The organism is Pseudomonas fluorescens (genome assembly GCF_902497995.1).
Lineage (GTDB): Bacteria > Pseudomonadota > Gammaproteobacteria > Pseudomonadales > Pseudomonadaceae > Aquipseudomonas > Aquipseudomonas fluorescens_BK.
This window is the reverse complement of record NZ_CABVII010000037.1, coordinates 1-50,094: the sequence shown is the minus strand read 5'-3', so window position 1 is coordinate 50,094 and position 50,094 is coordinate 1. Positions and strand designations below refer to the sequence as shown.

General features: G+C 59.5%; 49 protein-coding genes and 2 pseudogenes. 26 read left to right on the top strand and 25 right to left on the bottom strand.

Annotated elements, in window-relative coordinates:
* Positions 1 to 478: 478 nt before the first annotated feature.
* Both F8N80_RS28940 and F8N80_RS28935 read left to right on the top strand, forming a co-directional pair.
* On the top strand, positions 479 to 1,150 hold the full coding sequence (locus F8N80_RS28940) for a hypothetical protein (RefSeq protein WP_150747623.1): 672 nt from the start codon (positions 479 to 481) through the stop codon (positions 1,148 to 1,150).
* Between the two features lie 79 nt (positions 1,151 to 1,229).
* A complete protein-coding gene (locus F8N80_RS28935; RefSeq protein ID WP_150785236.1) occupies positions 1,230 to 1,811 on the top strand; it encodes an NMCC_0638 family (lipo)protein in 582 nt (193 codons plus the stop codon).
* 105 nt (positions 1,812 to 1,916) lie between these two features.
* Here the strand turns inward: F8N80_RS28935 and F8N80_RS28930 are convergent, their stop codons facing one another.
* From F8N80_RS28930 to F8N80_RS28920, 3 genes are read right to left on the bottom strand one after another with little or no spacing between them, the layout of a single operon-like run.
* The gene (locus tag F8N80_RS28930; protein ID WP_150785235.1) at positions 1,917 to 2,822 is read right to left on the bottom strand and encodes an acyltransferase; all 906 of its coding nucleotides are present in this window, start codon (positions 2,820 to 2,822) and stop codon (positions 1,917 to 1,919) included.
* Positions 2,823 to 4,922 (bottom strand): phosphate acetyltransferase, encoded by a 2,100-nt coding sequence (gene pta, locus F8N80_RS28925; RefSeq protein WP_150785234.1) that lies wholly within the window; start codon positions 4,920 to 4,922, stop codon positions 2,823 to 2,825. It abuts the gene before it with no gap.
* Positions 4,923 to 4,982: 60 nt separating this feature from the next.
* Entirely contained in the window at positions 4,983 to 5,321 is a 339-nt protein-coding gene (locus F8N80_RS28920; RefSeq protein WP_150747627.1) for a DUF3565 domain-containing protein, read from the bottom strand.
* Between F8N80_RS28920 and F8N80_RS28915 the strand changes: the two genes are divergently transcribed.
* The 3 genes from F8N80_RS28915 to F8N80_RS28905 all read left to right on the top strand — a co-directional run bounded on the left by F8N80_RS28915 (position 5,290) and on the right by F8N80_RS28905 (position 7,708).
* The gene (locus F8N80_RS28915; protein WP_150785233.1) at positions 5,290 to 5,775 is read left to right on the top strand and encodes an FKBP-type peptidyl-prolyl cis-trans isomerase; all 486 of its coding nucleotides are present in this window, start codon (positions 5,290 to 5,292) and stop codon (positions 5,773 to 5,775) included. The two genes, F8N80_RS28920 and F8N80_RS28915, sit on opposite strands and share 32 nt — an antisense overlap.
* A gap of 121 nt (positions 5,776 to 5,896) precedes the next feature.
* Positions 5,897 to 6,379 (top strand): glutathione peroxidase, encoded by a 483-nt coding sequence (locus tag F8N80_RS28910; RefSeq protein WP_150747629.1) that lies wholly within the window; start codon positions 5,897 to 5,899, stop codon positions 6,377 to 6,379.
* A 225-nt stretch (positions 6,380 to 6,604) separates the two neighbouring features.
* A complete protein-coding gene (locus F8N80_RS28905; protein ID WP_150785232.1) occupies positions 6,605 to 7,708 on the top strand; it encodes an NADH:flavin oxidoreductase in 1,104 nt (367 codons plus the stop codon).
* Positions 7,709 to 7,821: 113 nt separating this feature from the next.
* Here the strand turns inward: F8N80_RS28905 and F8N80_RS28900 are convergent, their stop codons facing one another.
* A complete protein-coding gene (locus F8N80_RS28900) occupies positions 7,822 to 9,021 on the bottom strand; it encodes a glycosyltransferase family 4 protein (protein WP_150785231.1) in 1,200 nt (399 codons plus the stop codon).
* A gap of 40 nt (positions 9,022 to 9,061) precedes the next feature.
* Complete coding sequence (cysZ, locus tag F8N80_RS28895; RefSeq protein ID WP_150747632.1) at positions 9,062 to 9,814, bottom strand: sulfate transporter CysZ; 753 nt, start codon at positions 9,812 to 9,814, stop codon at positions 9,062 to 9,064.
* A gap of 315 nt (positions 9,815 to 10,129) precedes the next feature.
* Between cysZ and trxB the strand changes: the two genes are divergently transcribed.
* The gene (gene trxB, locus F8N80_RS28885; protein WP_150747634.1) at positions 10,130 to 11,086 is read left to right on the top strand and encodes a thioredoxin-disulfide reductase; all 957 of its coding nucleotides are present in this window, start codon (positions 10,130 to 10,132) and stop codon (positions 11,084 to 11,086) included.
* Between the two features lie 188 nt (positions 11,087 to 11,274).
* Here trxB and F8N80_RS28875 read toward each other — a convergent pair whose 3' ends face one another.
* The 6 genes from F8N80_RS28875 to folM all read right to left on the bottom strand — a co-directional run bounded on the left by F8N80_RS28875 (position 11,275) and on the right by folM (position 15,038).
* Positions 11,275 to 12,525, bottom strand: a complete 1,251-nt coding sequence (locus F8N80_RS28875) for a 2-aminoadipate transaminase (protein ID WP_150747635.1) — start codon at positions 12,523 to 12,525, stop codon at positions 11,275 to 11,277.
* Between the two features lie 117 nt (positions 12,526 to 12,642).
* Complete coding sequence (locus F8N80_RS28870) at positions 12,643 to 12,981, bottom strand: HopJ type III effector protein (RefSeq protein ID WP_150747636.1); 339 nt, start codon at positions 12,979 to 12,981, stop codon at positions 12,643 to 12,645.
* A complete protein-coding gene (locus tag F8N80_RS28865; protein WP_150747637.1) occupies positions 12,974 to 13,270 on the bottom strand; it encodes a DUF1244 domain-containing protein in 297 nt (98 codons plus the stop codon). The genes F8N80_RS28870 and F8N80_RS28865 overlap by 8 nt, the downstream gene beginning before the upstream one ends.
* A 92-nt stretch (positions 13,271 to 13,362) precedes the next feature.
* Positions 13,363 to 13,743 carry a dihydroneopterin triphosphate 2'-epimerase gene (gene folX, locus F8N80_RS28860; RefSeq protein WP_150747638.1) on the bottom strand — a complete coding sequence of 127 codons (381 nt, stop codon included), beginning with the start codon at positions 13,741 to 13,743 and terminating at the stop codon, positions 13,363 to 13,365.
* Positions 13,744 to 13,745: 2 nt separating this feature from the next.
* Complete coding sequence (gene folE / locus F8N80_RS28855; protein ID WP_150747639.1) at positions 13,746 to 14,306, bottom strand: GTP cyclohydrolase I FolE; 561 nt, start codon at positions 14,304 to 14,306, stop codon at positions 13,746 to 13,748.
* A 21-nt stretch (positions 14,307 to 14,327) separates the two neighbouring features.
* On the bottom strand, positions 14,328 to 15,038 hold the full coding sequence (gene folM, locus F8N80_RS28850) for a dihydromonapterin reductase (protein WP_150747640.1): 711 nt from the start codon (positions 15,036 to 15,038) through the stop codon (positions 14,328 to 14,330).
* 195 nt (positions 15,039 to 15,233) lie between these two features.
* Between folM and F8N80_RS28845 the strand changes: the two genes are divergently transcribed.
* Complete coding sequence (locus tag F8N80_RS28845) at positions 15,234 to 16,211, top strand: MerR family transcriptional regulator (RefSeq protein WP_150747641.1); 978 nt, start codon at positions 15,234 to 15,236, stop codon at positions 16,209 to 16,211.
* 1 nt (position 16,212) lies between these two features.
* Here the strand turns inward: F8N80_RS28845 and F8N80_RS28840 are convergent, their stop codons facing one another.
* Together F8N80_RS28840 and F8N80_RS28835 are read right to left on the bottom strand one after the other, a co-directional pair.
* The gene (locus F8N80_RS28840; protein WP_150747673.1) at positions 16,213 to 16,818 is read right to left on the bottom strand and encodes a hypothetical protein; all 606 of its coding nucleotides are present in this window, start codon (positions 16,816 to 16,818) and stop codon (positions 16,213 to 16,215) included.
* Positions 16,819 to 16,872: 54 nt separating this feature from the next.
* Positions 16,873 to 17,349, bottom strand: coding sequence for a PAS domain-containing protein (locus F8N80_RS28835; RefSeq protein WP_150747642.1), 477 nt, complete (start codon positions 17,347 to 17,349; stop codon positions 16,873 to 16,875).
* A 143-nt stretch (positions 17,350 to 17,492) separates the two neighbouring features.
* Between F8N80_RS28835 and F8N80_RS28830 the strand changes: the two genes are divergently transcribed.
* From F8N80_RS28830 to F8N80_RS28815, 4 genes and pseudogenes are all read left to right on the top strand, one after another.
* The gene (locus F8N80_RS28830; RefSeq protein WP_150747643.1) at positions 17,493 to 17,948 is read left to right on the top strand and encodes a flavodoxin; all 456 of its coding nucleotides are present in this window, start codon (positions 17,493 to 17,495) and stop codon (positions 17,946 to 17,948) included.
* 312 nt (positions 17,949 to 18,260) lie between these two features.
* Positions 18,261 to 18,413, top strand: a pseudogene (locus F8N80_RS28825) (class II aldolase); the annotation flags it as partial.
* The gene (locus F8N80_RS28820) at positions 18,413 to 19,315 is read left to right on the top strand and encodes an alpha/beta fold hydrolase (protein WP_150785230.1); all 903 of its coding nucleotides are present in this window, start codon (positions 18,413 to 18,415) and stop codon (positions 19,313 to 19,315) included. The pseudogene F8N80_RS28825 and the gene F8N80_RS28820, both read left to right, overlap by 1 nt.
* A gap of 115 nt (positions 19,316 to 19,430) precedes the next feature.
* Complete coding sequence (locus F8N80_RS28815) at positions 19,431 to 20,342, top strand: SDR family oxidoreductase (protein WP_150747645.1); 912 nt, start codon at positions 19,431 to 19,433, stop codon at positions 20,340 to 20,342.
* Between the two features lie 46 nt (positions 20,343 to 20,388).
* Here F8N80_RS28815 and F8N80_RS28810 read toward each other — a convergent pair whose 3' ends face one another.
* The 3 genes from F8N80_RS28810 to F8N80_RS28800 all read right to left on the bottom strand — a co-directional run bounded on the left by F8N80_RS28810 (position 20,389) and on the right by F8N80_RS28800 (position 23,831).
* Positions 20,389 to 20,649 (bottom strand): hypothetical protein, encoded by a 261-nt coding sequence (locus F8N80_RS28810; protein WP_150747646.1) that lies wholly within the window; start codon positions 20,647 to 20,649, stop codon positions 20,389 to 20,391.
* Positions 20,646 to 22,532 (bottom strand): S-type pyocin domain-containing protein, encoded by a 1,887-nt coding sequence (locus F8N80_RS28805; protein WP_224790773.1) that lies wholly within the window; start codon positions 22,530 to 22,532, stop codon positions 20,646 to 20,648. Before F8N80_RS28805 ends, F8N80_RS28810 begins: the two co-directional genes overlap by 4 nt.
* 531 nt (positions 22,533 to 23,063) lie before the next feature.
* Complete coding sequence (locus tag F8N80_RS28800; protein ID WP_150747648.1) at positions 23,064 to 23,831, bottom strand: N-acetylmuramoyl-L-alanine amidase; 768 nt, start codon at positions 23,829 to 23,831, stop codon at positions 23,064 to 23,066.
* 550 nt (positions 23,832 to 24,381) lie between these two features.
* Between F8N80_RS28800 and F8N80_RS28795 the strand changes: the two genes are divergently transcribed.
* From F8N80_RS28795 to F8N80_RS28785, 3 genes are all read left to right on the top strand, one after another.
* Positions 24,382 to 26,175, top strand: a complete 1,794-nt coding sequence (locus F8N80_RS28795) for a DUF1302 domain-containing protein (protein WP_150785228.1) — start codon at positions 24,382 to 24,384, stop codon at positions 26,173 to 26,175.
* A gap of 23 nt (positions 26,176 to 26,198) precedes the next feature.
* The gene (locus F8N80_RS28790) at positions 26,199 to 27,566 is read left to right on the top strand and encodes a DUF1329 domain-containing protein (RefSeq protein ID WP_150747650.1); all 1,368 of its coding nucleotides are present in this window, start codon (positions 26,199 to 26,201) and stop codon (positions 27,564 to 27,566) included.
* Positions 27,567 to 27,706: 140 nt separating this feature from the next.
* Positions 27,707 to 30,262 carry a helix-turn-helix transcriptional regulator gene (locus F8N80_RS28785; RefSeq protein ID WP_150785227.1) on the top strand — a complete coding sequence of 852 codons (2,556 nt, stop codon included), beginning with the start codon at positions 27,707 to 27,709 and terminating at the stop codon, positions 30,260 to 30,262.
* On the opposite strand, the gene F8N80_RS28780 is transcribed toward F8N80_RS28785, so the two are convergent.
* A complete protein-coding gene (locus tag F8N80_RS28780; RefSeq protein ID WP_150747652.1) occupies positions 30,255 to 31,046 on the bottom strand; it encodes an IclR family transcriptional regulator in 792 nt (263 codons plus the stop codon). The genes F8N80_RS28785 and F8N80_RS28780 overlap by 8 nt on opposite strands.
* A gap of 163 nt (positions 31,047 to 31,209) precedes the next feature.
* Here F8N80_RS28780 and hmgA point away from each other — a divergent pair, with 163 nt between their 5' ends.
* From hmgA to maiA, 3 genes are read left to right on the top strand one after another with little or no spacing between them, the layout of a single operon-like run.
* On the top strand, positions 31,210 to 32,514 hold the full coding sequence (gene hmgA / locus F8N80_RS28775; protein ID WP_150747653.1) for a homogentisate 1,2-dioxygenase: 1,305 nt from the start codon (positions 31,210 to 31,212) through the stop codon (positions 32,512 to 32,514).
* A gap of 3 nt (positions 32,515 to 32,517) precedes the next feature.
* Entirely contained in the window at positions 32,518 to 33,822 is a 1,305-nt protein-coding gene (gene fahA, locus F8N80_RS28770) for a fumarylacetoacetase (RefSeq protein WP_150785226.1), read from the top strand.
* A gap of 12 nt (positions 33,823 to 33,834) precedes the next feature.
* Entirely contained in the window at positions 33,835 to 34,470 is a 636-nt protein-coding gene (gene maiA, locus F8N80_RS28765; RefSeq protein WP_150747655.1) for a maleylacetoacetate isomerase, read from the top strand.
* Between the two features lie 119 nt (positions 34,471 to 34,589).
* Here the strand turns inward: maiA and F8N80_RS28760 are convergent, their stop codons facing one another.
* Complete coding sequence (locus tag F8N80_RS28760) at positions 34,590 to 35,393, bottom strand: SirB1 family protein (RefSeq protein ID WP_150747656.1); 804 nt, start codon at positions 35,391 to 35,393, stop codon at positions 34,590 to 34,592.
* A 183-nt stretch (positions 35,394 to 35,576) separates the two neighbouring features.
* On the opposite strand from F8N80_RS28760, the gene F8N80_RS28755 reads away from it, so the two are divergent.
* Together F8N80_RS28755 and F8N80_RS28750 are read left to right on the top strand one after the other, a co-directional pair.
* Positions 35,577 to 36,596, top strand: a complete 1,020-nt coding sequence (locus F8N80_RS28755) for a Glu/Leu/Phe/Val dehydrogenase family protein (RefSeq protein WP_150747657.1) — start codon at positions 35,577 to 35,579, stop codon at positions 36,594 to 36,596.
* A gap of 76 nt (positions 36,597 to 36,672) precedes the next feature.
* On the top strand, positions 36,673 to 37,215 hold the full coding sequence (locus F8N80_RS28750) for a hypothetical protein (RefSeq protein ID WP_150785225.1): 543 nt from the start codon (positions 36,673 to 36,675) through the stop codon (positions 37,213 to 37,215).
* Between the two features lie 200 nt (positions 37,216 to 37,415).
* Here the strand turns inward: F8N80_RS28750 and F8N80_RS31790 are convergent.
* Positions 37,416 to 37,670: pseudogene (locus F8N80_RS31790) on the bottom strand (YebG family protein); the annotation flags it as partial.
* A gap of 356 nt (positions 37,671 to 38,026) precedes the next feature.
* Between F8N80_RS31790 and F8N80_RS28740 the strand changes: the two are divergent.
* Positions 38,027 to 38,527 (top strand): phosphate-starvation-inducible protein PsiE, encoded by a 501-nt coding sequence (locus F8N80_RS28740; protein ID WP_150747659.1) that lies wholly within the window; start codon positions 38,027 to 38,029, stop codon positions 38,525 to 38,527.
* Here the strand turns inward: F8N80_RS28740 and F8N80_RS28735 are convergent.
* The 3 genes from F8N80_RS28735 to F8N80_RS28725 form a co-directional block, all read right to left on the bottom strand.
* Positions 38,524 to 38,841 carry a DUF3509 domain-containing protein gene (locus tag F8N80_RS28735; RefSeq protein WP_150747660.1) on the bottom strand — a complete coding sequence of 106 codons (318 nt, stop codon included), beginning with the start codon at positions 38,839 to 38,841 and terminating at the stop codon, positions 38,524 to 38,526. The genes F8N80_RS28740 and F8N80_RS28735 overlap by 4 nt on opposite strands.
* Before the next feature lie 259 nt (positions 38,842 to 39,100).
* A complete protein-coding gene (locus F8N80_RS28730) occupies positions 39,101 to 40,402 on the bottom strand; it encodes a serine/threonine transporter (RefSeq protein WP_150747661.1) in 1,302 nt (433 codons plus the stop codon).
* A 62-nt stretch (positions 40,403 to 40,464) separates the two neighbouring features.
* Positions 40,465 to 41,841, bottom strand: a complete 1,377-nt coding sequence (locus tag F8N80_RS28725) for an L-serine ammonia-lyase (RefSeq protein WP_150747662.1) — start codon at positions 41,839 to 41,841, stop codon at positions 40,465 to 40,467.
* 135 nt (positions 41,842 to 41,976) lie between these two features.
* On the opposite strand from F8N80_RS28725, the gene F8N80_RS28720 reads away from it, so the two are divergent.
* The 5 genes from F8N80_RS28720 to F8N80_RS28700 all read left to right on the top strand — a co-directional run bounded on the left by F8N80_RS28720 (position 41,977) and on the right by F8N80_RS28700 (position 46,035).
* On the top strand, positions 41,977 to 42,924 hold the full coding sequence (locus F8N80_RS28720) for a LysR substrate-binding domain-containing protein (RefSeq protein WP_150785224.1): 948 nt from the start codon (positions 41,977 to 41,979) through the stop codon (positions 42,922 to 42,924).
* A gap of 213 nt (positions 42,925 to 43,137) precedes the next feature.
* Complete coding sequence (locus F8N80_RS28715) at positions 43,138 to 43,545, top strand: HPF/RaiA family ribosome-associated protein (protein ID WP_150747664.1); 408 nt, start codon at positions 43,138 to 43,140, stop codon at positions 43,543 to 43,545.
* A 281-nt stretch (positions 43,546 to 43,826) separates the two neighbouring features.
* Positions 43,827 to 44,132 carry a DUF3649 domain-containing protein gene (locus tag F8N80_RS28710; protein WP_150785223.1) on the top strand — a complete coding sequence of 102 codons (306 nt, stop codon included), beginning with the start codon at positions 43,827 to 43,829 and terminating at the stop codon, positions 44,130 to 44,132.
* Positions 44,129 to 45,709 (top strand): PepSY-associated TM helix domain-containing protein, encoded by a 1,581-nt coding sequence (locus tag F8N80_RS28705; protein ID WP_150785222.1) that lies wholly within the window; start codon positions 44,129 to 44,131, stop codon positions 45,707 to 45,709. The genes F8N80_RS28710 and F8N80_RS28705 overlap by 4 nt, the downstream gene beginning before the upstream one ends.
* The gene (locus tag F8N80_RS28700) at positions 45,709 to 46,035 is read left to right on the top strand and encodes a DUF3325 domain-containing protein (protein WP_150747667.1); all 327 of its coding nucleotides are present in this window, start codon (positions 45,709 to 45,711) and stop codon (positions 46,033 to 46,035) included. The genes F8N80_RS28705 and F8N80_RS28700 overlap by 1 nt, the downstream gene beginning before the upstream one ends.
* Before the next feature lie 117 nt (positions 46,036 to 46,152).
* Here F8N80_RS28700 and F8N80_RS28695 read toward each other — a convergent pair whose 3' ends face one another.
* Positions 46,153 to 47,028 (bottom strand): helix-turn-helix domain-containing protein, encoded by an 876-nt coding sequence (locus F8N80_RS28695; RefSeq protein ID WP_150785221.1) that lies wholly within the window; start codon positions 47,026 to 47,028, stop codon positions 46,153 to 46,155.
* 138 nt (positions 47,029 to 47,166) lie between these two features.
* Here F8N80_RS28695 and F8N80_RS28690 point away from each other — a divergent pair, with 138 nt between their 5' ends.
* Positions 47,167 to 48,069 (top strand): DMT family transporter, encoded by a 903-nt coding sequence (locus F8N80_RS28690; RefSeq protein WP_150747669.1) that lies wholly within the window; start codon positions 47,167 to 47,169, stop codon positions 48,067 to 48,069.
* A gap of 12 nt (positions 48,070 to 48,081) precedes the next feature.
* Here F8N80_RS28690 and F8N80_RS28685 read toward each other — a convergent pair whose 3' ends face one another.
* On the bottom strand, positions 48,082 to 48,591 hold the full coding sequence (locus F8N80_RS28685) for a DUF2165 family protein (RefSeq protein WP_150785220.1): 510 nt from the start codon (positions 48,589 to 48,591) through the stop codon (positions 48,082 to 48,084).
* 226 nt (positions 48,592 to 48,817) lie between these two features.
* Positions 48,818 to 49,792 carry a 2-hydroxyacid dehydrogenase gene (locus F8N80_RS28680; protein WP_150785219.1) on the bottom strand — a complete coding sequence of 325 codons (975 nt, stop codon included), beginning with the start codon at positions 49,790 to 49,792 and terminating at the stop codon, positions 48,818 to 48,820.
* Positions 49,793 to 50,094 lie beyond the last annotated feature (302 nt).

The following is a 50,094-nucleotide window of genomic DNA, read 5'->3' as shown; positions in this document are numbered from 1 at the left end:
CTCCTACTGGCCTTCGAGGCCTGACTGTAATCGGCATGCCACGAGCTCTTCCAATTTTGGCCAGAAGCCGATGACGGCTTCCTCGAATAGGCCTAATACATAGATGCAACGGGGCGGCAGTTTTTTTTGAAAGCGGGTAGACAGTGGGGGCGAGTCCATACATAGGAGCTGGCTTGCCAGCGAAGAGGCCGGTAAATCCAAACAAAAAATCCAACTCATACTTACAGCGCCTCTAATCCCAAAGCCAATATTTTCCATATCGAAGTAGTCCGAAAATTAATAAGTTGTAGGAAAATTCCTTTAGGAAGCCCTTGTGTCAGACGGTCTTACAAATAAAAAGAAACAACAGATAGGGCCTACGAAAATTTGGGAAGTGTGGGTGGTTACATGTGGTCGGTCGCTAGTGATCTAATTGTTTCAGCGCCATACGCAGAGAACCATCTGTCCGACATTTGCGGGGTTCATGCATGATCAAGGCTTGGATAAAGTGCACGATTTTTTTATTATTGGCTGTTTTCTCCTGGTCGTCTTTGCGGCTTGTTGGCTTGCTTTTGAAGCTGGAAGTGCACATCAGGTGATGAGGCGTTTTGGTGGTATTGAAGTTGTTGGAGATTGGAGTGTCACTCCTTCAGGAGCGGATAATCTTTATGTCAGGGCTGTGAGCCTGAGACCTCAGCAAGACATTGTATACGACATGAGAGCACTTCAGCCATGCACGGAATACACTCGGGAATGTATGGTGCAGGAGGCTGCTGCGATCAATCTGCAGATGATAAGTACAGGTATGGTACTCAAAGATGTCGACGAATTTTTCGAGAAATACAAACCAAGCGTAGAATCGTTTGACGATGGTTGTCCTGCTGTTTATGAAACGACAGCGATTATAAAAGAAAATGAGGTATTGAGCCGTCTTCCAGTAGAGCGACGTCGAATAGCCGCTCAGGAAGTAATGGAGAAAATAAAGAACGATGGAGGGCTAACATATTCACTGGTGACCCCAGAGTGTAGGAGTTTTTTTCGCGAAAAACCCTATATGGCTCGAGCGTACACTCTTTATCTAGCTCTTATCATGCACCGTGCCGAGGGGGCGTTTTCGGCTTCATGGGTGTTTTTAGCGGTACTTCCGGAAATGCGTTCAGGTGCTAGATAGGTAGCGGCAATGATTAACTGTTTCGTGTGTTACTAACAATCAAAACTGTAGTGTTCTGCCGATTCGCTGGGAGCTTCTCATGCAAAAATTAGTTATCGCCACGCTTCTGCTCGCTCTGGCTTCAAATATTTGCATGGCCAGCGAAGGTGAGGATCAAGCTGCCTCATTCTTCAAGATTTATTCGTCGCTTTGCCTCAAAAATCTTTTCAAGCTCGAGGAGCTGAGAGAAACGCTGAAGCCTATGCCAAAGCTTCCGCCTAAAAAGGCAGAACTGTTTCTGGCAGGTAAATCCGGGGATGCTTGGCCTGTTCCAGACAAATACGCAACAGTCGTACTTGCCTTGCTGAGTGGGAAGAGTTTCTGCGCAGTTTATGTCCGAAAGGCAGACGCTGTGGCGGCGATAAAAATGTTTACTTCAATGGCCGCGAGCGCGCCATTTCCGATTAAGGTGAAACTATTAAAGAATGAAACAACACAAACCATCGTGAATGGGCAGACTCAAACTATTTCATACGAATGGTCAGCTCCAAATGCGAAGCGTGGAATGATGTTTACTCTCACGACAGCCTCAGCCGATTACGCACAAATTCAAGTGCTCGGTTCCGCAGCGGTCGTCACACTACGACATTCACCCGAGCTTCTGCAGGACATAAACAAATAGCCGAGTAGGCGTGAAATGGAATGTTGTCGGAGGTAAGAGGTTGCAGTCAGCATGAGCTGAGCTGTATCACTCCTTCAAGTCTGAAGGAGCGAATTTCACCCTCTCTCACTTCCGAACCGGATACTCCCGATGCATCTGCTCCAACAACGCATCCTTATCCAGCCACAACTGATTGATCCACCCCTGAAACTGCAATCGATACTCCCCATCCTGCTCATAATTCTTGCCGATAAACTCCGGCGGAATCTTCAGCTCCTGAAAATGCACCACCACATCCTTCACGTTCCCGCACAGCAAGTCCCAATACCCCGGACGCCCGCCCGGGTAGTGAATCGTCACGTTGACGATCGACTCCAGCTGCTCACCCATAGCATCCAACACAAACGCAATGCCACCGGCCTTGGCCTTGAGCAGATACTTGAACGGTGATTTCTGCTGCGCATGCTTGCCTTCGGTAAAGCGCGTGCCTTCGACGAAATTGAAAATCCCCACCGAATCATGGCGGAACTTCGCACAGGTCTTGCGCGTGGTCTCCAGGTCTTTGCCTTTCTTCTCCGGGTGCTTTTCCAGGTAGGCCTTGGAGTAGCGCTTCATGAACGGAAAGCCCAGGGTCCACCAGGCCAGGCCAATCACCGGCACCCAGATCAACTCCTGCTTGAGAAAAAACTTCAGCGGCTGGATGCGACGGTTGAGCACGTATTGCAGCACCATGATGTCGACCCAGCTCTGGTGGTTGCTGGTGATCAGGTACGAGTGCCGATAGTCCAGGCTTTCGAGGCCGCTGAGGTGCCAGCGGGTGCGGCAGACCAGGTCCATCCAGGCTTTGTTGTTGCTGATCCAGGCTTCATGGGTATGGCTCATCAGCCAGCGCGTGAAGCGTTGGGTGAAGGCGAAGGGCAATACCTTGAAGATCGCCACGCAGAACAGGAACGAGCACAGCAAAATGGTATTCAGCGCCAGCAACAACGATGCAATCACGCCGCGAACGGCGGCAGGCAGGAAATCCAGCATTTAAAGATCCACAGGTCGGTTGGCCGCTTGAATCGCGGTCAACGCGATGGTGTAGACGATGTCATCGACCTGCGCGCCGCGGGGCAGGTCGTTCACCGGTTTGCGCAGGCCTTGCAGCATCGGCCCGAGGCTGACGCAGTCGGCACTGCGCTGCACGGCCTTGTGGGTGGTGTTGCCGGTATTGAGGTCGGGGAACACGAACACCGTGGCGCGACCGGCCACCTGGCTGTTCGGTGCCAGCTGCTTGGCCACGGTTTCGTTGGCGGCGGCGTCGTATTGCAACGGACCGTCGATCAGCAGCGAGTGTTGTTGTTCATGGGCGAGCAATGTGGCCTCGCGCACCTTCTCGACTTCTTCGCCGCTGGCCGACTCACCGCTGGAGTAGCTGATCATCGCCACGCGCGGAGTGATGCCGACCGCAGCGGCCGAATCCGCGCTTTGCAGCGCGATCTCGGCCAGTTCGCTGGCGCTCGGGTGCGGGTTCATCACGCAGTCGCCGTAGACCAGCACCTCTTCCGGAAACAGCATGAAAAACACCGACGACACCAGGGTGCAGCCCGGCGCGGTCTTGATCAGCTGCAGCGCCGGGCGGATGGTATTGGCGGTGGAGTGAATGACCCCGGACACCAGGCCGTCGACTTCATCCAGCGCCAGCATCATGGTGCCGATCACCACGGTGTCTTCCAGTTGTTGCTCGGCCATTGGCGCGTTGAGGCTTTTGGTCTTGCGCAGCGCAACCATCGGCTCGACGTAACGCTCGCGGATCAGGTCCGGGTCGAGAATCTCCAGCCCCGGCGGCAGCTCGATGCCTTGGGCACGGGCCACGGCTTCCACGTCCGCGGGTTTGGCCAGCAATACGCAGCGGGCAATGCCACGGGCCTGACAGATCGCCGCGGCCTGCACGGTCAATGGCTCGCTGCCTTCGGGCAGGACGATGCGCTTGTTGGCGGCCTGGGCGCGCTGGATCAGTTGATAGCGGAACACCGCCGGCGACAGGCGCATTTCCCGTGGCGTGCCGCAGCGCTGGTGCAGCCAGTTGGCGTCCAGATGGCTGGCGACGAAATCAGTGATGATCTCCGCACGTTCGCGGTCGTCGATCGGGATTTCCTTGTTCAGGCCGTTCAGCTGATTGGCGGTGTCGTAGGACCCGGTGCTCACTGACAACACCGGCAGGCCGGCCTGCAACGCGCCGCGACAGAGGTCCATGATGCGCGGGTCGGGCAGGGTGTCGCTGGTCAGCAGCAGGCCGGCCAGGGGCACACCATTCATGGCTGCGAGGCTGACGGCGAGGATGATGTCGTCGCGATCGCCGGGGGTCACCACCAGCACGCCGGGTTTGAGCAGCTCCACGGTGTTGCGCATGGTGCGGGCGCAGATGATGATTTTGGTCATGCGCCGGGTTTCGTAATCGCCGGCATTGAGAATCTGCGCGCCCATCAGGTCGGCGACGTCGCGGGTGCGCGGCGCGTTCAGTTCCGGCTGGAACGGAATGCAGCCGAGCAATTTGAAATCGCCGCTGCGCAGCAAGGGCGAGTGCTCCTTCATGCGCGAGGCGAAGGCCTCCATGCTTTCGTCGGTCTTGACCTTGTTGAGGATCACGCCGAGGACTTTCGGGTCTTTCGGCCCGCCGAACAATTGCGCCTGCAGTTCCACACGGCCGGACAGTTCCGCCAGCACTTCGTTTTCCGGGGCCGAGACCAGGATCACGTCGGCATCGAGGCTTTTGGCCAAGTGCAGATTGACCCGCGCGGCATAACTGGCGCTACGGGTCGGGACCATGCCTTCGACGATCAGCACGTCCTTGCCGATGGCGGCTTGCTGATAAAGGGTGATGATTTCTTCGAGCAGCTCGTCGAGCTGGCCGTCGCCGAGCATGCGCTCGACATGGGCCAGGCCCAATGGCTTCGGCGGCTTCAAGCCGTGGGTGCGGGCCACCAGTTCGGTGGAGCGTTCAGGCCCGGTATCACCCGGATGGGGCTGGGCAATCGGTTTGAAAAAGCCGACCTTGAGGCCGGCCCGCTCAAGGGTACGCACCAGCCCGAGGCTGATGGAGGTCAGACCCACACCAAAATCGGTGGGTGCGATAAAAAAAGTCTGCATGCGGATTCTCTGGGGGTGCATGGCAATGGTGACGACCTATGACTGGCCTTCTACCGAATTTCAGTCGCCAAGGTTATCGCTAACCGAGCCTTGTGCACACCAACCGCAAGCAAAGGGCTGGCCTATTTTTTCATTGCGCAGCAATGGGTTCAGCACCCAGGCCCGGGACTGCCACGGTGGCTGATGGCGCAGGTGCTGAGTGTGACCGCAGGAAAGCTCGGCTACCCAGTGGCCGTCTTCGTCCTGATGAAAGCCTGTCACCGTCGAGCCTTTCGTTGCGGCCCGTCTGTCCGGGTTGTGTTCGCTTTCGGACGATTGCTTCGCTAAACTGGGTCTTTCAATATTCTTATGCAAAAGGTCTCGCCCCATGCTGATCGCCGCCAATAAGGCTGTCTCCATCGACTATACCCTGACCAACGACGCCGGTGAGGTCATCGACAGCTCCACCGGCGGCGCGCCGCTGGTCTACCTGCAAGGCGCAGGCAACATCATTCCGGGCCTGGAAAAGGCACTGGACGGCAAGGCAGTCGGTGACGAACTGACAGTCGCCGTAGAACCTGAAGATGCCTACGGCGAGTACGCTGCCGAACTGGTCAGCACCCTGAGCCGCAGCATGTTCGAAGGCGTCGACGAACTGGAAGTGGGCATGCAGTTCCACGCTTCCGCTCCGGACGGCCAGATGCAGATCGTCACCATTCGCGATCTGGACGGCGACGATGTCACCGTCGACGGCAACCACCCGTTGGCCGGTCAGCGCCTGAATTTCCAGGTCAAGATCATCGACATCCGTGAAGCCAGCCAGGAAGAAATCGCCCATGGGCACGTCCATGGCGAAGGTGGCCATCATCACTGATTTTCTGCGCTAAGCTTTCGAGAGATGGAGAGGCGCCCGAGGGCGCCTTTTTAGTCCGCGGCTGTCCCTGACACCGCCAAGTGGCTGTTTCGAGAAGAACACGGGAAATTTGGAGTTCGTCATGAGTGCTTTTCACGACCTTAAACTGACAGGCCTGGATGGACAGGAGCTTCCTCTGACGCCCTTCAAGGGGCAAGTCGTGCTGGTGGTCAACGTCGCCTCCAAATGTGGCTTGACCCCACAATACGCGGCGCTGGAAAACCTCTACCAGCAATACAAAGGCAAAGGCTTCAGTGTACTGGGCTTGCCGTGCAACCAGTTTGCCGGCCAGGAACCGGGCACCGAGCAAGAAATCCAGGCATTTTGCGAACTCAACTATGGCGTGACCTTTCCGTTGTCCAGGAAGCTGGAAGTCAACGGGCATGAGCGCCATCAGTTGTACCGTCTGCTGGCGGGCGAGGGCGCCGAGTTCCCGGGTGACATCACCTGGAACTTCGAAAAATTCCTGCTGGGCAAGGATGGACGCGTGCTCGCGCGATTCTCGCCGCGTACGGCGCCGAATGATCCATCTGTCGTCCAGGCGATCGAAAAAGCCCTGGGCTGACATCCCCTCTGCAGGAGCGAGGCTTGCCCGCGAAGGCGTCAAGTCAGTCGACATCATAACTGACTGACTTGGCGCCTACGCGGGCAAGCCTCGCGCCTACAATGTCTTCTGCCTTTTGAACCTTAATCACTGCAATCAATAGTGCTGTGCATCACTTGTCGCTCCGCATATTATCGTCGTCATAAAACCTCATCTCGTCGATACCGTTTTCGTGGAGCGCCCCCCATGCCCGTCAAAGCCCTGTTCAAACCGTTCCACCTCGGCACCCTCGAACTGCCGACCCGCGTCGTCATGGCCCCGATGACCCGCTCGTTTTCGCCGGGCGGCGTGCCCAATGCCAAAGTGACCGAGTACTACCGTCGCCGCGCCGCCGCCGGCGTCGGGCTGATCATCACCGAAGGCACCACCGTCGGGCACAAGGCGTCCAACGGCTACCCCAACGTGCCGCACTTCTACGGTGAAGCAGCCTTGGCCGGCTGGAAGAAAGTGGTCGACGCGGTCCACGCCGAAGGCGGCAAGATCGTGCCTCAGCTGTGGCATGTCGGCAGCGTGCGCCGTATCGGCACCGAACCGGATGCCGGCGTGCCGGGTTACGGCCCGTCGGAAAAACTCAAGGAGGGGCAGGTCGTGGTACACGGCATGACCCGACAGGACATCCAGGACGTGATCGCTGCGTTCGCCCAGGCGGCCAAAGATGCCCGGAGCATCGGCATGGATGGCGTGGAAATCCACGGTGCCCACGGCTATCTGGTGGATCAGTTTTTCTGGGAAGGCAGCAACCAGCGCACCGACGAATACGGCGGTAGCCTGGCCAACCGTTCGCGTTTCGCCATCGAACTGATTCAGGCGGTGCGTGCTGCGGTCGGTGAAGGGTTCCCGATCATCTTCCGTTTCTCCCAGTGGAAGCAGCAGGATTACACCGCGCGTCTGGTGCAAACCCCAGAAGCCTTGGGCGAGTTCCTCAAGCCGTTGTCCGAGGCTGGCGTGGACATTTTCCATTGCTCGACGCGCCGTTTCTGGGAGCCGGAATTCGACGGTTCCGAACTGAACCTGGCAGGCTGGACGCGCAAGCTCACCGGCAAGCCGACCATCACGGTCGGTAGTGTCGGCCTGGACGGCGAGTTCCTGCAGTTCATGGTCAACACCGACAAGATCGCCCAGCCGGCCAGCCTGGAAAAACTGCTGGAGCGGTTGAACAACGATGAATTCGATCTGGTGGCGGTAGGGCGTGCGCTGCTGGTGGATCCGGACTGGGCGCAGAAGGTGCGTGATGGGCGTGAAGAGGACATTTTGCCGTTCAGTCGTGAGGCGTTGATGACCTTGGTTTAAGCGGCGCCTGGAAGGGCCTCTTCGCGGGCAAGCCTCGCTCCTACGGATTTGTGTCGTACTGAAACAGGGTAATCGACACCAATCCGTAGGAGCGAGGCTTGCCCGCGAAGCTTTTAAGGCAACAACGCCACATCAGGCAGGGCTTGCTCCTGCGAACAAGCCCCGCGCAATTGCCCCTCAAACTGCTCGATAATCGCCGCCCAGCCCTGGCGACTCGCATGCTGGCGCGCATTTAACCGAACGCAGCGCAGGGTTTCTCGCTCCTCCAACAACCAAGCCGCCGCATCGCAAAATGCGTCCTCATCCCCCGGCATCGCCAGCACGCCGTTGTAGCCATGGCGAATATGCTGGGCCGCCGCAGCCTGATCATAAGCCACCACTCCGAGCCCCGAGGCCAATGCCTCGAGCACCACGTTGCCAAACGTTTCGGTCATGCTCGGAAACAGAAAAACATCCCCTGACGCATAGTGACTGGCCAAGGCTTCGCCGCGTTGTGTACCGCAGAAGATCGCCTCCGGCAGTTCCTTTTCGAGTGCAGCTCGCTGCGGACCGTCACCGATCACAATCAATTTCAGATTCTTCTGTGGGTAACTTGCCTTCAATGTCTCGTAACAGCGTTTGAGCAGCCCCAGATTCTTCTCGGGTGCCAGGCGACCGACATGGATGACCGCGATATCGCGCTCGGCCAATCCCCATTGGTCACGTAAGGCTGGCAGCCGCTTGGTGGGATGGAACAACTGGCTGTCGACGCCTCGCGACAACAACGCCACCCGCTCGAAATGCCGGCGTTCCAGCTCCAGGCGCTGGCTGATGCTCGGCACCAGCGTCAGGGTCGAACGATTGTGAAACCAGCGCAGGTAGTGGGTCAGCAAACGCGTCAGCAAGCTCAGCCCGTACTGGCGGGTGTATTGCTGGAAATTGGTGTGAAAACCGCTGACCACGCAGATCCCCAGGCGCCGCGCCGCGCGCAATGCGGACAGTCCCAACGGCCCTTCAGTGGCGATGTACAGCACGTCCGGCCGCTGGCGTTTCCAGCGTCGCAGCAACTTGTGCATCGATGATTGACCCCATTGCAAACCGGGATAACCCGGCAGCGGCCAGCCGCGACACAACAGCAACTCATCGTCGCTGCCCATTTGCTGGTCGCAAACCTGTCGTGGCCGCACCAGTTCCACCTGATGCCCGCGCGCGCGCAGGCCGTCGCACAATCGACCGAGGGTGTTGGCCACGCCGTTGATTTCGGGAGGAAAAGTTTCGGTGATCAGGGTGATATGCAGAGCTGTCGTCATGACCCCAGTGTCGGCTGGGGTCATGTCGTCATTGTGGCGGTTTGATGATGGATTTATGACCCGTTCAGCGCTGGACCACCAGGTTTTCCGCACCGCGCTCACGGACCCAGAACAGCGTCGCCCCCGCCACGGCAGCAGGCATCATCAGAACGTTGACCACCGGAATCAGCAGCACCAGATAAACACTGCCGCCAAAGCCCATGCTCTGCCAACGTTTCTGCCGCAGCCAGGCGAGCATCTCGTTCCAGCCCAGCTTGTGGTTATCCGCCGGGTAGTCGATGTACTGGATCGCCATCATCCACACCCCGAACAACAGCCACAGCGGCGCGGCGATGATGTTGACCACCGGGATGAACGAGAGGATGAACAAGCCGATGGCGCGGGGCAGGAAGTAGCCCAGTTTGCGCATTTCCCGGGCGAGGGTGCGGGGAACCATGGCAACCAGTTCACCCCAACTGAAGGCCGGGAAGTCGTCAGTGCCGCGCACCACCACTTCGACTTTTTCCGCCAGGAAACCATTGAACGGCGCGGCGATGACATTGGCGAGCATGGTGAAGGTGAAGAACACCATCAACACCACCAGCACCACGAACAGCGGCCAGAGGACGTAACCGAGAAAACTCAGCCAGTCAGGCAGGGACGGCATCAAGGTATCGACCCACAGGCTGAATTGATGGCTGGCCAAATAGATCAATCCGACGAACAGCACCAGGTTGATCGCCAGCGGCAACAATACGAACAAACGCAGGCTGGGGCTGAGGACCAGCCTGAGGCCTTCGCGCAGGTATTGCGGGCCGGACAGAACGGGGGCGGGCATAGCGTGCTCCGAGCAAAGGGGAAACGCGCCGACCTTACCGGCTTTGCCTGACAGGGGAAAGCGTGGCAGCGACATCGACATTAACTGTAACAAAGGCGCCCAGATATCCATCGCGATGAGATAGAGACCGCCTATGAGCTGGATTGTTAAACCGTATTTCCTTAATCTTCGCCCCCTCGATACGCTGCACCCAATCTTTTTCCAGGACTGTCGAGCCCAAGCCTTCCCCAAGTGCTTTCAACGGTCCTTTTTTATTCCCGCCGGCAACCCGGCGTTCCGCGCCTGGTATTCCAGGGCGGTCAACAGGAGCAGGTCATGTCTGAAGTCCGTCATTCGCGAGTGATTATTCTCGGTTCCGGCCCTGCCGGTTACAGCGCCGCGGTCTATGCCGCCCGTGCCAACCTCAAGCCTTTGCTGATCACCGGCATGCAGGCCGGTGGTCAACTGACCACCACCACTGAAGTCGACAACTGGCCGGGCGATGTCCATGGCCTGACCGGCCCGGCGCTGATGGAACGCATGAAAGAGCACGCCGAGCGTTTTGAAACCGAGATCGTCTTCGATCACATCAATGCCGTGGACTTCGCTGCCAAGCCGTACACCCTGACCGGCGACAGCGCGACCTACACCTGCGACGCGCTGATCATAGCCACCGGCGCCAGCGCCCGTTACCTGGGTCTGCCGTCGGAAGAAGCGTTCATGGGCAAAGGCGTTTCGGCCTGCGCGACCTGCGACGGTTTCTTCTATCGCAACAAGCCAGTGGCCGTGGTGGGTGGCGGTAACACCGCTGTGGAAGAAGCCCTGTACCTGGCCAACATCGCCAGCACTGTGACCTTGATCCACCGTCGCGAAACCTTCCGCGCCGAGAAGATCCTGATCGACAAGCTCAATGCCCGGGTTGCCGAAGGCAAGATCGTCCTGAAGCTGAACGCGACCCTGGACGAAGTGCTGGGCGACAACATGGGCGTGACCGGTGCTCGCCTGAAGAACAACGACGGCAGCTTCGACGAGTTGACAGTCGACGGTGTGTTCATCGCCATCGGCCACACCCCGAACACGTCGTTGTTCGAAGGCCAGCTGACGTTGAAAGACGGTTACCTGGTGGTGCAGGGCGGCCGTGACGGCAACGCGACGGCCACCAGTCTCGAAGGTATCTTTGCCGCTGGTGATGTGGCTGACCACGTTTACCGTCAGGCCATCACCTCGGCCGGCGCAGGCTGCATGGCGGCACTGGATGCCGAGCGTTACCTCGACGATCTGCAGAACGCTTGATTCTGCTGTCGTAGAAAAAACCGGCTTCGGCCGGTTTTTTTGTGTTCACGATTCCACGGCCAATACAGCTCTAGGGTGGGAGCGGGCTTGCTCGCGAAGGCGTAGTGTCAGTCGACATCAATACTGAATGACACACCGCTTTCGCGAGCAAGCCCGCTCCCACAGGATTTGCGTTGGGCCGTTGCTTTTCAGGAAAGCTTCGCCAGGCACGCCTCAAGGATATCCAGCCCTTCTTCAAGCACTGCAGCCTCAGTGGTCAGTGGCGCCAGCAGGCGAATGATATGGCGCGATTTACCGCTGGGCATCAGCAGCAAACCGGCGTCTCGAGCCAGGGCCAGCAGCTGCGTCAGTTGTGCCGCTGCCGGTGTGCCATCAGCATTGATCAGCTCGATGCCGCGCATCGCCCCGACGCCGGTCAAGCGGCCCAGATACGGTGACAGCTTGCTGGCGCTCCAGGCTTGGTAGCGGCTGACAATTGCTTCTTCCTGTTGCGCACCCCAGGCGTGAAGATGCGCGTCAGTCATTTCGTCGAGCGTCGCCAACGCCGCGGCGCAGGCGATGGGATTACCCGAATAGGTGCCGCCCAGTCCGCCCTTGGGCAAGGTGTCGAGCAGCGACTTGCGCCCGACCACCGCACCCAGCGGCACGCCACCGGCGATGCTTTTACCGAGCAGGATCAGGTCCGGCTCGATGCCCAGTCGCGAGAACGCGAAACGCTGGCCGGTGCGGCCGAAGCCGGACTGGATTTCATCGGCGATCAACAGGATGCCTTTCTCGTCACAGAAGCGGCGCAGTGCCTGGGCGAATTCCACGTCCATCGCCAGGAAGCCCGCTTCGCCCTGCACCGGTTCGACGATGAAACAGGCCACGTCTTCGACGTCGATTTCGACGCTGAACAAGCGCTCCATGGCTTTCAAGGCCTCGGCGCAGGTCACGCCGTTGTCCTGACTGGGGAAGGGCAGGTGATACACCGGACCCGGCAACACGCCGACTTTTTGTTTGTAAGGCGCGACTTTGCCATTGAGGTTGAGCGTGGCCAGCGTGCGGCCGTGAAAGGCGCCATCGAAAGCAATGATTGCCGTGCGGCCGGTGGCACCACGGACGATCTTCAGGGCGTTCTCCGCCGCTTCCGCGCCGCTGTTGGTGAGCATGCCGCTGACCGGGTAGTCCACCGGAATGAACGCGGTGAGATGATCCATCAGTTCGATGTAGGGCACATGAGGGGCGGCGTTGAACGCGTAGTGGGTCAGCCGGGTAGCTTGTTCGCGAATGGCCTCGACTATGCGCGGATGGCAATGGCCGAGGTTCAGTACGCCGATGCCGCCGACGAAGTCGATGTAGCGTTTGCCATCGGTGTCCCAGACCTCGGCGTTTTTGCCGTGGCTGAGCATGACGGGGTGCACGATGTTGATCGACTGGCTGATGGTTTCGCTGCTCATGGATGCCTGACTCTGAAGAAGGGATGCTTCTTTTTATCTAAGCCGTGAGCAGCAGTGCCCGGCAAACGAAATAAAGTCGCCGGGTCAATCTTAAAAGTCGGGATGTGGTTTGCGCGGTTACCGGCGAGTCAGTGGCTGCTGTGTGAACTTGACGCCAGCCAGACCCTGCGCAATCAACGCGCGGATATTGCCATGGTCATTGCCCTCAGGCGTCGCTACCACCGAACGGTAATGCTCGCCAAACGCCAACAGCGCTTCTTCATCACTCAGACCTTCCAGCAGTGCCAGGCCCAGGGTCTTGCACGAACCTTCGTTCTGCCCGGCGGCGTTTTCCACGCCGCCATTGTTGAACGCCTGAGGCTGATAATCGTAACCCGCGGCGATAAAGGCCAGGGTGTCGGCAAAAACGTGATCGCCGCTCTTGAGGCTGGCGCGCAGGGTGTTCAAATCACTCATTGGGTTTTCCTTTGGCGAATGCCGCTTGTTGTTCGGTGCTGGCTTCCTGCTGGTATTGGGCTTTCCACTCAGCGTACGGCATGCCGTAGACCACTTCGCGGGCGTCATCGAGGCTCACCTCGATCTGGCGTTCGTCGGCAGCGGCCTTGTACCACTTGGACAAGCAGTTGCGGCAGAAACCGGAGAGGTTCATCAGGTCGATGTTCTGCACATCCTTGCGGCTGTCCAGGTGGGCAACCAGCCGGCGGAAGGCGGCGGCTTCGAGTTCCAGGCGTTGTTGATCAGTCATGGGGGTCTCTGCGAGACAGCTTCAAGCTGCAAGGTGGATTGCGGTGGCTGTCAGTTTACAGCTTGCGGCTTGAGGCTTGTAGCTTGCCGCTGCTACGCAGTAGCCCGGCCTGCCGCCAGCGTAATCGATACCGACTCGGCGAAACGCAGGGCGTGGGGCTTGTCGACTTCGACCTCGGCATACAGCACCGACTCGTTGGCCATGACCAGGTCGAGAATTTCCTGGGTCAGGCGTTCGAGCAGGGCGAAGCGATTGCCCTCCACATGGGCGATGATCGCCTTGGTGATGGTTCGGTAGTTCAGCGCGTGATCGATGTCGTTGTCACGCACCGCTGCCTGGGCGGCATAGAGGATGGTCAGGTTGATCAGCACATCCTGCTTGTTGAGGATTTCATCCTCGTTGATCCCGATGAAGGTGCGCAGGCACAGGTCCTTGACCCGGATGCGCGCCATTCCTGGTTGAAGTTGTGGCATTGCTACTTGCTCCGTCCGATCAATTGCAGAAACTCCTGGCGGGTGTTGCTCGATTCGCGAAAGGCCCCGAGCATCACCGAGGTGTTCATGGTCGAATTCTGTTTCTCGACGCCGCGCATCATCATGCACATGTGCCGGGCTTCGATGACCACCGCGACGCCCGCCGCGCCGGTCACTTGCTGCACGGCCTCGGCGATTTGCCGGGTGAGGTTTTCCTGGATTTGCAGGCGACGGGCGAACATGTCCACCAGCCGCGCAATCTTCGACAGGCCCAGCACCTTGCCCGTTGGAATATAAGCCACATGAGCCTTGCCGATGAAGGGCAGTATGTGATGTTCGCAGAGCGAATACAGCTCGATGTTGTCGACGATGATCATTTCATCATTGTCGGAAGCGAACAGCGCGCCGTTGACGATCTCTTCGACACACTGCTCGTAGCCATGGCAGAGGTACTGCATGGCCTTGGCTGCGCGCACCGGGGTGTCGCGCAGGCCTTCGCGGTCGGGGTTTTCACCGAGACCGATGAGGATCTCGCGATAGCTCTGGGACAGGGGTAACGTCATGGAACATCCTCGCGGGGGCACTTACTTGAGGTGCCGTCCGCCGTTGACGGTCAGGGTCGTGCCGGTGACATAAGGGTTGTCGAGCAGATAACGCAAGCTTTGGTAGATCACTTCGCTGCCGGGTTCGATGCCCAGCGCGGACTTGGCCAATGCCTTGGCGCGGTACGCCGCGTCGTCGTCGGGGTTGAACAGTAGCAGGGCTGGCGCGATACCGTTGACCTTGATGGTCGGCGCGTATTTGGCGGCGAAAGACAGGGTCAGGCTATCGAGCCCGGCTTTGCTGGCGCAGTAGCCGATGTGCTTGCTGCTGCCCTTGCGGGTCACGTCATCGCCGATGTGCACGATGTCGGCGGGGCGTGAGCGTTCGAGCAAATCGGCACAATGCAGGTTGATCAGGTAGGGCGCCAGCATGTGTACGTTGAACATGCGGGTAAAGGCGGCAGCGTCGGTGTCCGGGGTTTCGGCCAGCCATTCGGAGGCGTTATGGACGATCGCCCGCAGGCTGTCGGTGTGGGTTTTCAGTTCGCCGATGAAGGCGAAGATCCCGGCTTCGGTGGAGAAGTCTGCAAACACCGCAGTCGCCCCCAGGTCGCGCAGGGTTTGCACACCAGGACGCTCGCTGCGGTAGCTGAAGATCACCGGGTGGCCGTCTTCGAGCAGTCGCTGTGCACAGTGCAGGCCGACACGCTGGCCGGCACCGGTGATGAGGATCGGGGCGAATGAAGAGGTCATGAACGGCTCGCGTCGCAGTGAGAGCAAAACTATACCAGCGAACGGGACTGGGCTACCTATTGGGTGGGGCATCGTCTGTGAGCGAGCCTGCTCGCGAAATCCAGCCAGCAGTACCTGGTACGCCAGTTACATTTGTCGCTTATAAACGTCTTGAATAGCGATAGGGCATGCGAGGTACAATGGGATCCAATTCACATGGACATAGACCTGTACATGCCTGTACTGACCGACGCAGTCTCGACTGTGCAAGGCGCTGCCCCAATTGAACGGGAAGAACTGTTTCCAATTCGGGAAGTGGCGCGCCTGACCGGCGTCAACCCGGTCACGCTACGCGCCTGGGAACGACGCTATGGCCTGATTCAGCCCACGCGCACCGACAGTGGGCATCGGTTGTATTCGATGAACGATATCGAGCGGATTCACAGCATCCTCGGCTGGATCGAACGCGGCGTTGCGGTCAGCAAGGTTGGCAAGATACTGGCCAGGACCGCACCGCTCCAGTCTCTTGCGTCCATCATCCCGAATGAGCTCGTGCAAGCGGATTACACGCAATGGCAGGAGCAGGTTCAGGCGGCCGTCAGCGCCTTTGACGAAGTTCGATTGGAGCAGGTCTATGGGCAAATCTTTTCCAGTTATCCGTTGAATGTCGTGTTCCAGAACATCCTGCTTCCGCTCTGGAGACTGTTGCTGCAGCGCCAGGAAGCCTTTGGCCAGACCAGCGAATGGCTGTTCCTGGATGGTTTTCTGCGTTCTCGCGTGTTGCAGCGTCTGCTGCTGGTGCGGGTCATGCAACCTCGACGCGTGATCGTCTGTCCACTGAACGATCAGTGCCGTGAACTCGAACTGCTGGTGACGACGCTGTTTCTGAGCAGTGTCGATTCGGCCATTCAAGTGCTGGCGCTGGGTCAGCCATTCGACGAATTGACCCTGGTCTGCGAAAGGGTCAAGCCCCAGGCGCTGGTCCTGCTTTCCAATCATTTGCCAGCCCCCGAATTGCCACGACGTTTGAATCGCCTGGCCTTGAGCCTGGATTGCCAGGTGATGCTGGCGGGGGATGCGTCCGATCTGGCGCAGGAGAGCCTGGCCGGATCTTCGATCGGTTGCCTGGGTAACGAGGCCATGGTGATGCGCCAGCGGTTGAAGCAGTTCCTGGCAGGTAATCTCGATACTTGAGTCAGAGATGCAGGGCGGGATGAGTCAGCCGATGCTGCTGCAGGATGAATTGGCGCAGACGCTCGGTTTCGTCCTTGTCGTCCTGATTCAACTGATAGGCATGGAAGCCGTTATCGGTTTCTTTCTGGAAGGTGCCACGCAAAGCGATCCGCTCATACCCTGACGGGCTGAACCACAAGGCGAAATGTTTTGGCGGTTTGGTCTTGTTGCGAACTTCCAGCAGAACCCCTTTGAACGACACTTCGTGTACCCACATCGTGCCAGGGTGACCACGGGCATTTTCCAGCGCCACCGGCTCCTCGAGCACCAGGCGCCAGGGCCGAATCACCGGTCCGTCTTCATAGATGCTGGGCACCCCAAGGCGTAAATGCAGCGCGTGAAACTCGTCTTCCACCAGCTGCAGCGGAAAGGTCATCTGCTGATTTTCGAAGTTGGCCCGGAGGGTGACTTGCTCATGAGCGGCAAGGCGCGTGAGCAAGTCACGGATCTGCGAACCACCGTTGACCAGCAGGCTCGACGTCGCATCCCGCACATTGAGTTGCGGGTTATGCTGCATGGTCTGGATAAAATCCAGTTCGTCCTGAGTCAGGAGTGCGTCGCGCTGCATGATCTGCTCGAAGAAAATAGTTACAAAGTTATCGGTGATTGTAGTAAATGGCATTTAATTCGCGGTTTTGTTTTCGCCGTTCGTCGCTTTGAGTGCAGCAAGCTCGGCCCGGACTTCAGCCAATTGCGCCTCCAATTGCGTCACCCGCTGCTGCGCCTTGACCTGAACCGTGACGTCTTTCTGCACACCGACACAATATGTCTGCCCGTCACTCGGATTTTTCACCGTCGTAAGCGACAGTTCGTTCCAGAATGGCGTGCCATCCTTGCGGTAATTGCGGATAATTTCCCTGCAGGAACCGCCTCTGCGCAGAGCCTCTCGAATCAACGGCAGGGCTTCCTGGTCGCGGTCCCCGGACTGAAGAAAACGGCAATCCTGGTAGAGGATTTCTTCGCTGGTATAACCGGTCAGCCGCTCGAATGCCGGGTTGACGTAAATCAGAATGTTGTCTTGCTCGCCTTCCTTTTCGGCAATCACGATGCCGTCGTTGGAAGCGTTGATCACCATTTGCAGCAGTTGGGCGTTGATCATCGGAGAATCCTTTCCAGATTGATTGAGCGCAGCATTCTAAAAGAACTCTAGCGGCCATCAACGCTAAATGAGAGCTAATCGCAGCTTTTTTGCTGCGGCTGTTAATATCCCCCCTCTTTTTACTCAGCTTCAGGATCAGATTGATGAAAGTCGCCATCCTTTCCGGCTCGGTGTACGGCACGGCTGAAGAAGTCGCCCGCCACGCCGCGAACATGTTGAAGAACGCCGGCTTCGAAACTTTCCATAACCCGCGCGCGAGCCTCGCCGAGGTGCAGGCCTTTGGCCCCGAGGCCTTCCTGGCGGTGACCTCGACCACTGGCATGGGCGAGCTGCCGGACAACTTGCAGCCGTTGTATTTCGCCATTCGCGACCAGTTGCCGGCAGCGTGGCGTGGCTTGCCGGGCGCCGTGATCGGTCTGGGCGATGCGAGCTACGGCGACACCTTCTGTGGCGGCGGTGAACTGATGCGTGAACTGTTCGGCGAACTGGGCATTCGCGAAGTCCTGCCCATGCTTCGCCTGGACGCCAGCGAAAGCGTAACCCCGGAAACCGACGCCGAGCCCTGGCTGGCGGAGTTGGTCAGTGCTCTGCGGGGCTGACCGGTCACTCGCGCAGCAAGGCGAGCCAGGCTTGCACGCGCCCCGACGCCATACAAACGCGATATCGGTTCTGACGGGGGTTGCTGAAGCTGTGCGCTACGGCATTACCGGCGGCGAAACTTTGACTGGATCCAGTCTTGCGGCGCACTGACTCGCTAGGCCATCAAGCTGGCTGCCAATGCAACTACACGATCTCTGGAGGCTGACTAGACTCGGTAGTCATTGGCAACACTCCATAATAAGAAGTCGAGGTTCCTTGCCGTGAGCGTAACCGTGCAATCGCCCCCCAGTATTCAAGACCCGATGAGTGCCGCCGAGCGGATCGCCATCGAACCGCAGATTCTGGCGGGCGCCAAATCGATGATCGCCAGCGTTACCAAAAGTGCTCAAGGCATGGGGGGCACGCTGGCCTGGCCGGTGGCGCTGCACAAACTCGATAGACTCGACCCAGGTCATAAACGCTGATGCCACTCGCCGAGATCCCTTTGTGTGTCTGGCGCAAGCGCGGCCAGACCTTCGTATTTCGTGGCCAGACCCTCCGTTACTGGACGGCGGGGCAGGGTGAGCCACTGTTGCTCATTCATGGCTTCCCGACCGCCAGTTGGGACTGGCATTACCTGTGGCAACCCCTGATCCAGCGGTATCGGGTGATTGCCTGTGACATGCTCGGCTTTGGCGACTCCGCCAAACCGCAGAACCATGAATACAGCCTGCTTGAGCAGGCTGATCTGCAACAGGCGTTGCTGGCTCATTTGAACGTCGAGCAGCCGCTGCATGTGCTCGCCCACGATTATGGCGACAGCGTCGCCCAGGAGCTGTTGGCCCGGCATTACGAAGCGCGCATTCATATTGCCAGCTGCGTGTTCCTCAACGGAGGCCTGTTTCCCGAAACCCATCGCCCGGTCCTGATGCAAAAACTATTGCTCAGCCCCTTGGGCTGGATGATTGGGCGAGTCTTTTCCCGTGACGGCCTGGTGAAGAGTTTCCGGCAGATTTTCGGCCCGCAGAGCCGTCCCACCGAGAGCGAGATGGATGATTTCTGGAGCCTGGTCGAGAGCAATCACGGGACGCGGGTCTTGCACAAGTTGATCAGCTATATCCCCGAGCGGCGTGTGCAGCGTGAGCGCTGGGTCGGCGCGATGCAGCGCGGTGAAGTGCCACTGCGGGTGATCGATGGCGAGGTCGATCCGGTCTCTGGCGGGCACATGGTCGAGCGCTATCGGGAGCTGATCCCGAATCCGGACACGGTCCTGTTGCCCGGCATCGGCCACTACCCGCAGACCGAAGCGCCGGGGCTGGTGCTCAAGCATTATCTGGAGTTTCGCGATCAGCAGGTTTTGCCGCCGCGCAAGGTGGCGTGTTCCTGAGTCATCATCCCCCAGCCTTATCGCACACCATTCAGCCTCCCCCGTGTTCATTGTGACCAGCATCGCCGTGCCTGACACTCGGCCCCATTGTCCCTGGCCTGCTGGAGTCCCCCCGATGAACGAGTCTGTGCGTTTCGAAGATAAAGTCGTGATTATCACTGGTGCAGGTGGCGGCCTGGGACGGGCGCATGCGCTGTTGTTCGCAAAACAGGGCGCCCAGGTGCTGGTCAACGACCTCGGCGGTTCGACCCAGGGCGAAGGCGCAAATGCTTCGGCGGCGGACCGTGTGGTGGCGCAAATCCGCGAGGCGGGCGGCACCGCCGAAGCCAACCATGACTCCGTCACCGACGGCGACAAAATCGTCCAGCACGCCCTCGACGTGTTCGGCCGGGTCGACGTCGTGGTCAACAACGCCGGGATCCTGCGGGACAAGACCTTCCACAAAATGGACGACGGCGACTGGGACCTGGTTTACCGGGTCCACGTCGAAGGCGCCTACAAAGTCACCCGCGCCGCCTGGCCGCACCTGCGCGGGCAAAACTATGGCCGGGTAATCTTCACCGCCTCGACCTCGGGCATCTACGGCAACTTCGGCCAGTCCAACTACGGCATGGCCAAACTCGGCCTCTACGGCCTGACCCGCACCCTGGCCATCGAAGGCCGCAAGAACAACATCCTGGTCAACGCCATCGCCCCCACCGGCGGCACCCGCATGACCGAAGGCCTGATCCCGCCGCAAGTGTTCGAACAACTCAAACCGGAACTGGTCAGCCCGCTGGTGGTGTACCTGGCCAGCGAAAACTGCCAGGAAACCTCCGGGCTGTTTGAAGTCGGTGGCGGCTGGATGGGCAAGGTGCGCTGGGAACGCAGCCTGGGCGCCGGGTTTGATCCGCGGGTGGGGTTCTCGCCGGAGGAGGTGGCGGCGCATTGGCAGCAGATTTGTGATTTCGAGGGGGCGGTGCATCCGAAGGACAATATTGAGGCGTTGAAGGAGATGATGGGGAATTTGCAGAGGTATTCGATTTAAGGGATGTAATGTCCCAAGCCGCAGGATGCGGCTTGGGATGTCATTTTTACTCGCTGTAGCGCTTTTCTATGACAAATTTGGGTGCTTTCCAGTTTGGCCCTTTTGCGGCCAGCCCTTTGTCGCCATTAGTCAGTACACCCGCTTCGATAAGTCGTGTGTAAGCGCTTTCAAGCTCCCCATATTTTAAAGCTTCGCGGTTATAACGACGGATCATCATGTCCAAGTCCGGTGTTGCTTTAATCAACGCAAAAACCGCGACGACATCATCCAGAGATTCATTTTGTACAATTTTTTCAATGGTGTTCATTGCCACATCTCCTTCAAAAATGTTTGAAATTCGCGTTCTTCTTGTTCTTTTGCCGCCGCTAAGGCTTCGGATGTGTAGAGCAAGGTCGGATCGTCTTTTAATTTGTAATCTTCCAGTGTTGCAGTGTGTACGTTATTCCATGCGGGAGAACTTATATCTGGCGTCTCAGTGTCGCTATAACCAAGCGCTCTGAATCTTTCAAACTCTCTGATTTCATGAGTATAGAAGCGTTTGTCAGTATCGGTCATTTCGAGCTCTCCGCTGAGAATCCTTTCCAACCGATCAATCATGACCTTGTTTGCATTAGAAGAAGGAAATTTAGATGTGTGCAATATGACCACATCTGTTCCCTCACGAGCAGCGGTTGCTATTTTCCACTCCAACTTCAAAATCGGGCCACCCGCTTCCTCTGGATTGAAATCGCGGCCACTGTGTTCGCCTTCGACAATTGCACCCTCATAGGGGCTGTTGAACACAACATATTGAGGTGGAATACCCGAATCAACTGGAAAGACATTGATGAATCCACCAAAGCTATACAGATCCAGCTCCGGAAACTCATCGAGCCTTCCTTCCAGTGCCGTCGCGCTAGCGCCGTCATAGACGGCAATCTTCTGCTCGCCCGCTGGTAACGTAGTGGACGCATCGTTCGGCTTTACAATGGGCGTCCAGGTCATGCCAATGGATGGCACATCGGGGTTGTAGGCCTGATAGGCGTTCAGACCGGGATCGAAAGTGGCGAGCCGCACCGGCACTTTGGCAGGTACTGTCGTGCCGTTTGTGGCGGCAACGAAGAACTCCGTTGTGTTACCCACAGTCCTGGAGCCAATCGCGACTGGCAGTGCGATTTCCCCATTGGCCTCGGCAATGGCATGCAAGTCATGGGGATCGTGGGATGTGAGGTCCGTTAGCGGCACGCTCAGGGCGTAGAGGTCGCTGTTACCCAGCGGCGAGGGCACCAGCAGCGCTGCAAACCCGCCAACAACCGCGCCTGCCGACGCTGCCGCTGCCGCCAGCACCGCTGAAACGGCTGCGCGTAAACTGGTCTGGATGGCCAGGCTGGTCGCCGTGCTAGTGGCGACAGCTCCCGCCGTTACTGTTAACACCGGGCCACTTGCCGCCGCCGCGCCCGATACTGGAAACGGGCGATCACCCTGGGCAGCCTTCGCAGCCTCAACTGCATCACGAAGCGCTTTTTCTTCCGCTTGCCGTTGATTTTCGAGGAACAGTTGGTCGGCTTGTCGTTGGGCTTCGGCCTCGGCTTCGAGGCGAGCCTGTTCGGCAGCGAAATACTGTGCGGTAACCTCTGCGGCAATCCGGGCTTTCTCGAAGGCCAATCGTTCGGCCTCTGCCATCGCGGCTAGCCGAGCCTGCTCCTGTGCATGGGCCAGAGCGTTAGCTTGCGCCCTGAGGCGTGCCTGTTCAGCGGCGACACGTTGTGCTTCCTGTTCTGCTGCCAATCGCGCTGTTTCAGCGGCCTGCAATGCATTGAGGGTTTGCGTCAGTTGGAGGTTGCGCTGGCCAAGCGAATGAATGGTTAACGACAACAATCTTGCGTCGTTTGCGGCGCTGAGTGATTGATTCAGGGCCTGCATGGCTATACCGTTCGGCCCCGGCCATTGCTCCATTTTCGTGGCTTTTAACATGTAATCGTGAATATTCCAGTTAAAAGGATCGCCTCCATAAAACGCGTTGGCAGTCGTTGTTTTATGATGGAGTTCGGCAGTTTTTCGCTGATAAAGTTTATTTAGAACCTGTAGCTCGCGGATGATTGACTGTGTTGGTGCAACTGGATCATTAGGACCTTCTGATCTAACCGCAGCCAGATCTGCCTCGATGGATTGTGACAGTTGGCTGCTCCTGGTCTGATAGTCCTGTTCCAATTCGTTGATTCTATGGACGATAGCTGCCCGATTTTGAATGAAACTTTCTGCGCGAGCGTAGCCAAATGGCCCGGCTTTAAGGTGACTTGGCCCTCGAGGTGGAAGGATGGCGTGATCAGGCGCAATGCCTCTTATATCAACGTATGTATCAATTTCAAGATATCCAGGCCTTGATGGATTTGGACGTGGTGGCCCAAGTGGCTTTCGCATATTCATATCCTTGTGAATTGTGCGTTATTTGTCATGTGATCATGTTGGTGTTTGGCTGGTCGATGTCGATCGGTTATTAAAATTTACATCAAAGTTGATATTGGTGGGGCTGAGAGATGTGTAAGGCGTTACCTTGATTTGCGAAGGATGTTTCCACAAGGCTTCAAGGGGTGCGATATATCCTCTGCATAAAAATATATTTCTTACACTGTCCCAGGAAATATTTTGTAGGACCGACTTTGATAGCCGTTGCTATTGCTATCGACGCTATCAAAATCCAGAAAATGGCTGCGGCGAATTCAGCGGCCAGGTCAGGGGCTATCAAGCAAAATACTTGCGAACCAACGCCGTCAGATTCGCTGCCGTTTGCGCATCCATCACCCCGTCATAAGTATCCGGGCGAAAGTGCAACTGAAACGCCCGGACAAGCTGGGTGAAGCCTTGTTCGGTCGTCGCACCGGACACGTCATACCCGTAGGTCTTGAACATTTTCAGCAATTCGGAGCGGGTTGGAATGCCGGATTCGACATATTGCTGCTGAATGGCATTTTGAGTGGCATCGTCGAACCAGGCGCCGATGCCTTTCAAGTAAAGTGCATGCCAGGGAAGTTGCGGGCCTGGGTCGCTTTTGCGGCCGACGGCAATATCTGAGTGGCCCAGGACCTGGGTCGGGGTGATATCGGGATAGCGTTCAAGGATGTTCAGCGCCAGCTCTTCAATCGCCGTGATTTGTGCGGGATGATAGGGCGGAAAAGTGAACCTTCCTTGGTTGAAAGAAGCAAGATTGACAATTTCTATGCCGATAGAGGTGTCATTCAGATTGCTTCGATTACTCCAGTGGCTGGTGCCCGCATGCCACGCGCGCTGGGTTTCGTCGACGAGATTGAAGATGACCTGACCGGTATGACCTGCTTTGAGATAGCTCTGATCCGTAATGTCGGGGACCAGATAGTGGGCGCTGACATTCGGGCCGGTCAGTGCACTGACCGAGCTGGAGAAGTTGCCGGCTGTGTAATGAAGAATCAGAAAGCGGGCGCGGTTGTTAAAGCCTTTGATGGAGCGATAGGTAGTGGCATCAATAGGTATCATGAGGAAATGCTCTTGATGAGTAAGGTTGAAGTAGCGTGCGATGTAAATGAATACGTGCAGCTATTACCTTTAATCATCAGGTGCTTCGTATGTTTACAGATTCCTGTAGTCACTTTCCGAAAGTGATGTAGGTGCTAGAAACTGCGCCCATAAAAAAGGCCGCTGCAAACGCAGCGGCCAAAGTAAGACGTTGGATCAAGGAGCTACAAATCAACGTCATTGAACACAGGGCGATGAGTCGAAAACTTCAATTCATCTGAGATTCGTCGCCAATGAAATGAATCGATCACAGGCCATTGGTTTCTATGCTTTCAGGCTGTTGCCGTGGAAGCCTGATAAGAATAAGCCCTTATCTGCAAAGGAGGAATAGCGATTCCGGACATGCACTGTTGCGGTTTGTGTAACAGTCGCTGCAGCTTGCCGGTTTCCGCTGCGTCCTACGCAGCGATTAATCCTTTAGAGCGACACCACGAATACCTCCTTGGTGCGCTTATCGCCCCCGACGTGCCGCAGTAGGGTGTGGCCTTCTGTCACTCACCGGGGAAGACGCATGACAAAAACAACAATGCGCGCCATCTTCACACCGCAGGCGCTGGCCGCTGCGGTGGCCTTGGGTTGCTGCGCCCAGGTGCAGGCCATTTCATTCAATATTGGCGAAATCGAGGGGACATTCGACTCCTCGTTGTCCGTCGGCGCGAGCTGGGGCATGCGCGATGCCGATAAGGCGCTGGTAGGCATCGTCAATGGCGGGACCGGCCAGGCGTCGACCGGTGACGACGGGCGCCTGAACTTCAAGAAGGGCGAAACCTTCTCCAAGATCTTCAAGGGGATCCACGATCTCGAACTGAAGTACGGCGACACCGGTGTGTTCGTCCGTGGCAAGTATTGGTACGACTTCGAATTGAAGGACGAAGATCGCGAATTCAAGCCGATCAGCGATAAAAATCGCAAGGAAGGTTCCAAGTCCGCCGGCGCGCAGATCCTCGACGCCTTCGTCTATCACAACTATTCGATCGCCGACTTGCCGGGCACCGTGCGCGCCGGCAAGCAGGTGGTCAGCTGGGGCGAAAGCACCTTCATCGGCAACTCGATCAACAGCATCAACCCGGTCGACGTTTCAGCGTTTCGTCGCCCTGGCGCCGAGATCAAGGAAGGCCTGATCCCGGTGAACATGCTGTTCGCCTCCCAGGGCCTGACCGACAAACTTAACGTGGAAGGTTTCTATCAACTGGAGTGGGACCAGACCGTTCTCGACAACTGCGGCACCTTCTTCGGCGGTGACGTGGCGGCCGACGGTTGCACCACGGGCTATACAGTTGGCAGCCCGGCAATCGCGCCATTGCAACCGATCGCCGCCGCGTTTGGCCAGGGCTTCCAGGTCGGCAGGGAAGGGGTGATTGTGCCCCGTGGCGGTGACCGCGACGCCCGTGACTCCGGGCAATGGGGTACGGCGCTGCGCTGGTTGGGCGACGATACCGAATACGGCCTGTATTTCATGAACTACCACAGCCGCACACCGAATGGCGGCACCACGACGGCCGGCCTGGGCACGCTGTCACAAATCCCGGCCATCGTCGGCACCGCCAACGCCATTGCGCCCGGCACCGGATCGGCCTTGGCCCAGAGTGTGATGCTCGGTCGCGGCCAGTACTACCTCGAGTACCCGGAAGACATTCGCCTCTACGGTGCGAGTTTCTCGACCACCTTGCCTACAGGTACCGCGTGGACCGGCGAGATCAGCTATCGCCCCAACGCTCCGGTACAGCTCAACAGCACCGATTTGACCCTGGCGATGCTCAACCCGATCGCCGGCGGCGCGGCATCGCCTATCGCGACGACGCCTGGGGCTGACAACAAAGGCTATCGCCGCAAGGAAATGACGCAGATCCAGAGCACCCTGACCCATTTCATCGATCAGGTGATGGGGGCCGACCGGCTGACCCTGGTGGGTGAGGCGGCCGTTGTCCACGTTGGCGGGCTGGAGGCTCGCAGCAAACTGCGCTACGGCCGCGACTCGGTGTACGGCCAATACGGTTTTGGCGGTGATACCGACGGCTTCGTCACGTCGACCTCCTGGGGATACCGCGCCCGCGCCATCCTTGACTACAACAACGTCATCGCCGGGATCAATTTCAAACCCAACCTGTCCTGGTCCCATGACGTCGCCGGATACGGCCCCAACGGGCTGTTCAACGAAGGCGCCAAGGCGATCAGCCTCGGCGTCGATGCCGACTACCGCAATACCTATACCGCGAGCTTGAGTTACACCGATTTCTTCGGCGGTGACTACAACACCCTGGAAGATCGCGACTTCCTGGCGTTGAGCTTTGGCGTGAACTTCTGATCTGGCTGAGAAGGATGATTTCAATGCGCAAGATGATTCTGCAATGCGGCGCCCTGGCCCTGAGCCTGTTGGCTGTCAACGTGATGGCCGCGGTGTCGCCGGAAGAGGCGAACAAGCTCGGCACCAGCCTTACCCCGCTGGGGGGCGAGAAGGCCGGCAACGCCGATGGCTCGATCCCGGCCTGGACCGGTGGGCTCCCGAAAAACGCCGGTGCCGTGGACAGCAAAGGTTTCCTGGCCGACCCGTTCGCCACTGAAAAGCCTCTGTTCACCATCACCGCGGCGACCGTGGACAAGTACAAGGACAAGCTCTCCGATGGCCAGATAGCGATGTTCAAGCGCTACCCCGAGACCTACAAAATCCCGGTGTATCCAACCCACCGTACCGTGGCCGTACCCGCGGATATCAATGAGTCGGCCAAGCGCAGCGCGCTGAACGTGACATCGATCAACGACGGTAATGGCCTGGCTAATTTCACCGGCAATCGCTATTACGCCTTTCCGATTCCGAAGAACGGTGTCGAGGTGATCTGGAACCATGTCACCCGTTATCACGGCGGTAACCTGCGCCGCACCATCACCCAGGCAACGCCTCAGTCCAATGGTGATTTCACGGTCATCCGCTTCAAGGACGAGGTCGCCGTGCCCTCGCTGCTCGGGGATCTGAAACCGGGCAGCGATGAGAACGTGCTCAACTATTTCAAGCAGGAAGTCACCGCGCCAGCACGGCTGGCGGGCAACGTGTTGCTGGTGCACGAGACCCTCGATCAGGTCACGGAACCGCGCAAGGCCTGGATCTACAACGCCGGCCAGCGCCGTGTGCGACGTGCGCCGCAAGTCGCCTATGACGGTGTGGGCACCTCGTCCGACGGGTTGCGTACCACCGACAACTTCGACATGTTTTCCGGCGCGCCGGATCGCTACGACTGGAAGCTGGTCGGCAAGAAAGAAATGTACATCCCGTACAACAGCTACAAGCTCGACTCGCCCAACCTCAAGTACACCGACGTCATCCAGGCCGGGCACATCAATCAGGACCTGACCCGGTATGAGTTGCATCGCGTGTGGGAGGTGGTCGCGACGGTCAAGCCGAACGAGCGACACGTGTATGCCAAGCGTCACATGTACATCGACGAAGACAGCTGGCAGGTGGCGCTGGCCGATCACTACGACGGTCGCGGGCAACTCTGGCGCGTCGCCGAAGGGCATGCGCAGTTCTACTACGATCACCAGGTCCCGGCGTATACCGTTGAAGCGCTGTATGACCTCATCGCCGGTCGCTACATTGCCCTGGGGATGAAGAACGAGGAGAAACGCAGCTTCGAGTTCGGTGTCGCCGCCAAAGCAGGGGACTACACGCCGGCAGCCTTGCGGAGTACGGGTGTGAGGTAACTTTCCTACAGTGGTCCTACAGAAAAAGGTGACATAAGGTCACCTTGTTTATAGGGGTCGATCAGTGTGTTGAATACTTCTTCAACAAGCTGTCAGGACAGGGCTAGGGTGGCGCCACAATTATAAAAAGGCGCACCACTATGACTGCCATGACGCTGTGTCTGGACCGTCCTGGACTCCTGCCCCGTTTGTCTTCCCACCACCAGTCGCGCGCCCGGTTGATCGAACCCTTGCTGGCATCGACGGCGCGGGTGAAATTGCTCTGCGCACCGGCGGGCAGTGGCAAGAGTGCGCTGCTCGTCGAATGCCTGTTGCAGGCGCCTGCACAGTGTCAGGTCTATTGGCTGCCGTTGGCGGGGGAGGCGAGCAGTGTGGTCGATTTTCGCCAGCGCCTGGCGCAAACCCTGGGGCTGCCAGCCTCGGATGAGCCCGCCTTGCTGGAGCATCTGGCTCGACTGCAGACAGCGACCTGGCTGTTTCTCGATGACTATTGCCGTATGCCCCATCCGGAACTGGATCTGTTGCTCGACCGGCTGCTGGCCATCAGCAGCCCGCGGGTCACCTGGTGGCTGAGTGGTCGGCGCCGTCCGCAATGCAATTGGCCGCGCCTGCTACTGGATGATGAACTGTACGATTGCGAGCGCTCCACGCTGGCGTTCAATCAGGGTGAAATTGAAAAACTGTTGCATCACCTGGAGCCGGCACAGACCGCGAAAGCTGCCGAGTGGATCTTGCGGCGCAGTGGTGGCTGGTGCGCCGGCGTACGGATTGCGCTGCTGCAAAAATGCGACTGGTCACGCAGCGACACGCTCCACGGTCGGCCAGACACCCTGCACGATTACCTGGAACATGAGCTCTTTGCCAGCCTGACCCCGGAGCTTGCCGAAGCCTGGTGGGTGCTGGCCCACTTGCCACGCTTCAATGCCCGGCTCTGCGATCACCTGTTCGGCGCGGGCGAGGGCGCTCAATGTTTGAGCGCGCTGCAGGAATTGGGCTGCTTCATCGAGCCCTGGCAAGACTCGACAGACTGGCTGCGGATTTTCGCTCCCCTGACCCGGTTGATGCGCGACGAGCAGTGGCCGGCCGGGCGCTCCTGGCATCGGCGTGCCTGTCAGTGGTTCGCCGCCGAACTGGACTGGAAGGCCGCGTTCGAACAGGCCTTGCTGGCCGAAGAGTTCGAGGTCGCGGTCAGCCTGTTGCAGCATTTCAGTTTCGAGCACCTGTTCGAAGAGCAGACCGTGGCGCTGTTATTGCGATTACATGAACAACAAGGCGAGGAGCTGATGCTCGGCTCGCCCCAACTGGTCGGGCTGATCACTGCGGCCTTGTTGTTTGCCGGACGTTTCGAGCAGGCGGGTGAATGCATCGAACATTTGTCCCGCTTCGTGCCACAACCGTCAGCGTTCGATCAGCGGCAATTGATCGCCCGCTGGCAGGCGCAACAAGGCTGGTTGCTGCATTTGCAGGGGCGCATGGACGCTTCACGGGCACACTTTCTTGAGGCGCTCGACGAGCTGGGGCCAGCGTTCTGGCCCGTCCGGCTGATGTGCCTGTCCGGTTTGACGCAACAGGCCCTGGTGCGGGGCGAACTCGAGGTTGCACAGGCGCTCAACCGTGAGGCGTTATGCCTGGCCCGGGCGCAAGGCTCGCTGGTGTTTGAAGGCCTGCTGGAACTCGATCACGCACAGTTGCTCGAGCAACGGGGGGCATGCGGCAGGGCCGAGCACTTGCTCGCCAACATGGACGGCCTGCTCATCCGGCAGCAACCGCTGGCCGAACCCTTGCTGGGACGGATTGCCCTGCATCGTGGGCGTCTGAGCTTGAGTCAGGGCCGGGAAATGCAGGCCGCGGCGTATTTCGAGAGCGGCCTGCAGATCTGCCTGCGCAACCAGGATAAACGAGCGCTGTATGGGTTCCTCGGTCTGGCACAATTGGCGGCCAATCGGCGGGATTACGCTCAAGCCTTCGTCCTGCTGCGTGACGCCGAACGGTTGATGCAACAACGACGGATTCCAGACACGGTGTACCGCAGTGCCCTGCTGCAAATCAGCTGTCAATTCTGGCTGCAGCAGGGCCGGCCGCACTTGGCTCACGAAGCCCTGACCCGGGTGCTCCGTCACTATCAGGGGCCCCACGCACGTCAGGCACCGCCGGCGACGCTGGAGTTGATTCCGGCCCTGGAATATCTGCTGGTATTGACCGACGTCTATCTGGGACAGGCGCACATGCCATTGGCCCGGCTCGAGGCGCAAATGCAGTGGGCCAGGCAGCGGGGGATGTCGGGGCTGCAGGCGCAATTGCACCTGGCGCTGGCCGAAGCCGCCTGGCTGACCGACAACCCGGCCGTTGCCCGACAATCGTTGCAGGAAGGCATGGCCCTGGTCGAGCGTTGTAACCTGCAACAGGCCTTGCGCGATTTGCAGTTGCGCCAGCCCCGGTTGCCGCAGGCCATTGGACGGGCCGAACCGGGTCATGACCCTGAGGTGACGGCCGCCACCGGGAACCGGTTGAGTCAACGTGAAATCGAAGTACTCACGTTAGTGGCACAGGGCAACTCGAACCAGCAAATTGCCGATCTGTTATTCATCTCGTTGCATACGGTGAAAACCCACGCGCGACGCATCAATGGCAAGTTGGGGGTGGAGCGCAGGACTCAAGCGGTGGCCAGGGCAAAAGCATTGGGCATTGTCATTTGACGGCGGGCGACTCGTAGCCCATCCGCCAACTCACGGCTTGCGTCGCCGCCAGCAATCGCCGGGCCGCCGGGCCGTTTTCGTCGGCATGAAACAACGAGGTCGGGCCGACAATGGTAATCACCGCCGCCACGTGTCCGACGGCGTTGAACACCGGTGCCGACAGCGCATCGACACCCGGCATCAGCAATCCATGCACATGATGCAGGCCGTGGTCACGGATCTGCCCGAACAGGGTTTCATAGGCCTGATCGTCGGCGAGGGCGTGAGCGCTGTCGTTTTGCAGTTCCTGCTCACGCAAATCCACGGTTTCACGCTTGGGCAGGTAAGCGCCGAAGACCAACCCGGTCGATGAGCTGAGCAAGGGCAGCACCGAGCCCAATTGCGTGACCACCGTCACCGCGCGCACCGCCGGCTCGATATGCACCACAGTCGCGCCCTGATTGCCCCACACCGCCAGAAAGCAGGTTTCGTTCAGTTCATCGCGCAACTCGGCCAGGGGCAGGGCGGCGACTTTCAGCACGTCCATACTGTTGAGGGCAGCCAACCCGACGCGCAAGGCTTCGCGGCCCAGGCCGTAATGGTTGGTGGTGGTGTTCTGCTCGGCAAAGCCGCTGGCGATCAAGGCTTGCAGATAGCGGTGCACCTTGCTCGCCGGCATCTGCACATGTTCGGCCAGACGCGATAGCGAGGTCGATGGCGACAGCTCGGCCAGGGCCTTGAGGATGTCGGTGCCGACCTCGGCCGAGCGGACTTTCTGTTTACCGTTGCTGTCAGGCTTTTCCATGGAGGCAGTGATCCCGGGACGAATGGGCGTCTTTATAGCTTGACGGTCATTACCAATCAAATTACGTTATGCGTAATTGAATTACGATAAAAATAACCCGGGCGGGCCAAGACCTCTTCAATCGAGCGAAAGGCCACTGCCTGTTCTCTGTTCAGGAGGCTCCATGAACCTCGATTCAACGGCGCCCGCGCTGGCTTATCAGTCAGGCTTCGGCAACGAATTCAGCAGTGAAGCGCTGCCCGGCGCATTGCCCGTCGGCCAGAACTCCCCGCAAAAAGCCCCCTATGGCCTCTACACCGAATTGTTCTCCGGGACCGCGTTCACCATGGCCCGCAGCGAAGCGCGGCGCACCTGGATGTACCGCATCCAGCCATCGGCCAACCACCCGGCGTTCGTCAAGCTGGAGCGGCAACTGGCCGGCGGCCCCTTGGGTGAAGTGACCCCCAACCGCCTGCGCTGGAACCCGTTGGATATCCCCAGCGAGCCCACCGATTTCATTGACGGGCTGGTGAGCATGGCGGCCAACTCGGGCGCCGAAAAACCGGCCGGGATCAGCGTCTACAGCTACCGCGCCAACCGTTCCATGGAGCGCGTATTCTTCAACGCCGACGGCGAATTGTTGCTGGTCCCGCAACTGGGCCGCCTGCGCATCGCCACTGAGCTCGGCGTACTGGATCTGCAACCGCTGGAAATCGCCGTGTTGCCGCGCGGCCTGAAATTCCGGGTCGAACTGCTCGACCCACAAGCCCGCGGCTACATCGCCGAAAACCACGGCGCGCCGCTGCGCCTGCCGGACTTGGGGCCGATCGGCAGCAACGGCCTGGCCAATGCGCGGGACTTCCTGACCCCGGTCGCCCAGTACGAAAATCTCAAGCAACCGACCACCCTGGTGCAGAAATTCCTCGGCGAGTTGTGGGGGTGCGAACTCGATCATTCGCCGCTGAACGTGGTCGCCTGGCACGGTAATAACGTGCCGTACAAATATGACCTGCGCCGCTTCAACACCATCGGCACAGTCAGTTTCGATCACCCGGATCCATCGATTTTCACCGTCCTGACCTCGCCCACCAGCGTGCACGGCCTGGCCAACCTCGACTTCGTGATCTTCCCGCCGCGCTGGATGGTGGCCGAGAACACCTTCCGTCCACCGTGGTTCCACCGCAACCTGATGAACGAATTCATGGGTCTGATCCAGGGCGAATACGACGCCAAGGCCGAAGGCTTTCTGCCAGGCGGCGCGTCGTTGCACAGCTGCATGAGCGCCCACGGCCCGGACGGCGAAACCTGCACCAGGGCGATCAACGCCGAACTGGCGCCGACGAAAATCGACAACACCATGGCGTTCATGTTCGAGACCAGCCAGGTGCTGCGCCCGAGCCGTTTCGCCCTGGACTGCCCGCAATTGCAAACCACCTACGATGCCTGCTGGGCCACGCTGCCCGCCACTTTCGACCCGACCCGGAGATAACCCATGACTCAGACTTCCATCACTCGTAGCTGGGTTGCCTCCGCCAACGGCCATGCTGATTTCCCGCTGCAAAACCTGCCATTGGGCGTGTTCAGCGTGAAGGGCGCGGCACCCCGCAGTGGGGTGGCCATCGGCGAGCATATTTTCGATCTGGAGGCGGCGCTCGATGCCGGTCTGTTCGACGGCGCGGCAAAGACGGCCGTCCAGGCCACCCGTGGCGGCCAGCTGAATGCTTTTTTCGAGCTGGGTCGTGAGGCGCGGGTGGCGTTGCGCGAACGTCTGCTCGAGCTGCTGCAAGAGGGCAGCACCCTGCACGGCAAAATCGAAGCCCAAGGCGCGAAACTGCTGCCGCTGGCGGCGAATTGTGAAATGCACCTGCCAGCGAAAATCAACGATTACACCGACTTCTACGTGGGCATCGAGCACGCGCAAAACGTCGGCAAACTGTTCCGCCCGGACAACCCGCTGCTGCCGAACTACAAGTACGTGCCGATCGGCTACCACGGCCGCGCCTCGACCATTCGTCCGTCCGGCACCGACGTGCGCCGTCCGAAAGGCCAGACCCTGCCGGCCGGCCAGACCGAGCCGACCTTTGGCCCCTGCGCACGTCTGGATTACGAACTGGAACTGGGCATCTGGATCGGCCAGGGCAACGAGATAGGCGACTCGATCGCCATCGGCGACGCCGCCGATCACATTGCCGGTTTCTGCCTGCTCAACGACTGGTCGGCGCGGGACATCCAGGCCTGGGAATACCAGCCACTGGGGCCGTTCCTGTCGAAAAGCTTCATCACCAGCATTTCGCCGTGGGTGGTGACCGCCGAAGCGCTGGAACCCTTCCGTCTCGCCCAACCGGCACGTGCTGAAGGCGATCCGCAGCCACTGCCCTACCTGTTCGACAAGCGTGACCAGGCCGCGGGTGCCTTCGACATCGAACTGGAAGTGCTGCTGCTCACCGAAGCCATGCGCGAGCAGAACCTGCCGGCCCATCGCCTGACCCTGAGCAACACCCGACACATGTACTGGACCGTGGCGCAACTGGTCGCCCACCACAGCGTCAACGGCTGCCAGCTGCAGGCCGGTGACCTGTTCGGTTCGGGCACCCTGTCGGGCCCGGAAAACGGTCAGTTCGGCAGCCTGCTGGAAATCACCGAGGGCGGCAAAAAGCCGATCGAACTGGCGTCGGGCGAGGTGCGCAAGTTTCTTGAGGACGGCGACGAAATCATCCTGCGCGCCCATTGCAGCCGCGAGGGTTTTGCCTCCATCGGCTTCGGCGAATGCCGCGGCAAAGTGCTGTCGGCGCGCTGAGAGGAGCGGCTCATGGAACTCTATACCTACTACCGTTCGACTTCGTCCTACCGGGTGCGGATCGCGTTGGCGCTCAAGGGCCTGGACTACCAGGCGCTGCCGGTCAACCTGATCGCCCCACCGGGTGGCGAGCACCGCCAGCCGCCGTACCTGGGCATCAACCCGCAAGGCCGGGTGCCGGCCTTGCGCACTGACGAAGGTGACCTGCTGATCCAGTCCCCGGCAATCATCGAGTACCTGGAAGAACGTTATCCACAGGTACCGCTGCTGTCCAAGGACCTCACTGCGCGCGCTCGTGAACGTGGCGTCGCGTCACTGATCGGTTGCGATGTGCACCCGTTGCACAACGTCAGCGTGCTCAACAAGCTGCGGCAGCTGGGCCACGATGAAACCCAGGTGGTCGAGTGGATCGGCCACTGGATCAGCCAGGGGCTGGCGACAGTGGAGCAGTTGATCGGCGATGAAGGTTACTGCTTTGGTCCGCAGCCCGGCCTGGCGGATACCTACCTGATCCCGCAGCTCTACGCCGCCGAGCGCTTCAACATCTCGCTTGAGGCGTATCCGCGGATTCGTCGAGTGGCGGCACTCGCCGCGACACACCCGGCCTTCATCAAGGCCCATCCGGCGAACCAGCCCGACACCCCTTGACGCCTCACCTCGAGCTACTGTGGGAGCGGGCTTGCTCGCGAAGGCGGACTGTCAGTCACATCGATGCAAGATGTGCCACCGCCTTCGCGAGCAAGCCCGCTCCCACATGGGTGCAGGGATCAATGGACGATTGAGTTGGGCGGCAAATGCCCCAACCGTTCCGTCAGGCGAATCCGCTGGATCGGGTCGTCGCTGAGCAGCAATGCATGCTCCAGATCGAATCGCTCGGCGTTCGGGCAATCCAGCCGTTGATAGAGGCTGGCCCGGGCCAGGTAATCGCTGGCGCTGGCGTTGCCCAGTTCCAGCACGCGCTCGGCGTCGATCAGGGCGCCGATGTAGTCATCGTGGGAAAGGTGCAGCTGGCGCAGGTTGCGCGACAGCCGTTGCAGCATGTGCACCGGTTCGGCGGTCAGCAAATGCTCGGCGCCGAGTTTCATGTTCGGGCCGTACTGGCGATGCAGCAGTTCCCGGCAATCGTTGGGGTACAGGCGACGGCCACCGCAGGGGTCGAGCAGGTGATCGGCACCGGGGACGCGCAGCAGGAAATGCCCGGGGAAGTTGACCCCGACCATGGGGATTTCCAGTCGCCTGGCCAGTTCCAGCGCAATCAACCCCAGGGCCAGCGGCTGGCCGCGCCGGCGTTCCAGCACCTTGTTGACCAAGGCCACGTGCGGGCGCAAGGGCGTGAAGTCGTCCTGGGCGAAGCCCAGGTCATTCATGCGCCGCAACAGCGGCTGGGCCAATTCGCTGACCGGCAACATCGGCAAGCCGTAGCTGATCCGTTGCTGCAGGTCCTTGAAATCTTTCAGGACCGCCTCGGGATTCACCTCTTTGTCGTGTTCGGCCGCGATCCACAGCGCCGCCTCGAACAGCGCGGGCGGTGATCGTTGCAGACAGGCGAAGAAACATTGGCGCGGGGTCATCAAAATCTCCGGGGCATGCCTCGTTTTAGCCTCGTCTGCGCCATTCGTCCAGTATCGTGCGCAGGCCGCATCAGGTTATTTCCAAAAGGCTGTTTGGCGGCTGCGCTTATTCCTGTGCGCTTCTGCAATTTTTGCGCGCAAGCCTATACTGGCGACTACGAGTAGTTATTCGGGAGCCCTGCGATGTTCGCTCTCATGCAAAGCACTCGCCTTGAATCGTTGCATTTGAGCGTCGACCCGGCCACCGGGTTGAAGGCGGTGATTGCCATTCATAACAGCCGTCTCGGACCTGCCTTGGGCGGCTGTCGTTACCTGGCCTATCCTGACGACGAGTCCGCGGTCGAGGACGCTATACGCCTGGCGCAAGGCATGAGTTACAAGGCAGCGCTGGCCGGCCTGGCTCAAGGCGGCGGCGTGGCGGTGATCATGCGACCGGTGCATGTGGAAAGCCGCGCCGCATTGTTCGAAGCCTTCGGGCGCTGCATCAATCAGCTCGACGGCCGCTACATCACGGCCATCGACAGTGGCACCTCGGTGGCGGACATGGACTGCATCGCCCAACAGACCCAACACGTCACCAGCACCACCTCCGCGGGCGACCCTGCGCCCCACGCGGCCATGGGTGTGTTCACCGGCATTCGTGCCACCGCCATGGCCCGTCTGGGCAGCGATAACCTCGAAGGCCTGCGAGTGGCGGTTCAAGGATTGGGCAATGTGGGGTATGCCCTCGCCGAGCAGCTGCATGCCGCCGGTGCCGAACTGCTGGTCAGCGACATCGATCACGGCAAGGTGCAATTGGCGATGGAGCAACTGGGTGCGCACCCGATCGCCAACGACGCATTGCTCAGCACACCGTGCGACATCCTCGCGCCCTGCGGCCTGGGCGGCGTGCTCAACAGCAACAGTGTGACGCAACTGCGTTGCGCGGCGGTGGCCGGGTCCGCCAACAACCAACTGACCCACCTGGACGTCGCCGATCAACTGGAACGGCGGGGCATCCTGTATGCGCCGGACTATGTGATCAATGCCGGCGGGCTGATCTACGTGTCGCTCAAGCACCGTGGCGAAGCGTTGACGACCATCACCGCACACCTGTCGAAAATCAGCTCGCGACTGACCGAAGTCTTCGCCCATGCCCAGGCGGAAAAACGTTCGCCTGCGCGGGTGGCGGACGAACTGGCGGAGAAAGTGTTGTACCGCTAACAGCTGACCGCTGACCGCTGAATGGTGGAAAACACCGAACCTCGTAGGAGCCAGGCTTGCCGGCGAAGGCGTCGTCATGGGCGCTGCAAGGGTCGAGGCCGCCTTCGCGGGCAAGCCTCGCTCCTACAGGATCTGCTGCGGACCAGTGGATGGTGGGAAAACACCGAACCTCGTAGGAGCCAGGCTTGCCGGCGAAGGCGTCGTCATGGGCGCTGCAAGGGTCGAGGCCGCCTTCGCGGGCAAGCCTCGCTCCTACAGGATCTGCTGCGGACCAGTGGATGGTGGGAAAACGCCGAACCCCGTAGGAGCCAGGCTTGCCGGCGAAGGCGTCGTCATGGGCGCTGCAAGGGTCGAGGCCGCCTTCGCGGGCAAGCCTCGCTCCTACAGGATCTGCTGCGGACCAGTGGATGGTGGGAAAACACCGAACCTCGTAGGAGCCAGGCTTGCCGGCGAAGGCGTCGTCATGGGCGCTGCAAGGGTCGAGGCCGCCTTCGCGGGCAAGCCTCGCTCCTACAGGATCTGCTGCGGACCAGTGGATGGTGGGAAAACGCCGAACCCCGTAGGAGCCAGGCTTGCCGGCGAAGGCGTCGTCACGGGCGCTGCAAGGCTCAAGGCCTAGTTCCGAATGATCTTTTGATTTTCGCACATGAAAAAAGCCCTGAGCCATTCGACTCAGGGCCTATTCAATTCGGGCGCTGCTTATTTCGGCGTCTTGGCAGCTTTGGCTGGCTTGGTCGGCGCAGCGCTCGGCACTTCAACCGGTTCAACCGGTGCAGCCATTTCAACCGGTGCAACGACTTCAGCAGGTGCAGCCACTTCAGCAGGGGCATTCAGCAGTTCGGACAACGCATCCGGCTGGCTCTTGAACGCCTTGGCGAACACATCGCGATTCTTCGCCATGTAGATCCCGGCTTCTTCCACTTGCTGTTCAGTCAGGGACGGAACGGCTTTTTGCAACACTTCGGCCAGCAACTCGGCCAGTTCGAGCATTTTGTCATGACGGTCAGCTTCGGCTTTATCCATGAACAAGCGCTCCAGATCTCGGCTGCTGCGGTATACCACTTCGACGGCCATTCACCACCTCACATGCCTTCACATTAAGTTGTCTGTATCGACTACTGTATCTATATACAGCTAAAGGATAAGCGAATCCTGTCGCTTTGGGTAGTGGCTTTTGACTGTAGATCGAATTCAGGGTTTGTCAGGTGGACCGTGTCGCTCCATTCGCGAGCAAGCCCGCTCCCACAGGATCGGCGCTGAACCTGTGGGAGCGGGCTTGCCCGCGAAGAGGCCCGTCAGCACGCCACAAAAGTGTCCAGTAGCACCCAATCGCCATCTCACCGAAGACCCCTGGCCTTTTTTCTGCATGCAGAACAACCGTCACGTCCAACCCGCATCATCCGCTCGAACCGAGCTAAGGAAGAATCATCGTGAAAATCAACTGGGCCGAGAAGCTGCGGCAGAACGTGCACGAAGTGGCCGAGTCCCTGGGCAACCTGTTCGTCGAAACCTTCCACTACCTGGCGCTGTTCGCCATCGGTGCGGTAACCGCGTGGGCGGCGGTGATGGAGTTTCTGGGGATGCTCGAAGAAGGGCACATCAAGATCGATGACATCTTGCTGCTGTTCATCTACCTGGAACTGGGGGCGATGGTCGGGATTTACTTCAAGACCAACCACATGCCGGTGCGCTTCCTGATCTATGTGGCGATCACCGCGCTGACGCGGCTGCTGATCTCCAACGTCTCGCACCACAATCCACCGGATGTGGGGATCATCTACCTGTGCGGCGGGATTCTGCTGCTGGCGTTTGCGATCCTGGTGGTGCGTTATGCCTCCTCGCAATTCCCTTCGGTGAAAATCGAGCACCCGCAGCGCAAGATCGGTGCGGGTTCCGGTGAACATCCCGAAGTGGAGAAGGGCGAGATTTAAAGCCCCATGGCCGGCCGGCCGTGGCTTTTGACCTGAGGCGGCGGCAGGTTGCGATTGTCGCCGTCGGTCATGGCTTCGAGGATAGCCACGGCGCTATGACCCTGTTCGATGGCGATGCCGAACTGAATGCTTTGCACCAGGCGTTTGAGGCGTTTGGGGTCATTGCGTTGTTCGGTGCTGATCATCCGTTTGGCGACCACGTGGCCGCTGTTGGAGAGGGTCAGCATGATGCTGCCGTCCAGACCCTGAATGCTCAGGTTGATCTGGTAATCCGGTGCAAAGGCATCGGTAATGAGCTGAAAAGGGTTGTCCATGATGCGGCACCGCCTGATTGAACGTGCAGTTGTTGACCGGCCGAGATCGGATTGGTTCGCAACACCGGACCATTGGCATATCGCCGTCATCAGTAAAGCAAGGGGCATGCCGGGAAACTGTCGAACTGTAGGAGCGAGCGGTGCGGCGGTCCGACTTGCCCGCGAAGAACGATACGCGGTGCATCAGGTATACCGCGTTACCGTTGTTCGCGGGCAAGTCGGACCGCCGCACCGCTCGCTCCTACAGGGGCTGCCCGTTTCAGGGCATGAATGAATAAATGATCGCAGACAGTGCAATCAGACCGATCAGCACCACGAATACGTTCGAGGCCTGGCCGGAGTACTGGCGCAATGCCGGCACGCGACGGATGGCGTACATCGGCATCAAGAACAACAGGCACGCAATGATCGGCCCGCCGAGGGTTTCGATCATCCCCAGGATGCTCGGGTTGAAGGTCGCCACGGCCCAGCAGCTGAGGATCATGAACAGCGCCGTCGCGCGGTTCAGCCAGCTCGCCGACATCACCCGGCCACGGCCGCGCAGGCTTTTCACGATCAGGCCCTGAAAGCCTTCGCTGGCGCCGATGTAATGGCCGAGGAAGGATTTGGTGATCGCCACCAGTGCAATCAGCGGCGCCGCGTAGGCAATGACCGGGGTCTGGAAGTGGTTGGCCAGGTACGACAGGATCGAGATGTTCTGTGCCTTCGCCGCAGCCAGGTCGGCCGGGGACAGCGCCAGCACGCAGCTGAAGCAGAAGAACATCACGGTAACGACCATCATCCCGTGGGCGATGGCCAGGATGCCGCTGCTCTTGCGCTCGGCCTGTTCGCCATAGCGTTGCTTCTGATCGACGGCGAAGGCAGAGATGATCGGCGAATGGTTGAACGAGAACACCATCACCGGGATCGCCAGCCACAGTGTCTGGAAGAACATCGGCAGCGGCATGCCTTCACTGGCGGTGGCGAAGAAGGCGCCGTTCCAGTTCGGGATCAGGCTCAGGCCGAGCAGCAGCAACGCCGCCACGAACGGGTAAACCAGCACGCTCATGCATTTGACGATGACGCCCTGGCCGCAACGAACGATGGCCATCAGACCGAGGATCAACCCCAGCGACAGAATCGCCCGCGGTGGCGGGGCGATGTGCAACTGATGCTCCATGAAGCTGCTCAGGGTGTTGGTCAGCGCCACGCTGTACACCAGCAGAATCGGGAAGATCGCAAAGAAATACAGCAGCGTGATCAGCTTGCCAGCACCGATGCCGAAGTGTTCTTCCACCACTTCGGTGATGTCCCCGGAACGGCCGGACAACACGAAACGGGTCAGGCCGCGGTGGGCGAAAAAGGTCATCGGAAACGCAAGGACGGCCAGGATCAGCAAGGGCCAGAAACCACCGACGCCAGCGTTGATCGGCAGGAACAGCGTACCGGCGCCAATGGCCGTGCCGTAGAGCCCGAGCATCCAGGTGGTGTCGTGTTTGCTCCAGCCCTTGTGGGTTATTTCCGTATTGCGTGTCAGGTCTACAGCGGGATTATCGGCAGCAGGTGTACGTACATCGGTCATCGTTCAGGCCTCGTTATTGTTCTTGCTCGGGCTCACGTGTTACGCGCGTCAGGGAATGCTCCTCAGCACTCCACCCAGCTCACCGCCAGGCCGCCCCGTGAAGTCTCTTTGTATTTGTCATGCATGTCGGCGCCGGTATCGCGCATGGTGCGGATCACCCGGTCCAGGGAAATGAAGTGTTTGCCGTCGCCGCGCAGGGCCATTTGCGTGGCGTTGATCGCCTTCACCGCGGCGATTGCATTGCGCTCGATGCAGGGCACCTGGACCAGGCCGCCGACCGGATCGCACGTCAGGCCGAGGTTGTGTTCCAGGCCGATTTCAGCGGCGTTTTCCAGTTGCTCCGGGGTGGCGCCAAGCACGTCGGCGAGGCCGGCGGCGGCCATCGCGCAGGCCGAACCAACTTCGCCCTGGCAACCGACTTCGGCGCCGGAGATCGACGCGTTTTTCTTGCAGAGGATGCCGACGGCCGCAGCGCCCAGAAAGAACGCGACCACGTCATCGTCCGACGCGTCCGGGTTGAATTTCATGTAGTAGTGCAGCACCGCCGGAATGATCCCGGCCGCGCCGTTGGTCGGTGCCGTGACCATGCGTCCGCCGGCGGCGTTTTCTTCGTTCACGGCGAGGGCGAACAGGTTGACCCACTCCATGGCCGACAGGGTCGAGGTGATGACGTTCGGCTTGCCGATTTCCAACAGGCTGCGATGCAATTTCGCGGCGCGACGCGGCACATTCAGGCCGCCGGGCAGGATGCCTTCGTGAATCAAGCCTTGCTCGACGCACTCGCGCATCACCGACCAGATGTGCAGCAGGCCCTGGCGGATTTCGCTTTCGCTGCGCCAGGCCAATTCATTGGCCATCATCAACTCGGAAACCCGCATCCCATGTTGGTTGCAGAGCTTGAGCAGTTCGGCGGCGCTGGAGAAATCGTAGGGCAGCACGACGTCGCTGGCCGGCGCAATGCCGGACTCGGCTTCGGCCGCTTCGATAATGAAACCGCCACCGATCGAGTAATAGGTTTGCTCCCACAGCTCACCGGTTTCGCCAAAGGCGGTCAGGGACATGGCGTTGGGGTGGTAGGGCAGGCTCTCGTCCAGCAGCAGGAGATCGTGCTGCCAGTTGAAGGCGATGATGGTTTTGCCGGCCAGGTTCAGCTCGCCGGTGTCGCGCAGGGTCTGGATTCGGCTATCAATGGAAGCGGGATCGATGCTGTCCGGCCATTCGCCCATCAGGCCCATGACACAGGCGCGGTCGGTGGCGTGACCGACGCCGGTCGCCGACAGGGAGCCATAGAGGCGGATTTCTACCCGCCGTACGTCGTCCAGCAAATGTTGGTCGATCAGGGCCTGGGCGAAGGTCGCGGCGGCGCGCATCGGACCGACGGTGTGGGAACTGGAGGGACCGATGCCCACTTTGAAAAGATCGAAAACACTGATAGCCATGCTAAAGCCTATACAAGCAATGGAGGAGAAATCGCTGCCATTTTTGTAGGACAAGCGCAATGTCGGCGATACTGCCTCCCTCGGTCCTACGTGACCAACGAAACTTCCTAAGATAGCCTTTAGCAGGACTAAACGATGAGTCGTCAATTGCACGCCCAGACCTACGTCTGGCTGCACGTGTTTTCCTGTGCCGCACGGCACTTGTCATTCACCCGATGCGCCGAAGAACTGCACATCACGCCAGGTGCAGTCAGTCAGCAAATCCGCCAACTGGAGGAGCGCCTGGGCTTTCGCCTGTTCCATCGTCGCGCTCGCGGGGTGGAATTGAGCGCCGAAGGCCAGCGACTGGCCATCACCGTCAACGAGGCTTACGGCAGCATCGATGCCGAATTGCGACGACTGGATGCGGGAATGATCAGCGGGATTTTACGGCTGCGCTCGATTCCATCCTTCCTGAGCAAGTGGCTGACCCCCCGGCTACCGCGCTTGCAGCAGCGTTTCCCGGATATTCAATTGCGCCTGGTGGCCGAGGACAGCAGCGTGCCCTTGCACGAGGGCGACTTCGACCTGGCCATCGACCTGAACGACGGCAGCTATCCCGGCTTGTTATCCACAGCCCTGCTCGACGAACAGGTTTTTCCGGTGTGTGCCCCGAGTCTGTTGCGTGGCCGCCCGCCGCTGCATGGCCCGGCGGACCTGGTGCACTTCCCGCTGCTGCACGACATCACCGCCTGGCGCGGCAGCTATGAGTACGCGGAATGGGAGTTCTATCTCAATGCCATCGGTTTTCAAGGCGCGGACGTACGGCGCGGGCACACCTTCAATCGCAATCACCTGACTATCGAAGCGGCGATTGCCGGCATGGGCGTGGCAATTGCGCGGCGAACGCTGCTCAACGATGAGCTGGAGCGCGGGACGCTGATCGTGCCGTTTGGCCTGGCGGTGCCCAATCACAAGCGTTATGTGCTGCTCTATGCGCCGGGCGCGCTGAGTCATCCGGGAGTACGTGCGGTGCATGACTGGCTGGTGGAAGAGGCGGGGATGTTTCGTAGCCTGCACCCGCTGGGGGAGCGGCAGATGTGAGCAGTTCGGGGCATCGGAGCGGGCGACCCAACTCCCGACCTTAGCAGCGCTTTTACCGGTTGTCCGACTTTTTTTGCAAATCCATATTTATCTTTTTTTAGGGGTTGAATTGTTCCGCGCACACACCGATTGTGTAGGTAAGAGGTCACGGTGACGACGCCCAAGGGCCAGCCGAAGCGCCTCTCGCGAGCTAGCTGAAATAAGGGATGAACTATGCAAATCCAAGTCAACAGCGATAACCATATTCAAAGCAGCATCCGACTGGAGGAGTGGGTACGTACTACCATTGAGAGCACGCTCGAACGTTATGAAGAGGACCTGACCCGTGTCGAGGTTCACCTGCGGGACGAAAACGGCGACAAGCCCGGACCGCACGACATGCGCTGTCAGCTGGAAGCGCGACCAAAAGGCCATCAACCGATTTCTGTCACCCATAAAGCCGCTAATCTGGAACTGGCCATCGACGGCGCGGCTGAAAAACTCGAACATGCGCTGGAACATCTGTTCGGCAAACTGCGGGGCAAACCACGTGCCGCCGTTGTGCCATTCGAGCGGCCTGCTGCCGATGCGCTGCTGGAAGACGAGTTTCTCGAGAACGAACAGGCTGCGCAAAACGGCTGAAGGCTGATTCGGTTTTTACCTTCCCACTGTCTTTCCACTAAAAAAGCGGGCCTGCTGATGCAGGCCCGTTCTTGTTTGTGCTGATCACCAGCACCCTCGCCACATGTGTCCGGTAGTGAGTCAAAACGCGACAGAAGTCTGCACATAAACCGTCCGCGGCTCCCCGGCTGTCTTGACGATCTCATCGGATCTGTTTTGCGTATGAGAATATTTATCATTAATATTGCGACCTTGTTGGCCCCGTGACTTGCACGGGGCTTCACCGGTTTCAGGGTCGAAACATGAAAGGCAAACCGAGCACGCTCCCCGTTTCCTACCGACTGGCGGTCACATCGCGGGTGCTGGCAGCTGTGTTGGGCGGTTACGTCGTTGCGGCGCTGGCCAGTGTCAGCCTGACCCTGTGGTTGCCAATGGCCCGTGCCGACGCCGTGGTGACCGGGATGATGACCTCGTTTCTGGCCTACCTTGTCGCCGTGCTCTGGTGCTTTGCCTGTCGCAGCGCGTGGCAGGCCTGGTTCGGACTGCTGGTGCCAAGCCTGCTGCTGGCGGCAGTATCGGGCCTGGCGTACTGGGTGGGCCACTCATGAAAGAGGGCTTTCGTCAGGCCATGGCCTGGTTGCACACCTGGGCCGGGCTGATCTTTGGCTGGCTGTTATTCGCGATCTTCCTGACCGGCACACTCGCCTATTTCAAGGACGAGATCAGTCACTGGATGCAGCCGGAGATTCCCGCCCGTTCCGTGCCTTCCGAGGTCAGTTTGACCTTGGCCCAGCAATATCTTCAGCAACACGCCGCCGGCGCCTCGCGCTGGCTCATCGATTTGCCGGATGCGCGTGAGCCCGGTCTTTCGGTGCGGTGGCAGCAAGCAGCGGCCAAGCGTGGCGAACGCGGGCAATTCACGGAAAAACTTCTCGACCCGCAAACCGGTGCCGAAGTGCAGGGCCGGGAAACCATGGGCGGCGACTTCTTCTATCGCTTCCACTTCCAACTGCAGATGCCGTATCCGTGGGGTCGCTGGTTGTCGACCATCGCGGCCATGGTGATGTTCGTCGCTTTAATCAGCGGGATCATTACCCACAAGAAAATTTTCCAGGACTTCTTCACCTTTCGCCCGCGCAAAGGCCAGCGCTCCTGGCTCGACGGACACAACGCGGTGGGCGTGCTGGTGTTGCCGTTCCACCTGATGATTACCTACAGCAGCCTGGTGATTTTCATGGCGATGGTAATGCCGGCGAGCATCCTTGCCTCCTACAAGGGGGATGTCCGGGCGTTTTACGATGAGGTGTTTCCCGCTTCCAATACGCCTGAACTCGCCGGTAAGCCAGGTCAATTGGTGCCGTTGGCGCCGCTGTTGGAGCAGGCTCGCGAGCAGTGGTCCGGCGGCCGGGTGGGGCGCCTGACGGTCAACAATCCAGGGGATGCGAACGCCTCGGTGGTGCTCGTACGTGATGGCACCGATCGCGTGGTCCATGACTTTGGCAGCGCCGTGACGTTCAACGGCGTCACCGGCCAACTACTCGGCACGACCCCGGAGCAATCGCTGCCCCGGGCGATTGTCGGCGGTTTCTATGGCTTGCACATGGGGCATTTCGCGGGGCCGGTATTGCGTTGGCTGTACTTCATTTGCGGGCTGGCGGGCACGGCGATGATCGGCACCGGGCTGGTGATCTGGCTCGGCAAACGTCAGCTCAAACATGCGAAAAGCGGCGTGATGCCGTTCGAGTTGCGGTTAGTGGAAGTGCTCAACATCGCCAGCATGTCGGGGTTGATGGTCGCGGTGGCAGCGTTTTTCTGGGCCAATCGATTGCTGCCGGTCGGGATGGCCGGGCGTGGGGATTGGGAGGTCAACAGCTTCTTCATTGTCTGGGGGCTGAGTGTGCTGCATGCCATGGTTCGCCGTGGTCGCGCGGCGTGGGTCGAGCAGTTGGCGCTGGCGGCGTTGCTGTTGGGTGCGGTACCGCTGTTGAACGCCCTGACCACGCCTTTTCACTTGGGCGTTACGCTGGTGCAGGGCGATTGGGCCATGGCCGGTTTCGACCTGACGTGCCTGGGCAGTGGGGTGTTTTTCGTTTGGGCCGCCTGGAAAATGCAGCGCGCCGGACAAGCTGCAATCGTCACCCGACAACGTGTGCAACGGGCCACGCCTGGGCAAGGGGCACTCTGATGTTGCTGGCTTTGCTGCTCTGCTATGGTGGATTCACCGCGCTCTGTTTATCGATGGATCGACATCACACCCAACTGCTGGGTCGCAAGCCCTCGGCCCTTCGCCGCCAGGGCATGAAGCTCGGTGGCTGGCTGTTGCTGGCCTTGTCGATGTGGGCGGCGGTGGCGACGACGGGCTGGGGGCTCGGGCTGGTGCAGTGGTTCGCGGTACTGATGCTCAGTGCCTTGCTGCTGGTGTGGTTGATACCATATCGCCCGCGCCTGGCGTTGTCGTTGGCCGGGGTGGGCCTGCTCGCCAGCCCCGTCGCCGCGTTTGCGCAGTACTGACTGATCACCAGCCCTGCGCAATCCCATGACGACGAACATCGCGGCGCTCGTGCGCATTTTCTATAGGAGCGAGGCTTGCCCGCGAAGGCGGCCTGACAGGCGCTGAGTTTATCGGGCCTACCGCAAAAACGCCTGCCGATACTCCCCGGGCGTTCCGCCCAGCGCCTGACGAAACCGGTTGGTAAAGTGACTGGCACTGGCAAACCCGCACGCCAGGGCAATGTCCCCCAACGGCTGCAACGTCGTGCGCAGCAATTCCCGCGCCCGGCTCAACCGTCGTGATAGCACATACTGATGCGGCGGCAAGCCGAAGCTCGCTCTGAACATCCGCGCAAAGTGATACTCCGACAGCGCGCACAACCCCGCCAATTGCCCCAGGCTGATGGCCTCGGCCAACTGACTGTCGATGAACTCGACCAACTGCCGACGCTGATGCGCCGCCAATCCACCCTTGAGCCGCAAGCCCTCGCGCATTCCGACCTGGCCGAGCAGCACGTGACTGAGCATTTCATGGGCCAGGCTGCTGGTGAGCAGACGTTCGCCGGGCTCCTGCCAATTGAGCGTGATCAACTGCCGAAAGCGTCGGACTTGCTGCGGGTCATCGAGGAAGGTGCTTTCACGTAACTGAAGTTCGCGCGGTTCACGGTCCAGCAGCGTGACGCAGCCGAGGGCAAACTGTTCAGGGCTGAAATAAACATGGGCGAGGCGAATGTCGCCATTGATCACCCAGGCTGACCGGTGTTCGGCCGGCAGGATGCACAGTTTGTCCGGGCCGCCCTTGGTGCCGGGCCGGTCGCGGCGAAAGGTGCCGGTGCCACCGGCGATGTAGCAGGACAATGTGTGGTGGCTCGGGGCTTCGTAATCCTGAGCGTCGTGATGGTTGTTCCACAAGGCTGCAGCCATGCCGTCACCGAGCTCGGCGCTGTGCTCGAGGCGAGCATTGGGCGAGCGGTTGAGGGCTTGAAACACTTGCAGGCTTTCCAGTGCGGACATGATCGGTTCTCTCCAACGCCTTGCATCCTACTCCGCAGATGTTGGCCTGCCAGCCCGTCGGCCGACAAAAGCGCAAGTTTATGCAAGTGCGGCCAGGCTTGGGGCGGGACACTGAGCACCTATCGAGGAGTCTTTGTCATGAACCTTTCGTTGTACTTGCTGACCGTGCTGATCTGGGGCACCACCTGGATTGCCCTGAAATGGCAACTGGGAGTGGTGGCCATCCCCGTATCGATTGTTTATCGCTTCGGCCTCGCGGCGCTGGTGCTGTTCGTGGTGTTGCTGCTCAGCCGCAAGCTGCAAGTGATGAACCGCCGCGGGCATCTGATCTGCGTGGCGCAGGGGCTGTGCCTGTTTTGCATCAATTTCATGTGTTTCCTCACCGCCAGCCAGTGGATCCCCAGCGGCCTGGTGGCGGTGGTTTTTTCTACCGCCACGCTGTGGAACGCCTTCAATGCGCGGGTGTTCTTCGGCCAGAAAATTGCCCGCAATGTGCTGGCGGGTGGTGCGTTGGGGTTGCTCGGGCTCGGCCTGTTGTTCTGGCCTGAACTCGCCGGTCATACCGCCAGCCCGGAAACCTTGCTCGGGCTGGGTCTGGCCCTGCTCGGCACCCTGTGCTTTTCGGCCGGCAACATGCTGTCGAGCCTGCAGCAGAAGGCCGGCCTCAAGCCGCTGACCACCAACGCCTGGGGCATGGCCTATGGCGCGGCGATGCTCTCGGCCTGGTGCCTGGTCAAAGGCATTCCGTTCGATATGGAGTGGAATGCCCGTTATATCGGCTCGTTGTTGTATCTGGTGATCCCCGGTTCAGTCATCGGGTTTACGGCCTACCTGACCCTGGTCGGGCGCATGGGACCGGAGCGGGCCGCCTATTGCACGGTGTTGTTTCCGGTGGTGGCGCTCAACGTGTCGGCCGTTGTCGAGGGTTATCAGTGGACCGCCCCGGCGCTGGCAGGCCTGGTGCTGGTCATGCTGGGCAATGTGCTGGTTTTTCGCAAACCCGACGCGAGGGTTAAACCGGTGGCGGGCAAGTTGGCATGAACTGAAAAGTGTTTATTTGTCGTTTGCCAGCACCAGGTATACCAATGCGAAGAACATATAATTTATGTTGTTGTGTGCCCAGTAAAAGGCATTGTTCTGAGCGGAGTACTCCAGGTCGAACCATTCATTAAGTATGACGGCGTAGAGAATGTAGTAAACAAAAATAGCGGTGGTCAAACCCACGATAGCGAACTTTTTGGCCTCGTGAAAGTCGTTGCGCGGGGCATCAAGTTTCCGGTAAAGCTGATAGGCCCCGAGCAGACAAGTGAGCGTGAATATGATCTCAAGGGTTATAATTGCCCAGTAAAACCTATGGTGGAACAGGGTTGAGCTGATAGCCCGGTAGCGTCGGGAATCGTTACCTTCGGTATGGCTCATACTGATGATTCGCCCGATATACTCGGTGTAGGCCGTGTAATCGGTAAAGTTATTGATAAGGGTGGCGATGCCAAAGAGTGCCGCCATCAAGACGATCAGTACTTTGCTCCGCCTGATGGCGCAGACGGCGGTGAATTTATTCATCCATGTGATCTCCAAATATCCGTTTGGGTACTGCTTCCATATTTCTCGAAGTTTATAACATTTGTGAATAAGTCTGATGCGTTACTGAGTTGCAAGTTATGTCTTCTGCTGAAGGATTCGGCGAAGTTGCGGTGAAATCGACTGAGGAGGGTGTTGCCAGGTTGCCGAACATTGAAGCGGCCGTTTTATGGAAATGGCACGTCCATCCGAACGTGCCGGGGGTTTCTCAGCCCTGCCAGACCTGTGGGTTGACCAGGTCCTGCGGTCGCTCGCCCAGCAAGGCGCTGCGCAAATTGCTCAGCGCCCGATTGGCCATCGCTTCGCGGGTTTCATGGGTTGCAGAGCCGACGTGCGGCAACGTGACAGCGTTTTTCAACTGGAACAGCGGCGATTCGGCCAGCGGTTCTTTCTCATAGACATCCAGACCGGCACCGCGAATACGGTTGTTCTGCAGGGCGTCGATCAAAGCCGGCTCGTCGACCACCGGACCGCGAGCGATGTTGACCAGAATGGCGCTCGGTTTCATCAGCGACAGTTCGCGGTGGCTGATCAGGTGCCTGGTCTTTTCGCTGAGCGGCACGACCAGGCAGACGAAGTCGGCTTCGGCCAGCAATTGGTCCAGGCTGCGCAACTGTGCGCCGAGTTCGTGTTCCAGTTCGATCTTGCGGCTATTACCGCTGTAGATGATCGGCATGTTGAAGCCCAGGCGCCCGCGCCGGGCAATGGCGGCGCCAATGTTGCCCATGCCGACGATGCCGAGGGTCTTGCCGTGTACATCGCAACCGAACAACGGTGCGCCAACGGTGGCTTGCCATTGGCCGGCCTTGGTCCAGGCGTCCAGTTCCGCGACGCGCCGGGCACTGCTCATGAGCAGGGCGAAGGCCAGGTCGGCGGTGCTTTCGGTGAGGACGTCGGGGGTGTTGGTGAGCATGATCCCGCGCTCGTTGAAGTAGGCGACATCATAGTTGTCGTAGCCGACCGAGACGCTGGAGACGACTTCCAGTTTGGCGGCGTTTTCCAGCTGAGCGCGGCCCAGTTTGCGACCGACACCGATCAGGCCATGGGCGTGGGGCAGGGCTTCGTTGAATTGGGCGTTGATGTCGCCGTTTTTCGGATTCGGCACGATGACGTCGAAGTCTTGCCTGAGGCGTTCGATCATTTCAGGGGTGACGCGGCTGAAGGCGAGTACGGTCTTTTTCATGGCGGGAAGGGCTCGTCGGGCTTTGAATGCCAAGCACGCTAACATTCTTCCCGGACGTTATGCGAGTACCTGAATGCGTCGGATGTACGCATTTCCTGTAGGAGCTGGCTTGCCAGCGAAGGGGCCGTCACATTCAGCATTAATGTTGTCAGACAGTCCGCCTTCGCTGGCAAGCCAGCTCCTATGTATGGACTCGCCCCCACTGTCTACCCGCTTTCAAAAAAACTGCCGCCCCGTTGCATCTATGTATTAGGCCTATTCGAGGAAGCCGTCATCGGCTTCTGGCCAAAATTGGAAGAGCT

Coding starts and splice junctions, on each gene's coding strand:
- F8N80_RS28810 (WP_150747646.1), bottom strand. CDS start 20,649: ATGAACACCATTGAAAAAATTGTACAAAATGAATCTCTGGATGATGTC.
- maiA (WP_150747655.1), top strand. CDS start 33,835: ATGGAACTCTATACCTACTACCGTTCGACTTCGTCCTACCGGGTGCGG.
- F8N80_RS28755 (WP_150747657.1), top strand. CDS start 35,577: ATGTTCGCTCTCATGCAAAGCACTCGCCTTGAATCGTTGCATTTGAGC.
- F8N80_RS28700 (WP_150747667.1), top strand. CDS start 45,709: ATGTTGCTGGCTTTGCTGCTCTGCTATGGTGGATTCACCGCGCTCTGT.
- F8N80_RS28830 (WP_150747643.1), top strand. CDS start 17,493: ATGAAAGTCGCCATCCTTTCCGGCTCGGTGTACGGCACGGCTGAAGAA.
- F8N80_RS28680 (WP_150785219.1), bottom strand. CDS start 49,792: ATGAAAAAGACCGTACTCGCCTTCAGCCGCGTCACCCCTGAAATGATC.
- F8N80_RS28685 (WP_150785220.1), bottom strand. CDS start 48,591: ATGAATAAATTCACCGCCGTCTGCGCCATCAGGCGGAGCAAAGTACTG.
- F8N80_RS28790 (WP_150747650.1), top strand. CDS start 26,199: ATGCGCAAGATGATTCTGCAATGCGGCGCCCTGGCCCTGAGCCTGTTG.
- fahA (WP_150785226.1), top strand. CDS start 32,518: ATGACTCAGACTTCCATCACTCGTAGCTGGGTTGCCTCCGCCAACGGC.
- F8N80_RS28870 (WP_150747636.1), bottom strand. CDS start 12,981: ATGAGTGATTTGAACACCCTGCGCGCCAGCCTCAAGAGCGGCGATCAC.
- F8N80_RS28910 (WP_150747629.1), top strand. CDS start 5,897: ATGAGTGCTTTTCACGACCTTAAACTGACAGGCCTGGATGGACAGGAG.
- F8N80_RS28800 (WP_150747648.1), bottom strand. CDS start 23,831: ATGATACCTATTGATGCCACTACCTATCGCTCCATCAAAGGCTTTAAC.
- F8N80_RS28845 (WP_150747641.1), top strand. CDS start 15,234: ATGGACATAGACCTGTACATGCCTGTACTGACCGACGCAGTCTCGACT.
- F8N80_RS28840 (WP_150747673.1), bottom strand. CDS start 16,818: ATGCAGCGCGACGCACTCCTGACTCAGGACGAACTGGATTTTATCCAG.
- F8N80_RS28920 (WP_150747627.1), bottom strand. CDS start 5,321: ATGGAGACAGCCTTATTGGCGGCGATCAGCATGGGGCGAGACCTTTTG.
- F8N80_RS28725 (WP_150747662.1), bottom strand. CDS start 41,841: ATGGCTATCAGTGTTTTCGATCTTTTCAAAGTGGGCATCGGTCCCTCC.
- F8N80_RS28780 (WP_150747652.1), bottom strand. CDS start 31,046: ATGGAAAAGCCTGACAGCAACGGTAAACAGAAAGTCCGCTCGGCCGAG.
- F8N80_RS28905 (WP_150785232.1), top strand. CDS start 6,605: ATGCCCGTCAAAGCCCTGTTCAAACCGTTCCACCTCGGCACCCTCGAA.
- hmgA (WP_150747653.1), top strand. CDS start 31,210: ATGAACCTCGATTCAACGGCGCCCGCGCTGGCTTATCAGTCAGGCTTC.
- F8N80_RS28935 (WP_150785236.1), top strand. CDS start 1,230: ATGCAAAAATTAGTTATCGCCACGCTTCTGCTCGCTCTGGCTTCAAAT.
- F8N80_RS28710 (WP_150785223.1), top strand. CDS start 43,827: ATGAAAGGCAAACCGAGCACGCTCCCCGTTTCCTACCGACTGGCGGTC.
- folE (WP_150747639.1), bottom strand. CDS start 14,306: ATGACGTTACCCCTGTCCCAGAGCTATCGCGAGATCCTCATCGGTCTC.
- F8N80_RS28875 (WP_150747635.1), bottom strand. CDS start 12,525: ATGAGCAGCGAAACCATCAGCCAGTCGATCAACATCGTGCACCCCGTC.
- F8N80_RS28695 (WP_150785221.1), bottom strand. CDS start 47,028: ATGTCCGCACTGGAAAGCCTGCAAGTGTTTCAAGCCCTCAACCGCTCG.
- cysZ (WP_150747632.1), bottom strand. CDS start 9,814: ATGCCCGCCCCCGTTCTGTCCGGCCCGCAATACCTGCGCGAAGGCCTC.
- F8N80_RS28730 (WP_150747661.1), bottom strand. CDS start 40,402: ATGACCGATGTACGTACACCTGCTGCCGATAATCCCGCTGTAGACCTG.
- F8N80_RS28690 (WP_150747669.1), top strand. CDS start 47,167: ATGAACCTTTCGTTGTACTTGCTGACCGTGCTGATCTGGGGCACCACC.
- pta (WP_150785234.1), bottom strand. CDS start 4,922: ATGCAGACTTTTTTTATCGCACCCACCGATTTTGGTGTGGGTCTGACC.
- F8N80_RS28735 (WP_150747660.1), bottom strand. CDS start 38,841: ATGGACAACCCTTTTCAGCTCATTACCGATGCCTTTGCACCGGATTAC.
- F8N80_RS28930 (WP_150785235.1), bottom strand. CDS start 2,822: ATGCTGGATTTCCTGCCTGCCGCCGTTCGCGGCGTGATTGCATCGTTG.
- F8N80_RS28815 (WP_150747645.1), top strand. CDS start 19,431: ATGAACGAGTCTGTGCGTTTCGAAGATAAAGTCGTGATTATCACTGGT.
- trxB (WP_150747634.1), top strand. CDS start 10,130: ATGTCTGAAGTCCGTCATTCGCGAGTGATTATTCTCGGTTCCGGCCCT.
- F8N80_RS28795 (WP_150785228.1), top strand. CDS start 24,382: ATGACAAAAACAACAATGCGCGCCATCTTCACACCGCAGGCGCTGGCC.
- F8N80_RS28720 (WP_150785224.1), top strand. CDS start 41,977: ATGAGTCGTCAATTGCACGCCCAGACCTACGTCTGGCTGCACGTGTTT.
- F8N80_RS28705 (WP_150785222.1), top strand. CDS start 44,129: ATGAAAGAGGGCTTTCGTCAGGCCATGGCCTGGTTGCACACCTGGGCC.
- F8N80_RS28865 (WP_150747637.1), bottom strand. CDS start 13,270: ATGACTGATCAACAACGCCTGGAACTCGAAGCCGCCGCCTTCCGCCGG.
- F8N80_RS28835 (WP_150747642.1), bottom strand. CDS start 17,349: ATGATCAACGCCCAACTGCTGCAAATGGTGATCAACGCTTCCAACGAC.
- F8N80_RS28915 (WP_150785233.1), top strand. CDS start 5,290: ATGCTGATCGCCGCCAATAAGGCTGTCTCCATCGACTATACCCTGACC.
- F8N80_RS28750 (WP_150785225.1), top strand. CDS start 36,673: ATGGGCGCTGCAAGGGTCGAGGCCGCCTTCGCGGGCAAGCCTCGCTCC.
- F8N80_RS28760 (WP_150747656.1), bottom strand. CDS start 35,393: ATGACCCCGCGCCAATGTTTCTTCGCCTGTCTGCAACGATCACCGCCC.
- F8N80_RS28820 (WP_150785230.1), top strand. CDS start 18,413: ATGCCACTCGCCGAGATCCCTTTGTGTGTCTGGCGCAAGCGCGGCCAG.
- F8N80_RS28900 (WP_150785231.1), bottom strand. CDS start 9,021: ATGACCCCAGCCGACACTGGGGTCATGACGACAGCTCTGCATATCACC.
- folM (WP_150747640.1), bottom strand. CDS start 15,038: ATGACCTCTTCATTCGCCCCGATCCTCATCACCGGTGCCGGCCAGCGT.
- F8N80_RS28715 (WP_150747664.1), top strand. CDS start 43,138: ATGCAAATCCAAGTCAACAGCGATAACCATATTCAAAGCAGCATCCGA.
- F8N80_RS28785 (WP_150785227.1), top strand. CDS start 27,707: ATGACTGCCATGACGCTGTGTCTGGACCGTCCTGGACTCCTGCCCCGT.
- folX (WP_150747638.1), bottom strand. CDS start 13,743: ATGCCACAACTTCAACCAGGAATGGCGCGCATCCGGGTCAAGGACCTG.